Annotated in this window: 54 protein-coding genes and 1 pseudogene (2 of these 55 only partly in view); 49 read left to right on the forward strand and 6 right to left on the reverse strand. The window is 44.2% G+C overall.

Annotated elements, in window-relative coordinates; all coding sequences use genetic code 11:
* From priA to ftsZ, 25 genes and pseudogenes are all read left to right on the forward strand, one after another.
* On the forward strand, positions 1-653 hold the 3' end of the coding sequence (gene priA, locus LU279_RS01080) for a replication restart helicase PriA (protein WP_274420162.1). Its footprint begins 1,561 nt before the window's first position; the window shows 653 of its 2,214 coding nt (coding positions 1,562-2,214); its start codon lies beyond the left edge, outside the window; the stop codon is at positions 651-653.
* Between the two features lie 122 nt (positions 654-775).
* Positions 776-1,249, forward strand: a complete 474-nt coding sequence (gene def / locus LU279_RS01085) for a peptide deformylase (RefSeq protein ID WP_274420164.1) — start codon at positions 776-778, stop codon at positions 1,247-1,249.
* Between the two features lie 3 nt (positions 1,250-1,252).
* A complete protein-coding gene (fmt, locus tag LU279_RS01090; protein WP_274420166.1) occupies positions 1,253-2,218 on the forward strand; it encodes a methionyl-tRNA formyltransferase in 966 nt (321 codons plus the stop codon).
* 6 nt (positions 2,219-2,224) lie between these two features.
* Complete coding sequence (locus LU279_RS01095) at positions 2,225-2,926, forward strand: zinc metallopeptidase (protein ID WP_274420168.1); 702 nt, start codon at positions 2,225-2,227, stop codon at positions 2,924-2,926.
* Positions 2,919-4,271, forward strand: a complete 1,353-nt coding sequence (gene rsmB, locus LU279_RS01100) for a 16S rRNA (cytosine(967)-C(5))-methyltransferase RsmB (RefSeq protein ID WP_274420170.1) — start codon at positions 2,919-2,921, stop codon at positions 4,269-4,271. The genes LU279_RS01095 and rsmB overlap by 8 nt, the downstream gene beginning before the upstream one ends.
* A gap of 4 nt (positions 4,272-4,275) precedes the next feature.
* Positions 4,276-5,316, forward strand: coding sequence for a 23S rRNA (adenine(2503)-C(2))-methyltransferase RlmN (rlmN, locus tag LU279_RS01105; protein WP_274420172.1), 1,041 nt, complete (start codon positions 4,276-4,278; stop codon positions 5,314-5,316).
* A gap of 1 nt (position 5,317) precedes the next feature.
* Entirely contained in the window at positions 5,318-6,064 is a 747-nt protein-coding gene (locus LU279_RS01110; RefSeq protein WP_274420173.1) for a Stp1/IreP family PP2C-type Ser/Thr phosphatase, read from the forward strand.
* Entirely contained in the window at positions 6,058-8,247 is a 2,190-nt protein-coding gene (pknB, locus tag LU279_RS01115) for a Stk1 family PASTA domain-containing Ser/Thr kinase (RefSeq protein WP_274420175.1), read from the forward strand. Before LU279_RS01110 ends, pknB begins: the two co-directional genes overlap by 7 nt.
* Positions 8,248-8,250: 3 nt before the next feature.
* Positions 8,251-9,129 carry a ribosome small subunit-dependent GTPase A gene (gene rsgA, locus LU279_RS01120; RefSeq protein WP_274420176.1) on the forward strand — a complete coding sequence of 293 codons (879 nt, stop codon included), beginning with the start codon at positions 8,251-8,253 and terminating at the stop codon, positions 9,127-9,129.
* Between the two features lie 4 nt (positions 9,130-9,133).
* A complete protein-coding gene (gene rpe, locus LU279_RS01125) occupies positions 9,134-9,808 on the forward strand; it encodes a ribulose-phosphate 3-epimerase (RefSeq protein WP_274420178.1) in 675 nt (224 codons plus the stop codon).
* Between the two features lie 8 nt (positions 9,809-9,816).
* Entirely contained in the window at positions 9,817-10,476 is a 660-nt protein-coding gene (locus tag LU279_RS01130; RefSeq protein ID WP_274420180.1) for a thiamine diphosphokinase, read from the forward strand.
* 218 nt (positions 10,477-10,694) lie between these two features.
* Positions 10,695-11,792 carry a redox-regulated ATPase YchF gene (gene ychF / locus LU279_RS01135; RefSeq protein WP_274420181.1) on the forward strand — a complete coding sequence of 366 codons (1,098 nt, stop codon included), beginning with the start codon at positions 10,695-10,697 and terminating at the stop codon, positions 11,790-11,792.
* Positions 11,793-11,804: 12 nt separating this feature from the next.
* Positions 11,805-12,617: pseudogene (gene lgt, locus LU279_RS01140) on the forward strand (prolipoprotein diacylglyceryl transferase); the annotation flags it as partial.
* A 316-nt stretch (positions 12,618-12,933) separates the two neighbouring features.
* Positions 12,934-13,020, forward strand: coding sequence for a hypothetical protein (locus LU279_RS13575; RefSeq protein WP_442870138.1), 87 nt, complete (start codon positions 12,934-12,936; stop codon positions 13,018-13,020).
* Positions 13,021-13,286: 266 nt separating this feature from the next.
* Entirely contained in the window at positions 13,287-13,718 is a 432-nt protein-coding gene (gene mraZ / locus LU279_RS01145) for a division/cell wall cluster transcriptional repressor MraZ (protein ID WP_274420184.1), read from the forward strand.
* A 38-nt stretch (positions 13,719-13,756) separates the two neighbouring features.
* Positions 13,757-14,701 (forward strand): 16S rRNA (cytosine(1402)-N(4))-methyltransferase RsmH, encoded by a 945-nt coding sequence (gene rsmH, locus LU279_RS01150; protein ID WP_274420186.1) that lies wholly within the window; start codon positions 13,757-13,759, stop codon positions 14,699-14,701.
* A 39-nt stretch (positions 14,702-14,740) separates the two neighbouring features.
* On the forward strand, positions 14,741-15,307 hold the full coding sequence (locus tag LU279_RS01155; protein WP_274420188.1) for a hypothetical protein: 567 nt from the start codon (positions 14,741-14,743) through the stop codon (positions 15,305-15,307).
* An 11-nt stretch (positions 15,308-15,318) separates the two neighbouring features.
* A complete protein-coding gene (locus tag LU279_RS01160; protein WP_274420189.1) occupies positions 15,319-17,574 on the forward strand; it encodes a penicillin-binding transpeptidase domain-containing protein in 2,256 nt (751 codons plus the stop codon).
* Between the two features lie 70 nt (positions 17,575-17,644).
* Positions 17,645-19,396, forward strand: coding sequence for a peptidoglycan D,D-transpeptidase FtsI family protein (locus LU279_RS01165; RefSeq protein ID WP_274420190.1), 1,752 nt, complete (start codon positions 17,645-17,647; stop codon positions 19,394-19,396).
* Positions 19,397-19,511: 115 nt separating this feature from the next.
* Entirely contained in the window at positions 19,512-20,468 is a 957-nt protein-coding gene (gene mraY / locus LU279_RS01170; RefSeq protein ID WP_274420191.1) for a phospho-N-acetylmuramoyl-pentapeptide-transferase, read from the forward strand.
* Between the two features lie 19 nt (positions 20,469-20,487).
* A complete protein-coding gene (murD, locus tag LU279_RS01175) occupies positions 20,488-21,843 on the forward strand; it encodes a UDP-N-acetylmuramoyl-L-alanine--D-glutamate ligase (RefSeq protein ID WP_274420193.1) in 1,356 nt (451 codons plus the stop codon).
* Positions 21,844-21,954: 111 nt separating this feature from the next.
* Positions 21,955-23,058, forward strand: coding sequence for an FtsW/RodA/SpoVE family cell cycle protein (locus LU279_RS01180; RefSeq protein WP_274420194.1), 1,104 nt, complete (start codon positions 21,955-21,957; stop codon positions 23,056-23,058).
* 19 nt (positions 23,059-23,077) lie between these two features.
* Entirely contained in the window at positions 23,078-24,361 is a 1,284-nt protein-coding gene (gene murA, locus LU279_RS01185; RefSeq protein WP_274420195.1) for a UDP-N-acetylglucosamine 1-carboxyvinyltransferase, read from the forward strand.
* Positions 24,358-25,632, forward strand: coding sequence for a cell division protein FtsQ/DivIB (locus LU279_RS01190; RefSeq protein WP_274420197.1), 1,275 nt, complete (start codon positions 24,358-24,360; stop codon positions 25,630-25,632). Before murA ends, LU279_RS01190 begins: the two co-directional genes overlap by 4 nt.
* 149 nt (positions 25,633-25,781) lie before the next feature.
* Positions 25,782-26,942 (forward strand): cell division protein FtsZ, encoded by a 1,161-nt coding sequence (gene ftsZ, locus LU279_RS01195; protein ID WP_274420461.1) that lies wholly within the window; start codon positions 25,782-25,784, stop codon positions 26,940-26,942.
* 120 nt (positions 26,943-27,062) lie between these two features.
* On the opposite strand, the gene LU279_RS01200 is transcribed toward ftsZ, so the two are convergent.
* Positions 27,063-27,386 (reverse strand): DUF1540 domain-containing protein, encoded by a 324-nt coding sequence (locus tag LU279_RS01200; protein ID WP_274420200.1) that lies wholly within the window; start codon positions 27,384-27,386, stop codon positions 27,063-27,065.
* A 493-nt stretch (positions 27,387-27,879) separates the two neighbouring features.
* On the opposite strand from LU279_RS01200, the gene infC reads away from it, so the two are divergent.
* The 14 genes from infC to LU279_RS01270 all read left to right on the forward strand — a co-directional run bounded on the left by infC (position 27,880) and on the right by LU279_RS01270 (position 41,306).
* On the forward strand, positions 27,880-28,374 hold the full coding sequence (gene infC, locus LU279_RS01205; RefSeq protein WP_138270379.1) for a translation initiation factor IF-3: 495 nt from the start codon (positions 27,880-27,882) through the stop codon (positions 28,372-28,374).
* An 84-nt stretch (positions 28,375-28,458) separates the two neighbouring features.
* The gene (gene rpmI, locus LU279_RS01210) at positions 28,459-28,656 is read left to right on the forward strand and encodes a 50S ribosomal protein L35 (protein ID WP_015541985.1); all 198 of its coding nucleotides are present in this window, start codon (positions 28,459-28,461) and stop codon (positions 28,654-28,656) included.
* Between the two features lie 31 nt (positions 28,657-28,687).
* Complete coding sequence (gene rplT, locus LU279_RS01215; RefSeq protein WP_022068216.1) at positions 28,688-29,044, forward strand: 50S ribosomal protein L20; 357 nt, start codon at positions 28,688-28,690, stop codon at positions 29,042-29,044.
* Between the two features lie 269 nt (positions 29,045-29,313).
* Positions 29,314-30,471, forward strand: a complete 1,158-nt coding sequence (locus tag LU279_RS01220; protein WP_274420224.1) for an ABC transporter substrate-binding protein — start codon at positions 29,314-29,316, stop codon at positions 30,469-30,471.
* Positions 30,472-30,582: 111 nt separating this feature from the next.
* A complete protein-coding gene (locus LU279_RS01225; RefSeq protein ID WP_274420226.1) occupies positions 30,583-31,467 on the forward strand; it encodes a branched-chain amino acid ABC transporter permease in 885 nt (294 codons plus the stop codon).
* 10 nt (positions 31,468-31,477) lie between these two features.
* Positions 31,478-32,551 (forward strand): branched-chain amino acid ABC transporter permease, encoded by a 1,074-nt coding sequence (locus LU279_RS01230; RefSeq protein ID WP_274420228.1) that lies wholly within the window; start codon positions 31,478-31,480, stop codon positions 32,549-32,551.
* A 2-nt stretch (positions 32,552-32,553) separates the two neighbouring features.
* Complete coding sequence (locus tag LU279_RS01235) at positions 32,554-33,312, forward strand: ABC transporter ATP-binding protein (RefSeq protein WP_274420230.1); 759 nt, start codon at positions 32,554-32,556, stop codon at positions 33,310-33,312.
* Positions 33,313-33,325: 13 nt separating this feature from the next.
* Positions 33,326-34,036, forward strand: coding sequence for an ABC transporter ATP-binding protein (locus tag LU279_RS01240; RefSeq protein ID WP_274420232.1), 711 nt, complete (start codon positions 33,326-33,328; stop codon positions 34,034-34,036).
* A 44-nt stretch (positions 34,037-34,080) separates the two neighbouring features.
* Positions 34,081-34,707 (forward strand): cytidylate kinase-like family protein, encoded by a 627-nt coding sequence (locus LU279_RS01245; RefSeq protein WP_274420234.1) that lies wholly within the window; start codon positions 34,081-34,083, stop codon positions 34,705-34,707.
* 284 nt (positions 34,708-34,991) lie between these two features.
* Positions 34,992-35,720: a polysaccharide deacetylase family protein gene (locus LU279_RS01250; protein ID WP_274420236.1), complete on the forward strand. Its 729-nt coding sequence runs from the start codon at positions 34,992-34,994 to the stop codon at positions 35,718-35,720.
* 74 nt (positions 35,721-35,794) lie between these two features.
* Positions 35,795-36,457 carry a YesL family protein gene (locus LU279_RS01255; protein ID WP_274420237.1) on the forward strand — a complete coding sequence of 221 codons (663 nt, stop codon included), beginning with the start codon at positions 35,795-35,797 and terminating at the stop codon, positions 36,455-36,457.
* Positions 36,457-37,425 (forward strand): TIGR01212 family radical SAM protein, encoded by a 969-nt coding sequence (locus LU279_RS01260; protein WP_274420239.1) that lies wholly within the window; start codon positions 36,457-36,459, stop codon positions 37,423-37,425. The genes LU279_RS01255 and LU279_RS01260 overlap by 1 nt, the downstream gene beginning before the upstream one ends.
* 52 nt (positions 37,426-37,477) lie before the next feature.
* Positions 37,478-37,990: a DUF4364 family protein gene (locus LU279_RS01265; protein WP_274420242.1), complete on the forward strand. Its 513-nt coding sequence runs from the start codon at positions 37,478-37,480 to the stop codon at positions 37,988-37,990.
* A gap of 235 nt (positions 37,991-38,225) precedes the next feature.
* Entirely contained in the window at positions 38,226-41,306 is a 3,081-nt protein-coding gene (locus LU279_RS01270; protein ID WP_274420244.1) for a MucBP domain-containing protein, read from the forward strand.
* Between the two features lie 30 nt (positions 41,307-41,336).
* Here LU279_RS01270 and LU279_RS01275 read toward each other — a convergent pair whose 3' ends face one another.
* Both LU279_RS01275 and LU279_RS01280 read right to left on the reverse strand, forming a co-directional pair.
* Entirely contained in the window at positions 41,337-42,653 is a 1,317-nt protein-coding gene (locus LU279_RS01275) for a replication-associated recombination protein A (protein ID WP_274420246.1), read from the reverse strand.
* Between the two features lie 74 nt (positions 42,654-42,727).
* Positions 42,728-43,450: a phosphatase gene (locus tag LU279_RS01280; RefSeq protein WP_274420248.1), complete on the reverse strand. Its 723-nt coding sequence runs from the start codon at positions 43,448-43,450 to the stop codon at positions 42,728-42,730.
* Positions 43,451-43,628: 178 nt separating this feature from the next.
* On the opposite strand from LU279_RS01280, the gene LU279_RS01285 reads away from it, so the two are divergent.
* Positions 43,629-43,952, forward strand: a complete 324-nt coding sequence (locus tag LU279_RS01285) for a YerC/YecD family TrpR-related protein (protein WP_147598701.1) — start codon at positions 43,629-43,631, stop codon at positions 43,950-43,952.
* Positions 43,953-44,012: 60 nt separating this feature from the next.
* Here the strand turns inward: LU279_RS01285 and LU279_RS01290 are convergent, their stop codons facing one another.
* Positions 44,013-45,683, reverse strand: coding sequence for an N-acetylmuramoyl-L-alanine amidase (locus LU279_RS01290; protein WP_274420250.1), 1,671 nt, complete (start codon positions 45,681-45,683; stop codon positions 44,013-44,015).
* Between the two features lie 250 nt (positions 45,684-45,933).
* On the opposite strand from LU279_RS01290, the gene LU279_RS01295 reads away from it, so the two are divergent.
* Positions 45,934-47,010 (forward strand): serine hydrolase, encoded by a 1,077-nt coding sequence (locus LU279_RS01295; protein WP_274420252.1) that lies wholly within the window; start codon positions 45,934-45,936, stop codon positions 47,008-47,010.
* 86 nt (positions 47,011-47,096) lie between these two features.
* Positions 47,097-47,831 (forward strand): SH3 domain-containing protein, encoded by a 735-nt coding sequence (locus LU279_RS01300; protein WP_274420254.1) that lies wholly within the window; start codon positions 47,097-47,099, stop codon positions 47,829-47,831.
* Positions 47,832-47,937: 106 nt separating this feature from the next.
* Here LU279_RS01300 and LU279_RS01305 read toward each other — a convergent pair whose 3' ends face one another.
* Together LU279_RS01305 and LU279_RS01310 are read right to left on the reverse strand one after the other, a co-directional pair.
* The gene (locus LU279_RS01305; protein ID WP_274420256.1) at positions 47,938-48,573 is read right to left on the reverse strand and encodes a DUF1836 domain-containing protein; all 636 of its coding nucleotides are present in this window, start codon (positions 48,571-48,573) and stop codon (positions 47,938-47,940) included.
* Between the two features lie 99 nt (positions 48,574-48,672).
* On the reverse strand, positions 48,673-49,530 hold the full coding sequence (locus LU279_RS01310; protein WP_274420258.1) for an AraC family transcriptional regulator: 858 nt from the start codon (positions 49,528-49,530) through the stop codon (positions 48,673-48,675).
* Positions 49,531-49,808: 278 nt separating this feature from the next.
* Here LU279_RS01310 and LU279_RS01315 point away from each other — a divergent pair, with 278 nt between their 5' ends.
* From LU279_RS01315 to feoB, 7 genes are all read left to right on the forward strand, one after another.
* Positions 49,809-51,107, forward strand: a complete 1,299-nt coding sequence (locus tag LU279_RS01315) for an ABC transporter substrate-binding protein (RefSeq protein ID WP_274420259.1) — start codon at positions 49,809-49,811, stop codon at positions 51,105-51,107.
* Positions 51,104-51,973 carry a carbohydrate ABC transporter permease gene (locus LU279_RS01320; RefSeq protein ID WP_274420261.1) on the forward strand — a complete coding sequence of 290 codons (870 nt, stop codon included), beginning with the start codon at positions 51,104-51,106 and terminating at the stop codon, positions 51,971-51,973. The genes LU279_RS01315 and LU279_RS01320 overlap by 4 nt, the downstream gene beginning before the upstream one ends.
* A complete protein-coding gene (locus tag LU279_RS01325; protein WP_274420262.1) occupies positions 51,973-52,821 on the forward strand; it encodes a carbohydrate ABC transporter permease in 849 nt (282 codons plus the stop codon). The genes LU279_RS01320 and LU279_RS01325 overlap by 1 nt, the downstream gene beginning before the upstream one ends.
* Positions 52,822-52,896: 75 nt before the next feature.
* Complete coding sequence (locus tag LU279_RS01330) at positions 52,897-55,083, forward strand: alpha-galactosidase (RefSeq protein ID WP_274420264.1); 2,187 nt, start codon at positions 52,897-52,899, stop codon at positions 55,081-55,083.
* A gap of 219 nt (positions 55,084-55,302) precedes the next feature.
* The gene (locus tag LU279_RS01335) at positions 55,303-55,518 is read left to right on the forward strand and encodes a FeoA family protein (protein WP_274420266.1); all 216 of its coding nucleotides are present in this window, start codon (positions 55,303-55,305) and stop codon (positions 55,516-55,518) included.
* Positions 55,519-55,527: 9 nt separating this feature from the next.
* Positions 55,528-55,752 (forward strand): FeoA family protein, encoded by a 225-nt coding sequence (locus tag LU279_RS01340; RefSeq protein WP_274420268.1) that lies wholly within the window; start codon positions 55,528-55,530, stop codon positions 55,750-55,752.
* Between the two features lie 38 nt (positions 55,753-55,790).
* On the forward strand, positions 55,791-57,671 hold the 5' portion of the coding sequence (feoB, locus tag LU279_RS01345; protein WP_274420270.1) for a ferrous iron transport protein B. The gene runs 279 nt beyond the window's last position; 1,881 of the gene's 2,160 nt are visible here — the first part of the coding sequence; it begins with the start codon at positions 55,791-55,793; its stop codon lies off the right edge, out of view.

Raw genomic sequence — 57,671 nt, forward strand, 5'->3', positions numbered from 1 at the left:
ATTACGATACGACCAGAACAAAAGGAAGCTATGAACAGATCCTTTCTTCCTTTGCAGACCATGAGGCAGATATTCTGGTAGGCACTCAGATGATCGTTAAGGGACATGATTTTCCGGACGTGACACTGGTAGGCGCCATAGCGGCAGATCTTTCCCTGAATGCTTCTGATTATCAGTGCGCGGAAAGAACTTTTCAGCTTCTCACTCAGGCAGTGGGAAGATCCGGGAGAGGAAAAAAGCCGGGGGAGGCTGTGATACAGACCTACCATCCGGATCATTACAGTATCCAGGCTGCGGCAGAGCAGGATTATGAAAAGTTTTATGAGGAGGAAATGAGTTACCGAACTCTTCTGGATTATCCTCCGGCAGCGCATATGCTTTCTGTTCTCGGCTCCGGGGAGGATGAAGAACTTCTGGAAAAGGGGATGGACTTTTTGAGAAAGTTTGCAGAGCGGGTCAGCCCCGGTAAAGAACTTCATATTATAGGACCGGCCTGGGCTTCTGTAGGAAAGGTAAATGATGTGTACAGAAAAGTTCTGTACCTGAAGCACAGCGAGGAAAAAGTCCTTCTGGACATAAAAAATAAATTTGAAAAATATATTGAGATCAATTCCGGTTTCCGGAAATTATATATACAGTATGATTACATCTGATGCACAAAGAGAAATCTTATGGCAGGATCCCGGTAATACAGGAAGCTGCCGGAAGATACTCCGGGCAGGAATGATGATCTGAAAAAGTACACAGGAGAATCACATAGAAGGGAGAATGAATTATGGCACTTAGAAAAATAAGAACTGAAGGGGATCCGGTATTAACAAAGGTAAGCAGACCTGTAACAGAAATGACACCCAAGCTCCGCACTCTGATTTTTGATATGCTGGATACTATGTATGAGGAAATGGGTGTGGGACTTGCCGCGCCTCAGGTGGGTATTCTGAAACGTGTAGTTACCATTGATGTGGGAGATGGTCCGATTGTTCTTATTAACCCGGAGATCATAGAAACATCCGGAGAGCAGACTGGCGACGAAGGATGTCTCAGTGTGCCGGGAATGGCAGGACAGGTTACACGTCCGAATTATGTAAAGGTAAAAGCTCTTGATGAAAACATGGAAGAGGTGATCTATGAGGGAACCGAGCTTCTTGCAAGAGCGTTCTGCCATGAGATCGACCACCTGGATGGAAAAATGTATACAGAACTTGTGGAAGGAGAACTTCACAGAACAGTTTATGATGACGAGGTGTAAAATATGAAAATTGTGTATATGGGAACTCCGGATTTTGCAGTGCCGCCTCTTACAGCTCTTGTAAAAAACGGATATGAAGTTACAGCAGTCGTAACGCAGCCGGATAAGCCAAAAGGCAGAGGAAAAACGCTTCTTCCCACTCCGGTAAAGGAGGAAGCTCTGAAACACGGAATTCCGGTATATCAGCCGCAAAAGGTCAGAGATCCGGAATTTATGGAGATCTTAAAAGAGCTGAACCCGGATATTATTGTTGTGGCAGCTTTTGGCCAGATCATTCCCCGGGACATCCTGGAGCTTCCGGAACTTGGCTGCATTAATATCCATGCTTCTCTTCTTCCAAAGTACAGAGGCGCCGCTCCTATTCAGCAGGCGGTCATTGACGGGGAAAAGGAATCAGGTGTAACTATCATGCAGATGGGAACAGGACTGGATACCGGAGATATGATATCTCAGGCTGCTGTTCCTCTGGATGAAAAGGAAACAGGAGGCAGCCTTTTTGATAAACTGGCTGACCTGGGAGCAGATCTTCTGGTAAAAACCCTTCCGTCTATTTTTGACAGAACAGCGGTGAGGGAGAAACAGCCTGAGGAAAGTCCTACGCCATATGCGTCCATGATCACCAAGCAGATGGGTCTTATGGATTTCAGCAAAAGCGCTCAGGAGCTTGAACGCCTTGTCAGGGGGATGAACCCATGGCCAAGCGCTTATACCTTTCTGAATGGCAAGACCTTTAAAATCTGGGAGGCTTCTGTGGTATCTGTGCTGAACGGGGACGGAAAGTCGGCAGCAGAACCGGGAACCGTGATTGCTGCAGATACGGGTAAAGATGGGATCCATGTTGCCTGCGGAAAAGATATTCTTGTTCTCACAGAGGTTCAGCTGGAAGGAAAGAAACGTATGGACGCGGCATCTTTCCTCAGAGGATATCAGGTGCAGCCGGGAACAGTGCTGAAAGATCATAAGGAGTGATAAGACATGTACGGATATGGTTTTTATTATGACAGAACATATATACTTCTTGTAATAGGAATGCTTCTTTCTGTAGCAGCCTCCGCAAAGTTAAAAAGTACCTTTGCAAAGTACAGAAGCGTCAGAAACGCTTCCGGACTCACCGGAGAACAGGCTGCAAGAAGAATCCTGCAGGCGGCAGGAATTACAGATGTACAGGTACGCGCTGTGTCAGGAAGTCTTACAGACCATTATGATCCCAGAACAAAAACAGTAAATCTTTCTCAGGATATCTTTGGACAGTCATCTCTGGCAGCAGTGGGAGTGGCTGCACATGAATGCGGACACGCCATCCAGCATGCCATCCACTATGCGCCGCTGGAAATCCGAAGCGCTATTGTTCCTCTTGCAAACTTTGGAAGCACATTGTCCTGGCCGTTGTTTTTCCTGGGACTTATTATGAGTTTTCGTCCTCTTATCACAGCGGGAATCGTGATGTTTTCGCTGGCAGTTCTGTTTCAGCTTGTAACTCTTCCGGTGGAGATCAATGCTTCTTCACGGGCTCTTCGTATGCTGGAAACCACAGGGATTCTTGGAAGAGAGGAAAATGCAGGAGCGAGAAAGGTTCTTACAGCAGCAGCTCTTACCTATGTGGCGGCTCTGGCATCATCCATTCTTCAGCTTTTCAGACTGATTATTCTTGCAGGAGGACGTAGAAACGATGACTAACGGCATCAACACAAGAGAAATGATCCTGGAGATCCTTCTTCAGATCAATGAGGAGGGAGAACACAGCCACATTGCCATCCGCAATGCACTGTCAAAATATCAGTTCCTTCCCAAGCAGGAACGTGCTTTTATAACGAGGGTATGCGAGGGAACACTGGAATACAGGATTTATATTGACTATATTATTAATTCTTTTTCAAAAATAACCGTAGATAAGATGAAACCGCCTATCCGCGAAATCCTGAGAAGCGCTGTATATCAGCTGAAATTTATGGACAGGGTGCCGGACAGCGCAGTGTGCAACGAGGCAGTAAAGCTTGCACAGAAAAAAGGCTTTTACAATCTGAAGTCTTTTGTGAACGGAGTTCTCCGTACAGTTGCAAGACAGATGAATGAACTTGAGTATCCTTCCAGAGAAAAGAATCTGGTAAGACATCTTTCTGTACGCTATTCTATGCCGGAGCATCTGGTGCTCCGGTGGCTGAATGAGTACGGTGAGGAAACCACAGAAAAAATGCTGGCGGATTTTCTTAAGGAAAAATCACTGACTGTACGTTGCCGTACATATTTGAACTCCGTGGAGGAAACCTGTGAGAGCCTCCGTTCTCAGGGAGTGACTGTGGAGGACGTGCCCTATCTTCCCTATGCAAAAAAAATCTCCCATTTTAATCACATTCTTGCGCTGGATGCTTTTATTCAGGGAAAGATCATGGTTCAGGATGTAAGTTCCATGTTCGTTGCGGAAATTGCAAATCCTTCAAAGGGAGATTATGTGATCGACCTTTGTGCGGCGCCGGGAGGCAAGAGCCTTCATGTGGGAGATAAAATGGAAGGCTTTGGAACAGTGGATGCCCGGGATGTGAGCCAGTATAAGGTGGATCTCATAGAAGAAAACATACATCGGGCCGGAGCGATCAACGTTCAGGCAAAGGTAAAAGATGCGACGGTATTTGATGTAGATTCAGAATGTCAGGCAGATATTGTACTGGCAGATGTGCCGTGTTCCGGGTACGGAGTGATTGGAAAGAAGCCGGAGATCAAATATCGTTCTACTGCACAGAAACAGGAAGAGCTGGTGATCCTGCAGCGAAATATTCTGGACAAAGCCGCTGAATATGTAAAGCCGAGAGGGGTGCTTATTTTCAGTACCTGTACTATTGCAAAAGAAGAGAATGAAGAAAATATGATGTGGTTCATGAACAATCATCCTTTTAAGCTGGAAAGCATTGACGAGTATATTCCGGACGAACTGAAATCTGAGACAACTGCTCTGGGATATCTGCAGCTGCTTCCGGGCGTTCATGGAACAGATGGATTTTTTATTGCAAGATTCAGAAGGAAATAGATCAATGACAGATATTAAATCAATGACACTGACAGAGCTGAAGGACCTGATGACCGAGATCGGAGAAAAGCCGTTCCGGGCAAAACAGATCTACAGCTGGCTGCATGAGCATCTGGCAGCTTCCTGGGAAGAGATGACAAATCTTCCCAAAAGCCTGAAACAGAAACTGGAAGCATATCCGATCACAGCGTTGGAAACAGTTGACGTACAGATTTCAAAAACTGACGGTACACGGAAGTATCTGTTCCGGCTCAGTGACGGAAATATGATCGAAAGTGTACTTATGAAATATAAATATGGAAACTCTGTGTGTATTTCCTCACAGGCAGGCTGTAGAATGGGCTGCAGATTCTGTGCATCCACCATCGGGGGGCTTGCCAGAAATCTTCTGCCCTCTGAAATGCTGGATCAGATCTATCGGATACAGGCGTCCATAGGTGAGAGAGTTTCCAATGTTGTAGTTATGGGTTCCGGAGAACCTCTGGATAATTATGATAATCTTTTGAGATTTATCCATATTCTTACAGAGGAAGGCGGACTTCATCTCAGCCAGAGGAATCTGACTGTTTCCACCTGTGGACTTGTGCCAAAAATGTACGAGCTGGCAGAAGAGAAGTTTCAGATGACACTTGCGGTATCTCTTCATGCCCCGAATGATGAAAAAAGGCAGGAGCTGATGCCTATTGCAAAGAAATACAGCATGGATGAGCTTCTGGAGGCCTGCAGGAATTATTTTGATAAAACAGGACGGAGAATTACATTTGAATACAGCCTGGTAGCAGGAGTAAATGACAGCGAAGAAAATGCCAGGGAGCTGGCAGGCCGTCTGAAAGGATTGAACTGCCATGTGAACCTGATCCCTGTAAACCCTGTCAGAGAGCGTTCTTTTGTGCGTTCTACTCGCCAGGCGGTGGAGAATTTCAAAATAAATCTTGAAAAATGTGGAATTAATGGTACTATTAGAAGGGAAATGGGCAGCGATATAGACGGTGCCTGTGGGCAACTAAGAAAAAGGTATATGGAAAAAACAGAAAGTGAGAAGTGACATGAGGGTATATTCAGCTACAGATGTGGGGCAGAAGCGGAAAATGAACCAGGATTATGTGTTCGTGTCCAAAGACCCGGTAGGAAACCTTCCCAATCTGTTTGTCGTTGCTGATGGAATGGGCGGTCATAACGCGGGAGATTTTGCATCTTCTCATGCGGTTCAGATATTAGTGGACGAGATTCGGAAAGATGCGGATTTTAACCCGGTCAAGGTGATCCGTCATGCCATTGAAACTGCCAATGCGGAAATTCTGACCCGCGCGCAGGAAGAGGAAGACCTCAGAGGAATGGGGACTACGATTGTGGTAGCAACAATTGTAGGACATTATGCATATGTGGCAAATGTGGGGGACAGCCGCCTGTATCTGATCCAGGGGCAGATTCACCAGGTTACCAAAGATCACTCTCTGGTGCAGGAAATGGTGAGAATGGGCGAGATCAAGCCGGAAGAGGCAAGAAATCACCCGGATAAAAATATCATCACAAGAGCGCTGGGAGCGGAAAGAACTGTTGATATTGATTTTTTTGATCTCCAGCTGGAGCCGGGAAGCACGATCCTGATGTGTTCTGACGGGTTGAGCAACATGGTTGAGGACAGTAAGATTGAAGAGATCATACAGAATGAGACAGAGGAACTGCCGGAAAAAGGGGAGAAACTTTTAAGAGAGGCAAACCAGAACGGCGGTAAAGACAACATTGCAGTGGTTTTAGTAGAACCATTCACAAATGAGGTGGAAAAATGTTAAAAGCAGGAATGATCATAGCGGAGCGTTATGAGGTTTTAGGAAAAATAGGCACAGGCGGCATGGCTGATGTGTATAAGGCAAAGGATCACAAGCTGAACCGCTTTGTTGCGGTTAAAGTGCTGAAGCCGGAATTTCGGGAGGATAAGACATTTATCCGGAAATTCAGAAGTGAGGCTCAGGCAGCTGCCGGTCTGACACATCCCAATATTGTTAATGTATTTGACGTAGGTGATGATGAGGGCGTTTATTACATTGTCATGGAGCTGATCGAGGGAATTACCCTGAAGGAATATATTGCAAAAAAAGGAAAGCTTTCCATTAAAGAAGCAACCAGTATTGCGATCCAAGTTTCCATGGGACTGGAGGCAGCTCACAATCATGGGATTGTTCACCGTGATGTGAAACCTCAGAATATTATCATTTCCACAGACGGAAAGGTGAAGGTAACAGATTTTGGTATTGCCAGAGCGGCTTCTTCCAATACCATCAGCTCCAATGTTATGGGATCTGTTCATTACAGTTCACCGGAGCAGGTGCGCGGCGGATACAGTGATGAGAAATCTGATATTTATTCACTGGGAATCACTCTGTATGAAATGGTTACCGGACGCGTTCCTTTTGACGGAGATACTACAGTAGCCATTGCGATCAAACATCTGCAGGAGGAAATGGCTCCTCCAAGCGTTTATACAGAAAACCTTCCGTACAGTCTGGAACAGATTATTTTCAAGTGTACACAGAAAAGCGTAGGACGCCGTTACGAAAAAATGGAGGATGTGATCGCAGATCTGAAACATTCTCTGATCGATCCTCAGGGAGATTTTGTAAAACTCAATGATGTGGTGGATACAGATGCCAAGACAGTTGTAATATCAGATGAAGAGCTGGGTGAGATCAAACACACTCAGAAAAACAGAACTGTTCAGAGAAAACCTGAAGTAGAGATGCTTGAGGATGAGGAATACGAAACCGACTATGATGACGGTGATGATGACAGAGAGTATGAGCGCAGACGTGCCGCTGAAAAAGAAAAAAGAAAAAAGAAAAAACGCAGAACCACAAGCAGAGCAGTAACAATAGTTGCCCTTCTTGCAGGGGCGGCAGTTCTTGCAGGCGGAGTCTTCCTTATTGTAAAAAATACAGGCGTCTTTAGTAAGACAGAAGAGCCGGGACAGATACAGCAGGCGGATAATAAGGATGAAGGAATGGTTGTGGTTCCGGATCTGGTAGGAAAGACAGAGGAAGAGGCGAAAGCTCTTGTGGAGGCAGTCAACCTTGGAAAGCAGATGATTGGTGAGGAAGCATCCGATCAGGAAAAAGGAAGAATTTCTTCCCAGGATATTCCGGCAGGAACAAAGGTTGAGGCATATACAACTCTGAAGTATTCTATCAGCAAGGGCCAGGAAGATCTGACTATTCCGGAGTATGATGAAACAGTAACTGCATATGCTTATCAGAAATCTCTGGAGGATATGGGACTTACTGTAATCGTTCAGAAAGAATATAGTGAGGATGACGGAACAGGCTATCCTGTTGTGGAACCGGGATATGTAATGGCTGTTTCACCGGAAGCAGGTTCTGCCGCAAAATCAGGAGACACAGTAACATTGACAGTCAGCAGAGGCTTAGACTGGGGAGATGGCGCTGAGGTTCCGGACGTTGTGGGTGCCACAGAGGAAGATGCGGTGACATCTTTTGGTAAATGGACAGAAATTAATATTACAAAACAGCAGAGTGCAGATGTTCCGGCAGGTCAGGTTATTTCTCAGAGCCCGGAGGCAGGTACAGCAGCAGATCCGGATGAACCGGCCAGCCTTGTGGTAAGTTCAGGAAATCAGCCGCCGGAAGCAGAACCTGCAGCAGATCCGGGAACACAGGCAAGCGCAGATACCGCTGCCCAGCAGAAAGCGGCAGCAAACGGAGAAGTATGGAAATGTACACAGAGCCTGAATACTCCTCAGAATTATAAGGGAGGCGCGCTGCGTCTGGAGCTGATCCAGGAGGTAAACGGAGAATCCGAGGCCTTTACAGTGGTAGACGGAAAGACTCTTACTTTCCCGTATAAACTGGATATAACAGGAAGCCCGGGAGTAAGCGAGGGAACTCTTTCTGTGTCTGAAATGGTGAATGGTGAATATCAGCAGCTTGGAACTTATCCTCTTACCTTTGAGAAAGCAGAGTAGTGCATGGAAGGTAAGATCATAAAAGGGATTGCCGGTTTTTACTATGTACATGCAGCAGACGGTAATATTTATGAATGCAGGGCAAGAGGGATTTTTCGTAAGGAGAATCAGAAGCCTCTGGTAGGTGATAATGTGGAGATCACTGTTCTGGATCAGGAAAAAGCAGAGGGAAATCTGGTAAAGATCCTTCCCCGTAAAAATTCTCTGATCCGTCCGGCAGTGGCAAATGTGGATCAGGCATTTGTGATTTTTGCCATGGATGATCCGAAACCGAACTTTATGCTTCTTGACAGATTTCTTATTATGATGGAGCAGGCCGGTGTTCCGGCAGTGGTCTGCTTCAACAAAAAGGATCTGGCAGAGGAAACGGAGATCAGGGATCTTTATGACACCTATACCGGCTGCGGATATCAGGTTCTTTTATCCAGCGCTGTTAAGGAAGAAGGACTTGATGAAATATACAAAATCCTGAAAGGAAAGACCACAGTGGTGGCAGGTCCTTCAGGTGTGGGAAAATCTTCTCTGACGAACCTTCTTCAGAAAGAGGTTCAGATGGAAACGGGAGAAATCAGCAGAAAGCTGAAGCGGGGAAAACATACGACCCGCCATTCCCAGGTGATTCCTGCAGGAGAAAACACCTATCTTATGGATACGCCGGGATTTTCTTCCCTGTATCTTACAGATATGGAGGAACAGGAACTGAAGGATTATTTTCCCGAGTTCCGAAAATACGATGATCAGTGCCGATTTCTGGGATGCAGACATATCCATGAGCCGGGCTGCCGTGTAAAGGAAGCCCTTGAAGCAGGGGAGATCAGTCGTCTCAGATATGAGGACTATTTAGGATTATATGAAGAATTAAAAGAGAAAAGGAGATATTGATTACATGGACTATCATTTGTGTCCCTCAATTTTATCAGCAGATTTTAATCGTCTGGGCCAGCAGTTACAGACTCTGGAAGAGGAAGGAGTAAAATGGCTTCACATTGACGTTATGGATGGAGATTTTGTTCCAAGCATATCCTTTGGAATGCCGGTGATCCGTTCTATCCGGAAAGAATCAAAGATGTTTTTTGATGTGCATCTGATGGTATCTGCCCCGGAACGTTACATTCAGGACTTTGTAGACTGCGGAGCAGATTCCATTACCGTACATGCAGAGGCATGCGAAGATCTGGAACGTGCTATTGAACTGATCCGTGATGCAGGAGTGAAGGTTGGAGTTTCCATTAAGCCGGCAACTCCGGTAAATGATATCAGTCATCTTCTCGATGATGTGGATATGGTTCTTGTTATGACTGTGCAGCCAGGCTTTGGCGGTCAGAAATATCTCAGCGAGTGTACAGAAAAAATTGAGGAGCTTCGCGAACTGATTGACAGAGAGCATGCGGACGTTGATATTCAGGTTGACGGCGGAATCAATGATGAAACCATGGAAACAGTTATGAAGGCCGGAGCCAATCTCCTTGTGGCAGGGTCTTATGTGTTTAATGGAGATCTTGCTTCAAATGTAAGAAATATTACAAAAAGAATGCAGCATATTAAAGAAGAGATTGAATAAAACATATCATGAAAAATGCAGTCATTGTAAGCGGGGGCAATATCAATACAGATTTTGCCCTCCGTTTTTTGGAAAAAAATACAGATGAAAATACTTCTCTGATCGCAGCAGACAGGGGATTGGAATTTTTTGAGAGAACAGGACTTGTTCCTGACCTTGCGGTAGGAGATTTTGACAGTCTTTCCGAAAATGGAAAGAAATTTCTGCAAACCCTTAGAAATACGGAGATTATAAAGCTTCGACCGGAAAAGGATGATTCCGATACCCAGTCAGCGGCCTGCGCTGCCATGGACAGAGGAGCAGAGAAAATTATTATTCTGGGCGCCACAGGAAACAGAGTAGATCACCTTCTTGCAAATTTCGGACTTCTCGTTCTGGGAAAGGAAAGAGGCTGTCGGATTATTTTGGCAGATCCCTGGAATTATATAAGGCTTATCGAAAGCGGGACTGTTCTGAAACGGTGGGAACAGTTTGGAAAATATGTGTCTTTTTTTTCCATTGGAGGAGATGTACCTGGACTTACTCTTAAAGGCTTTAAATATCCCCTGAATCGCCATTATCTGACAGCGTCTGACAGCGGCCTTACGGTCAGCAATGAGATTGTGGAAGAGGAAGCTGTAGTAGAATTTGAAAAAGGAATCCTTCTTATGCTTATGACAAGGGACTAAATACAGAGGCTATGATTGGGAGGATTTTGCGCTTTTACGCAAAACACAACCAATATAAAAAGGAACATAGTTGTAAAACAGAGATCTGATGTGGTATACTTTAAACCGAATCAGGGCTCAGACTGTATTGTGAATCATGAAGAATACAGTCCCTATGATTTTTTAGAATATTAACATAAATATCATAAAAATAAAAACCTCAGGAGGAAATATAAAACATGAAGCTTGGAATTGTCGGCCTTCCTAACGTAGGCAAGAGTACACTTTTTAATTCTTTAACAAAGGCAGGAGCGGAATCTGCCAATTATCCTTTCTGCACCATTGATCCCAATGTAGGTGTGGTAACAGTTCCTGATGAGAGACTGAAGCTTCTGGGAGATTTTTATCATTCAAAAAAAGTAACTCCGGCAGTGATCGAATTTGTGGATATTGCAGGACTTGTAAAAGGAGCATCCAAAGGCGAGGGTCTGGGAAACCAGTTCCTGGCAAACATCCGTGAGGTAGATGCCATTGTCCATGTGGTGCGCTGCTTTGAAGATCCAAACGTAATCCATGTAGATGGAAGCATTGATCCTATCCGTGATATTGAAACCATTAATCTGGAGCTTGTATTCTCTGACCTTGAAATTCTGGAAAGAAGAATCGCAAAGGTTACAAAAACAGCGAGAATGGATAAAGAAGCGGCAAAAGAACTTGAATTCCTTCAGAAAATAAAGGCTCATCTGGAAGACGGAAAGCTGGCTATCACTATGGAACTGGAAACAGAGGATGAAGAAGCGTGGATGGGAACTTACAATCTTCTGACCTGGAAGCCTGTGATCTATGCGGCAAATGTGGCAGAGGACGAGCTGGCAGATGACGGCGCATCCAACCCTCACGTAAAGGCTGTTAAGGATTATGCCGTTCAGCAGAACAGTGAAGTTTTTGTGATCTGTGCAGGAATTGAGGAAGAAATTTCCGAGCTGGATGATGATGAGAGAAAAATGTTCCTGGAGGATCTGGGACTGACAGAGTCCGGTCTTGAAAAACTGGTCCGCGCAAGCTACCGCCTTTTAGGACTTATGAGCTTCCTGACTGCAGGAGAGGATGAAACAAGAGCATGGACTATTAAGATCGGAACAAAAGCTCCTCAGGCAGCCGGAAAGATCCACACAGATTTTGAGCGTGGATTTATCAAAGCAGAGGTTGTAAATTATCAGGATCTTCTGGACTGTGGTTCTTATGCAGGAGCCAGAGAAAAAGGTCTGGTTCGTATGGAAGGAAAGGAATATGTGGTTCAGGACGGAGATGTGATCCTGTTCCGTTTCAATGTATAAGCAGGTGCGTGTATGAATACATCAGTTCGATTCCCAAATCTGAATATTAATTTTGATTTTGTAGGAAAGTCCGTTTCAGTTTTCGGATTTGAGCTTACTTTTTTCGGGCTTCTGACAGCAGCAGGTATGCTTCTTGGACTTGCGGTAATGATTTTTGTGGCAAAAAAACAAAAAGAGGATCCCAACCTCTGTCTGGAAGCAGTGATCCCGGCTTTTCTGGGCGGTGTGCTGGGCGCAAGACTTATGTACGTGGCAGTAAACCGGGAGATGTTTGCAGGAAAATCCGTTATGGAGCTTATGGATATCAGAAATGGTGGAATGTCCATATACGGCGGTATTTTAGGCGGAATCCTGGTTGGTGCGATTTATTGTAAAATCCGAAAAATTTCTTTTGCACAGATGGCAGATACTGCCAGTATGGGACTTCTGACAACGCAGATAATAGCAGTGTGGGGAAACTTTTTTAGCCGGGAAGGTTTTGGGGAATATACGGACAGCCTTCTGGCTATGCAGATTCCGGCAGATGCGGTCAGCAGAGCTCAGATTTCAGAGCTGATGGCCGGCCATTTGTCAGAAGCAGACGGTATTTCCTGGATACAGGTGCATCCTCTGTTTCTTTACGAGAGTATCTGGTGTCTTGTGCTGTTTCTGATTCTTATGTTGTACACAAAACACAGGAAATATCCGGGAGAGATCCTTTTAAGATATCTGGCAGGCTACAGCCTTGGACGGGCAGGGATAGAATTTCTTCGACCGGATCCGATAACTGTTCCGGGAACAGAGATCCCCATTTTGGTGTGTGTGCTGCTTGTTCTTGCCGTTACGTTTGGAGTTACAGCTTCTGTCCGCAGAAGCCTGACAAAAAAACGTGAAAGATACAGAGCCCGCAGGAGAGAGGAAAAAAGAGCTGTTCTGAATTATGATGATATTCAGACTTACGAGGATGTATCTCATGAATTTATGGGAACAGACATCAAAGAAGAAAATAAAGAGACTGAAGAAAAAGAGGTTCCTGAAGATGCAGAAGCGGATGAAAAATCAGAGCAGGGAGTCTCAGCCGGATCAGACAGCAGAACTGAAGAAGCTGAATCAGAAAAAGCTGAAACGGAAGATACAGAACTGTCGGAGAAAGCTGAACGGAATGATCCGGAACAGGGAGGACCTTCCCAAATGTCTGAAGGAAAGCCAGAGGCTTGACAGGCTGATTGAGAAATTTCAAAGCATATAATAACGAAAAAGGATTCTGTGGCAGACCTGTCAGAGAATCCTTTTTATCAGAGAAAAAAGCTGGAAAAATCCGGCTTTTTTTCATTTAAAAAAATAAAAAACCTGAGATTCCCACTTGTAATTTCAAAGTAAATGGGGTAGAATGGGTTCATAAGTGGTAGAAAGTGGTGAATAGTGGTAGTGAATGGAGGGAATATGGCAGACCCATCCGTTTCTGCTGGAAAGTACGAAGGGGAGAATCGTACTTTGCGAGAGTAGGTGAGTTACATGTTCATGGGAGAATACAACCATACAATAGACGCGAAGGGGCGTCTGATCATCCCGGCGAAGTTCAGAGAGCTTTTGGGAGAAGAGTTCGTTCTGACAAAGGGACTGGATGGTTGTCTTTCTGTTTATCCTATGGATGAATGGAAAGCCTTTGAAGAAAAACTCAGAGCCTTACCACTTACAAATAAGAATGCAAGAACCTTCTCACGATTCTTTGTTGCAGGAGCCACAATGTGTGAGCTGGACAAGCAGGGGAGAATTCTCGTGCCTCAGACGCTTCGGGAGTTTGCTGGTCTGGAAAAGGACGTGGTTTTAACGGGAAATCTGAACAGGATTGAAGTCTGGAGCAGAGAAAAATGGAGCGAGAACTGTAATTATGATGATATGGACAGTATTGCAGAGGGTATGCAGGATATGGGTATCATCATTTAAGTATTACGCCGGAAGTAAATCCAACACAGGAGACGTATATGGAATTCAGACACAAATCGGTTTTACTGGAAGAAACCATTGAAGGTTTGAAAGTAAAGCCTGACGGAATCTACGTGGATGGAACTCTGGGAGGTGCAGGGCATGCCGTAGAGGTGTGCAGCAGACTTTCTGCCAAGGGGAGATTTATTGGAATAGATCAGGACCAGGATGCAATAATTGCTGCGAGTGAAAGGCTGGCTGCCTATGAAGACAGAGTGACGATCATTCGCAGCAATTATTGTTACATGGTAAATGAGCTTAAGAACCTTGGTATTCATCAGGTAGACGGAATATTGCTGGATCTGGGAGTATCTTCCTACCAGCTTGACAATGAGGAGCGCGGATTCACCTACAGGGCAGACGCGCCTCTTGACATGCGTATGGATCAGAGACAGACCCGTACTGCAGCTGATATTATCAATGGTTACGAAGAAAAAGAACTGTACCGGATCATTCGTGATTACGGTGAAGATAAATTTGCGAAAAATATTGCAAAACATATTGTGGCTGCCAGACAGGAAAAGCCAATACAGACTACGGGAGAGCTGACGGAAATTATCCGCCGTGCGATTCCCATGAAGATTCAGGCAGCGGGGGGACATCCTGCAAAGAGAACTTTTCAGGCTGTCCGAATCGAACTGAACAGAGAACTGGACGTACTCAGGGAGTCTCTGGATGGAATGATCGACATGCTGGGAGACGGAGGAAGAATCTGTATCATTACATTCCATTCTCTTGAAGACAGGATTGTCAAGACGATTTTCCGCAAAAATGAGAATCCCTGCACCTGCCCTCCGGACTTTCCGGTCTGTGTGTGCGGCAGGAAGTCCAAAGGAAAAGTGATCACCAGGAAACCGATTCTGCCGGGAGCAGCGGAGCTGGAGGATAATTCCAGATCAAAGAGCGCCAAACTGCGTATATTTGAACGCAGAGTGGAGCAGTAGGAAGATTTAGTGAATGTTAAGGAAAGTTAGTGATAGAAAATGGACAGGACAAACAGAGCGGTGACGGCCAGAAGAAGCAGAGAAAATGTCAGAAACGCCCGGGGAATGTATGTGGATGGAAATACAGTAAGACGTCTGCAGGAAGTACCTGAAAGAAATATGCCGGCTGTACGGGGAAACCAGGACAGACGGCAGAGGAAGGTTACCAAAGCTTCTTCAGCAAAAACGGCGCGCCGTGCACGTGCAGTCAGCAGAGAAACAATGAGAAACCGTCAGAAAGCCATGAGTATGGGACGAGGATTTGTTTTTTTTCTGGCTGTGATCTCTGTGGCAGTTCTGTTTTGCTGTGTGAATTATCTGCAGCTCAGAGCGGATATTACAGGCCGGATCAAAAATGTGGCAGTGCTGGAATCAGAACTCAGTGAACTGAGGGAAGAGAATAATGCCTATGAAAGTCAGGTGAATTCCAGCGTGGATCTGAACAGGATCAAAAAAATAGCCATTGGACGGCTGGGAATGAATTATCCCAGAGAGGATCAGAAAAAAACATACAGTATGTCAAACAACAGCTATGTGAGACAGTATCAGGATGTACCTGACAAATAAGAGGTGAGAATTTGGGAAACGACAGGAGGACCAGAAGAAGGAAACCCCGACAAAAAATAAATCATCAGATGAAAGGAAAGCTGGCAGGACTGTTTGGAGCAGTGTTGCTGGCTTTAGTTTGTTTGTTGGGAAGAATTACCTATATTAATGCAACAAATGGTGACAAATATAAAAAGCAGGTGCTGACCCAGGCGCAGCAGAGATATGAGAATGATGTGCTTCCTGCCAGAAGGGGCAATATTTACGACAGAAACGGCAATATCCTGGCTACCAGCAACAAGGTTTATAATGTGATCCTTGACTGCAAAACTGTAAATTCCGATCCTGAGTACGTGGAACCTACCATTCGTACTTTGAAGGAAATTCTGGGAATTGATGAAGAAAAAGTCCGTTCTCTTCTTTCAGACAGCCGAACAAGCCAGAGCCAGTATCAGATTCTTCTGAAACAGCTTCCCATGGATAAGAAAAAGGAATTTGAAGCATATATCACTGTAGATGAGGACAGCCCTTTGTCTGCCACAGAAAAAGCAGAACGGGAAAACGTCAAGGGTGTATGGTTTGAAGAGGATTATCTGAGAAGCTATCCTTTTAAAAGCCTGGCCTGTGACACCATTGGTTTTACACTTGCCAGAGATGTGGCTGATGTAGGTATCGAAAGCTATTATAACAGTACGCTGATGGGAGCTGACGGCAGGCAGTATGGATATTTTAATAATGAATCAGATGTGGAACAGACTATTATTGAGCCTGTAGATGGAAAAAATATTGTTACCACGTTGGATGTAGGTGTACAGCAGATTGTAGAAAAGTATGTAAACGGCTTTAAGAAAAAAATGGGAGCCAAAAACATTGGTGTTGTTGTACAGAATCCCAATACGGGAGAAATCCTTGCCATGGATGCCGGGGACCGCTATGATCTCAATGACCCGCGAGATCTCTCCAGTCTTTATTCAAAGGAAGAGATCAAGGCTATGAATGATGAGGAAACCGTAACTGCTCTGAACGCCATGTGGAATAATTTCTGCGTAACAGATGCTTTTGAGCCGGGATCTGTTGTAAAGCCTATTGTTATGGCAGGCGCTCTTGAAAAAGGAAGTATATCCGAAAATGACAATTTTGTCTGCGATGGCGGACAGGTATTCGGAGCAAACAACGATACATTTATTAAATGCGCAGTTTATCCGGATGCTCATGGATCGGAGGATCTGATGCACGTGATCGCCAATTCCTGTAATGACGGAATGATGCAGATCGCAGAAAGGATGGGAGCGGAACAGTTCATTAAAGCGCAGAGTCTTTTTAACTTTGGAAGCAGAACAGGAATCGACCTTCCAAACGAAGGATCGGGAATTATCCATACCATGGATACCATGGGAGAAACTGAGCTTGCCTGCTCCGCATTTGGACAGGGATATACCTGTACGATGCTTCAGGAGATCAACGCTATGAGTTCTGTTATCAACGGAGGCTATTATTATCAGCCTCATCTTGTAAAAGAAATACAGGACAGCAGCGGAAGTACAGTAAAAACAGTAGAACCGATCCTGCTGAAACAGACAATTTCTTCTGAGCTTTCCGCAGATATCCGCTCTTATATGGAAGACAGTGTAATTGAGGGAACCAGCCGCCATTCCAAGGTGCAGGGATACAGTTCAGGCGGTAAAACAGGTACAGCGGAAAAATATCCCCGTGGGAACAAAAAGTATCTGGTTTCTTTTATTACCTTTGCCCCGGTAAAAGAACCCCAGGTAATCATATATGTGGTTATTGACGAGCCCAACGCAGAAGATCAGGCAGACAGTAAATATCCTCAGTATATTGCACAGGGAATTCTTTCCGAGCTGCTTCCGTATCTGAATATTGAGCCGGATGAAGCAGAAGACGGCGTTGTTCCTGAAACAGAACTTTGGGATGGCTTTAATGGTGTGCTGGAAGATGTTTCAGGCAGTGACGTGGATGAAGAAGGAAATATGGTAGATGCAGAGGGAAATCTGATCGATATGGAAGGAAACCGGGTAGACGAACAGGGCTACCTTCTTAATGAAAACGGAGAAAGAAAGCTGAACGACAACGGAGAGTATATCAAGTCAGAAAACCTTGAAAGCTTTTCCGGGGAAACACTTCCTGCTTCAGAAAGTGGAGAAGCAGTGGGAGATGCTGTTTCCAATCCGGCAGCCCCGGCGCCGCCGGAAAATTCGGAAGACCCTATTGTGGGAAATGATATGGAAAGTGACGGTCTGACAAACGAAGAGGCCGGACTGGAATAAAAGAAAGATAAAAACATACCCCGCAGAGATGAATCATATATTTTTGTGATAATCTCTGTGGGGCATTTTTATGAAAAAAAACATGACCTTTCACAAGAAAAAGGTTTGGGTTGTTTTTTTATGCTGCGGAGCAATGCTGCTGGGACTTCTGGGAAGGCTTGTATGGCTGATGGGATTCCGGTCTGATTATTATTATGAAAAAGCTGAAGATCTTCATGAAAGAGAAAGGGATATCAAGGCAGCCAGAGGAGAGATCCTGGATGCAAAAGGAAAAGTCCTTGCAGCAAATAAAACCGTGTGTACGGTTTCCGTGATCCACAGTCAGATCAAAGAGCCGGAAAAAGTGATACGGCTTCTGGTGTCAGAGCTGGATATGTCGGAGGAAGCTGTGCGGAAAAAAGTAGAAAAAAATTCATCCATAGAACGGATCCGCACCAATGTGGAGAAAGAAACAGGAGATGCCATTCGAAAGGCAGGGCTTGACGGGGTGAAGGTGGATGAAGATTATAAAAGATACTATCCCTATGATTCTCTGGCGTCCAAGGTTCTTGGGGTTACAGGAGGGGACAATCAGGGGATCATTGGACTGGAAGTAGAATATGATGAGATTTTGAAAGGAATTCCCGGAAAAATTCTTACCACCACAGATGCCAGAGGAGTTGAGATCAATGGTCTTGGAGAACGGAGAGCAGAACCGGTTAAGGGAAACACACTGAGACTGAGCCTTGATATCAGTATACAGGAGTTCGTGCAGCAGGCTGCTCTGAAAGTAATGGAGGAAAAACAGGCAGAACGGGTGTCTGTTCTTCTGATGAATCCGCAAAATGGTGAAATTTATGCCTGCGTCAATGTTCCGGAGTTTAATCTGAATGAACCGTTTGTCCTGAATAATGGACAGGATACTGCTTCCATGGATCAGAAAAAAGCTCAGGATCTTCTGAATCAGATGTGGAGAAATCCATGTCTTAATGATACGTATGAACCTGGTTCTACCTTTAAGATCATTACTATGGCAGCAGGGCTTCAGGAAGGAGTGGTGTCATTAAATGACAGATTTTACTGCCCGGGATATAAGCTGGTAGATGACAGAAGGATACACTGCGCCAACAGAAGAGGTCACGGTTCTCAGAATTTTGTGGAGGGAGCTCAGAATTCCTGCAACCCTGTATTTATTGAAGTGGGACTGCGCCTTGGAGTGGAAAAATATTATAAATATTTTCGACAGTTTGGTCTTATGAAACAGACCGGGATCGATCTTCCCGGAGAGGCGGGAACGATTATGCACAAAATGGAAAATATGGGAAATGTGGAACTGGCAACAGTTGCCTTTGGGCAGTCCTTTCAGATTACACCGGTGCAGCTTGCGACCACCGTAAGTTCCCTTATTAATGGTGGAAACAGGATTACTCCGCATTTTGGAGCGGCTGTCCAGAGTGCGGATGGAACTCAGATAAAAGAACTGGAATATCCGGTAGAAGCCGGGATCATATCCTCTGAAACATCAGAAACAGTGAGAAAAATACTGGAAACAGTTGTGTCTGAAGGCTCCGGAAAAAACGCTGCCATTGAAGGCTATTCCATTGGAGGAAAAACAGCCACTTCACAGACCCTTCCCCGAAGCGCAAACCGCTATATTTCTTCCTTTCTGGGATTTGCTCCGGCAGAGGAGCCAAAGGTTCTGGCTCTCTGTATCATCCATGATCCCCAGGGGATTTATTATGGAGGGACCATTGCCGCTCCTGTGGTGCGCAGTATTTTTGACAATGTACTCCCATATCTTGGAATAGAAAAAACAGGCTCCCCAAAAGCACAGGAAGAGTAACAGTATATTACTGTAAGGAACAGTGACAGCGTCGTTACTGAGGGTTGATAATTTCCCGGAAAAGCCTTATACTGGTTATGATGTAAAAAACGAAAGAATGATAAGAGGTGTGAAGATGAATTATCAAGTTGTAATACCGGTTCTGGTTTCTTTTGCGATCAGCCTGATTCTGGGACCTGTGATTATCCCGTTTCTCAGAAAACTGAAAATGGGACAGACAGAACGGGTGGAGGGCGTGCAGTCCCATCTGAAAAAGGCAGGAACTCCTACCATGGGAGGCATCATATTTCTGATCGCTGCAGTTGTAACGTCTTTGTTTTATGTAAAGGATTATCCGGCTGTCATTCCGATTCTGTTTCTGACTCTGGGATTTGGAATCATCGGATTTCTTGACGACTACCTGAAAGTTGTGCTGAAGCGCTCCGACGGTCTTCTTGCATGGCAGAAATTTCTGCTTCAGGTTGTAGTTACTGGTATTTTCGCATTTTATATCCTTAACTATACAGATATTTCTCTGACCATGAAAATTCCGTTCTGGCCGGAACATTATCTGAACCTTGGTGTTCTGGCAGTGCCCCTTTTGTTTATCGCGGTGATCGGTACGGTAAACGGCGTCAACTTTACAGACGGACTTGACGGTCTTGCATCCAGTGTGACACTGATCGTTGCAGTTTTCTTTACTGTGATGTCCATTGGAACAAAAAGCGGGATTGAGCCAATTACCTGTGCAGTGGTAGGCGGTCTGATGGGATTCCTTCTTTTTAATGTATATCCTGCCAGGATTTTTATGGGAGATACCGGATCTCTGGCCCTGGGCGGATTTGTGGCCGGAACAGCCTATGTGCTTCAGATGCCTTTATTCCTTTTGCTGGTGGGACTGATTTATTTTGTTGAGGTACTTTCTGTTATGATCCAGGTAACATACTTTAAAGCTACCCACGGAAAAAGAATCTTCAAAATGGCTCCTATCCATCATCATTTTGAACTTTGCGGCTGGTCGGAAACAAGGATTGTGGCAGTGTTCTCAGTGATAACCGCTGTGATGTGTCTGATCGCATTCCTGGCGCTTTAATTGAAGGAGGAAAACAGTGATGGACTTAAAAGGAAAACGGGTTCTGGTATTTGGTTCCGGAAAAAGCGGGATCGGAGCAGCGGAGCTTCTGGGACAGGTTGGAGCCTGCCCGGTTCTGTATGACGGAAACCCGGATCTGGACAAAGAAGCAGTATTACATAAGACAGCCAGCATAAAAGAAACGGATATCTATGCAGGCGAGCTTCCGGAAGAGGTACAGAAAAATCTTGATCTGGCAGTATTAAGTCCGGGAGTACCCACGGATCTTCCTCTGGTAAAAGGTTTTTATGAGCAGGGACTTCCGGTGTGGGGAGAGGTTGAGCTTGCTTTCCGCACAGGGAAAGGACGAGTTCTTGCGATCACTGGAACAAACGGCAAGACAACAACAACAGCCCTTCTGGGAAAAATTATGCAGGATGCCGAGGATTCTGTTTTTGTGGTTGGAAACATTGGAACCCCCTATACTTCCAAAGCTCTGGAAATGACAGAGGACTCTGTGACAGTGGCTGAGATTTCCAGCTTTCAGCTTGAGACGATTGAGAAGTTTGCCCCTCAGGTCAGCGCGATCCTGAACATTACGGAGGATCATCTGAACCGTCATCATACTATGGAAGAATATATCCGTGTGAAGGAACTGATCGTAAAAAATCAGAAGGCTGAGGATGTGTGTGTTCTGAACTATGAAGACCCGGTTCTCAGAGAATTTGGAAAAAATATTGTACCCCGGACCGTGTATTTTTCCAGCGAAAGAAGACTGGAAAAAGGAATTTTCCTGGAGGACGGACAGATCATTCTGAGAACAGAGGATCAGGAAATCTTCCTTGTAAAAACAGAAGATCTGAAACTTCTGGGTAAACACAATTTCGAAAACGTAATGGCAGCAGCAGCCATGGCTTATTACGCAGGCGTATCTGTTGAGAGTATCCGAAAAAGTATCTGCGAATTTACAGCAGTAGAACATCGGATCGAGTATGTGACAGAAAAGAACGGAGTTGTCTATTACAATGATTCCAAAGGAACCAATCCGGATGCTGCAATCAAGGGAATCCAGGCAATGAACCGTCCTACCTGGCTGATCGGAGGCGGTTATGACAAAGGATCCAGCTATGATGAATGGCTGAACAGCTTTGACGGCAAGGTAAGAAGTCTGGTTCTGATCGGACAGACAAAGGAAAATATCAGGGATGCTGCAGAAAGACTTGGAGTTTGCTCCTGTATTCTCTGCGAGGATCTTCAGGAGGCGGTAAAGATCTGTGCAGAAAAAGCGCAGCCGGGAGAGGCGGTTCTTCTTTCTCCTGCCTGTGCAAGCTGGGGACAGTTTGATAATTATGAGCAGCGCGGAGACTGCTTTAAGGAATATGTAAAAAATCTCTGATCTATATAAAATCTAAAAACAAAAATGACCGGAAGTACGCAGATGTACGAACCGGTCATTTTTTGTGAAAAATTTCATATTTATTAATAACACGGCAGCAGGGAGGCGCTTATGTCACAGCAGCCACAGAGAAAAAAAGGAACAGCCGATGCCCTTTTGTTGATTCTTGTGATTTTTCTTGCAGTATTTGGTCTGGTGTTTCTGTACAGCGCCAGTTCTTACAATGGGAGAGTCAGATTTCACGATTCCTTTTATTATTTCAAAAAACAGCTGTTTGCAACAGCCCTGGGACTGGCAGCCATGTATGTGGTATCAGAAACAGACTATCATTTCTGGGTTTCTCTTGCACCGGTAGTTTATCTGATGTCCCTTGCCCTGTCTACGGCTGTTCTTCTGGTGGGACAGGAGATCAATGGATCAAAAAGATGGCTGAGTCTGGGCCCGTTATCTTTTCAGCCTTCAGAATTTGCAAAAGTGGCAGTGATTCTTTTTCTTGCCTGGCAGATTGACAGAAGCCGTAAAAAAACATCCGGCATATGGTTTATGTGCCGTACCATGGCGACACTTCTCCCCATTGTGGGACTGGTGGGCTCCAACAATCTCAGTACGGCCATCATCATTCTGGGAATCGGAGTAATTCTTATTTTTGTATCCAGTCCGGGATATGTGCAGTTTGTTGGGATGGGAAGCGCAGGAGTTGCTTTTATAGCTGTTTTTCTGGCAGCAGAAAGCTATCGTCTGGAGCGCCTGGCTATCTGGAGAAATCCGGAAAAATACGAAAAAGGTTTTCAGACTATTCAGGGGCTGTATGCAATAGGAAGTGGCGGTCTGTTCGGACGGGGGCTGGGAAGCAGCCTTCAGAAGCTGGGATTTGTTCCGGAAGCGCAGAACGACATGATCTTTTCCATTATATGTGAAGAACTGGGGCTTGTGGGAGCCGGTATTCTGATTGTGATCTTTGCTCTGCTTTTGTGGAGGCTCTGTGTGATCGCCATGCACAGCAAAGATCTTCAGGGGGCCCTGATCAGCGCCGGGATCATGGGGCACATGGCGATTCAGGTAATCCTTAATATTTCTGTTGTTACAAATACGATCCCCAATACAGGAATCACCCTACCCTTTGTAAGCTATGGAGGAACCTCGGTGGTATTCCTTCTGGCAGAAATGGGGCTGGCTCTCAGTGTCAGCAGTCACAGAAAAGAAAAAACAGCATAGGATAAATGGAAGAGGGCTTTTGGGGTGTGACGGTTTGGATAAAATTCGCATTACAGGAGGAAAGCCGCTTCAGGGTACCATATCCATACAGGGATCAAAAAATTCTGCGCTGCCCATGATGGCAGCCTCTTTGCTTCACAGGGGAGTCAGCGTGCTGAGGGGATGTCCTGCCATTGCTGATGTGTATTGTATGGAGGATATTCTCAGATCCCTGGGTGCGCTTACCTGGTGGGAAAAAAATACTCTTTATCTTGACTGCAGCAGAGCAGACGGAACAGAGATCTCCGGAGACTGTACCGGAAAAATGCGGTCATCAGTGATTCTTCTGGGAGCGCTTCTGGCAAGAAACAAAAAAGGCTCCATGGGTTATCCGGGAGGCTGTGTAATAGGAAAGCGTCCGGTTGACCAGCATTTGTATGTACTGCGCTGTCTGGGAGCCAGTGTGGAGGAAAAAGAAAACAGCCTGGAAGCTGAGGCCGGGTGTCTGAAAGGCGCAGAGATTGTTTTTGGAAAAACCAGTGTGGGCGCCACAGAGCAGGGGATTCTGGCTGCTGTTCTGGCAGAGGGACATACAATTTTCAGAAACTGTGCCAGAGAGCCGGAAATTGTGTGGCTCTGCAGATATCTTCGCAGTATGGGGGCAGAAATCCAGGGAGAAGGGACCGGCTGTATCCAGATTACAGGCGTGAAGGAGCTGAAAGCCGGAAATATGCAGATTCCTCCTGACCGTATTGTGGCCGGAACTTATTTGTGTGCAGCTGCGGCAACAAGAGGAAAGATCGTGATCGCCAATCCGCCGGAGGGAGAGCTGGATGCATTTCTTGAAGTGTATGGGAAAATGGGTGGACAATATAACCGGAACAGTGGTAAACTAATAGCTGACGGAAGCGGAACGGCATTTCCCGTACCATTTCTGGAAACAGACACGTATCCGGGTTTTTCCACAGATCTTCAGTCTCCTCTCATGGCAGTACTGACAACCATTCCGGGGAAAAGCTGCATACGTGAAAATATTTTTGAAAACCGGTTCAGGATTGTAGAGGAACTGAATAAAATGGGAGCCTCTGTTTTTGTTTCAGGCAGAGAGGCGGTCATCCAGGGTGGAAACCGGCTCAGAGGCTGTACTGTGAGAGCCAGAGAGCTGCGGGGAGGAGCGGCGCTGGTTGTGGCAGCCCTTGCGGCGCAGGGGGAAACTGTTATCGAGGGATGTTCCTTTATTTACCGGGGATATGAGCATATTTGTAAGGATCTGGCGTCTTTGGGCGCGCAGATAGAAGAGGATACAGGAACTGCATTTTTATGAGAACATCAAAATACAGAAAAAAACTGAACATATCGGATAAGCATAAAAAATTAATACTTGGGGGGATTGGCGCCTGCCTTCTGGCTGGTGTGCTTTTTTTCTTTCTTTATTTTAAGGTGGAAAATGTGGAGATCATGGGGAGCGGTCATTACACAGAAAAAGAGATAAAGGCCATGGTCCTTCGGGGACCAATGGCAGAAAATTCCATTCTTGCTCCGATCCTTTACACCACAGAGGATACAGGGGATATTCCTTTTGTGGAAGGCTTTAGGGTTACGCGGTCAAACAGAAACACCATTGTGGTCAGCGTGAAAGAAAAAAAGGCAGTAGGCTGCATTCCCTATCTGGACAGCTATGTGTATTTTGACCGGAACGGCGTGTTTATTGAAAGTGAGAAAACACAGGATAAAAGAGTACCTTTTTTTGACGGGATTTCCGTAAAACGGGTAGTAAAGGGAGAGAAGCTTCCCATAAAAGAAACTGTTCTGAATACAGCGGTTGCCCTTTCTACGATTTTTGCCAAAAATGACAGTCTGCCGGACCACATTCAGTTTGACGAAAACTATGAGATCAGCCTTCTTTATGGGGATATCATAGTAAATCTGGGCAAAGATGTGAATCTTGAGGATAAAATGACCCGGGTGATCGCAATTCTTCCTCAGCTTGCAGGACAGAAGGGAATCCTTCATGCAGAGAATGTTACCAATTATGTAAAGACCATTACGTTTGAGGCAGAGATAGAGGAAGTAACAGCAGAGAACTGGACCGGAGGCTATGACGAAAACGGTGAATATACCGGGGACGGCGAGTACGATGAAAGCGGAAAGCATGTAGGTCCGAAGCCTATGACTGCTCTTGACTATGCTCTTGAAAAATGGGTCGGCGGCTATGATGAGGAAGGTGATTATACCGGAGAGGGCGAGTATGATGCCAACTGGAATTATGTTGGTCCTGCCCCCACACAGGAAACCATAGACGCAATGGGAGACTGGACAGGCGGCTATAACGAAGAAGGCGGATTTACCGGAACCGGAGAGTATGACCGGGAAGGAAACTATGTAGGTCCTATGCCGAAAAACACAGAAGAATCAGACAGCGAAAGTCAGGACGAAAGCTCAGAGGACAGTTCTTATGAGTCAGAAGACGGGTATTCGGATCCGGAGTACCAGGACGGATACAGCGAAGAGTCCGGCGAGTATACAGATGGTTCAGAGGAAACAGGAGCCTACGATGAAAGCGGGGAAGACCCTTATTCCGGCGATGGATATTAAGTTGTAAATGACGAAAATACATGAAAAAAGTATAAAAAAACAAAAATAGTAGTTGATTAATTTTAGAAAAAAATATATGATATACTATATGCAGGTAGATTACGATAAATATCGGGGAAATAAAAGGAGGAAGTACATTGTTAGAGATTATGTCAAATGAAGCTGAGTCCTCTGCCAAGATTATAGTCATTGGTGTGGGCGGAGCTGGAAATAATGCTGTAAACAGAATGGTGGAAGAGACCATCGGAGGAGTTGAGTTTGTAGGTGTCAACACTGACAAACAGGCATTAACCCTCTGTAAAGCTCCAACAGTACTTCAGATTGGTGAAAAGATAACGAAAGGTCTTGGTGCTGGAGCACAGCCGGAAGTTGGTCAGAAGGCCGCTGAGGAAAGTATAGAAGAAGTAAAACAGTTAATAGAAGGCGCTGATATGGTATTTGTTACCTGTGGTATGGGCGGCGGCACCGGAACAGGTGCGGCACCGGTGATCGCAGCAGCAGCCAAGGAAATGGGAATCCTTACTGTTGGCGTTGTAACAAAGCCATTCCGTTTTGAAGCAAAGACACGTATGAACAATGCTCTTGCAGGGATCGAGAATCTGAAAAAAGCAGTGGACACACTGATCGTTATTCCGAATGACAAGCTTCTCGAGATCGTTGACCGCCGGACAACCATGCCGGAGGCACTCCGCAAGGCTGATGAAGTTCTTCAGCAGGCGGTTCAGGGAATCACCGATTTGATCAATCTGCCGGCACTGATCAACCTTGACTTTGCAGATGTTCAGACTGTTATGACAGATAAGGGTATCGCTCATATCGGTATTGGAGAAGCAAGAGGAGACGACAAGGCTATGGAAGCTGTTCAGCAGGCTGTATCCTCCCCGCTTCTTGAGACAACCATTAAAGGCGCAACTCATGTAATCATTAATATTTCAGGTGATATTTCTCTTATGGATGCAAATGATGCTGCAAGCTATGTACAGGAGCTTACAGGAGAGGAAGCAAATATCATCTTCGGTGCAATGTATGATGATTCTGTTGCAGATTATGCAAGAATTACAGTTATCGCTACAGGACTTACTGATGCAGCTCCCAAGGCTGGCTCTTCCTTTGGCGGAAGAAGTAATGCATCTTCACCGTTTTCTGTAAGAAAACCGGCTGCACAGACAGGCGCAGCAAATCAGGCTGGCGGTATCAATATGCCGAGCTTTTCTCTTCCAAACATGAATTCATCTTATGGTACCAAGGTACCTACAAGTACAGTTCAGAAAAAGGATATCCAGATTCCGGATTTCCTGAAAAACAGATAAAACTGAAAAGACTGCAAAAGGACATTGCTTTGTGGGCAATGTCCTTTTTTCAGGTGCGCATTATAAACTACTGTTACGACACTTATTGTATGCTGTGTACCTTTTGCTTCGGAAAAACTGTCAGCATTTACATGCAAAGGTTTTGCATTTTGTTTCTTTTTCTGTGCTGGCGTTCTGACCGTTGATGTCAATGGCAGCAGCAGTACATTTGCAGTGCTCATTGTAGGTGCATTCATGGGCTTTGCAGTCAATTTTGATTTTTTCGCAGCCACAGGATTCTTTTACGCTGTTTGTTACTGAGGCACTGTTGCGGTCGCGGAAGCTGCCGCAGCTTGTTTCGTCAGAAACGCGGGCATCAGGTCCCATAACCTCGATCTCGCCGCGGGAGCACAGCTGATCTTTGTTATAAATACAGGTTACTGCATTGCAGTTGAGAATTGTCATGGTTGTGTCCTCCTTAAATAAATCATTGCCTTATGTAATATTTCCGTATTTTCAGATTTTATTCTGAAGATCAGCAGGACAGAAGCTATCATAAAAGCCTGAGATATTATGAGAGAGAAAAGCCTGTATTCTTTTTTAGATTTTTTCAGGGCAGTGATGAGAAAAAAGCATGAGAAAATTAGCATTAAAAGTTCTTGACTTTCCGGGAAACTCATGCTATCCTATTACAGTACGTGAAGAAAACAAAGCAGAGTTCACTCTCACCTTAGCGCACAGGATGCGTCTCAGGTTTATATGTCTCAGCATTTGTAAGACAGGATTTTCCTTTCAGATAAATGTATGGCACAGAAGCTGTCTGTGGATATCAGAGCGCTGTACTATGGGAATATGAGCAGAGTGTGGATTCGTCCATGCTTTTTTTGTTTCACAGAAACGTGTAAAAGTCAGGGTATATCATTTACAGGTATGGAGGTGTACAACAATTAGCAATTTAATGATTAACGAACAAATCAGAGACAAAGAAGTACGTCTGATCGGAGCAGACGGAGCCCAGCTTGGTATCATGTCTGCAAAGGAGGCCATGTTTAAGGCACAGGAGGCAGGACTTGACCTTGTAAAGATCGCGCCACAGGCAAAACCGCCGGTATGCAAGATCATTGATTACGGAAAATACCGTTACGAACTTTCCCGTAAGGAAAAAGAAGCCAAAAAGAAACAGAAAACGATTGACATTAAAGAGGTACGTCTCTCTCCTAATATTGATACGAATGACTTAAAGACAAAGGTAAACGCTGCAAGGAAATTCCTTACAAAAGGTGACCGCGTAAAAGTCACTCTGCGTTTCCGTGGAAGAGAAATGGCTCATATGGCAAGCAGCAGACATGTTCTGGATGATTTTGCAGAGCTTCTGAAAGATATCGCTGTAGTAGAAAAGGCTCCCAAGATTGAGGGAAGAAGCATGACAATGTTTCTCAGCGAAAAACGTTAAGCAGTTACTGTTACCGTGTCCGGTTTCGGATACTGCAGTAATGTGAAATATAAAACAGAACCACGAATCAAGGAGGAAATAAAAATGCCTAAGATTAAAACATGTAGAGCAGCAGCAAAACGCTTCAAAAAAACTGGTACCGGAAAGATCATGAGAAACAAAGCTTATAAGAGCCATATCTTAACAAAGAAATCTCAGAAAAGAAAGAGAAATCTTAGAAAGGCCACTGTTGTTGATTCCACAAACCTGAAGAATATCAAGAAAGCACTGCCTTATTTATAAGAAGAGAAGACGAACAGGAGGAAATTAAGAAATGGCAAGAATTAAAGGCGGATTAAACGCAAAGAAAAAACATAATCGTACATTAAAACTGGCAAAGGGTTACAGAGGAGCCCGTTCCAAACAGTATAGAATTGCAAAACAGTCTGTAATGAGAGCTCTTGCAAGCTCCTACGCAGGAAGAAAACAGAAAAAACGTCAGTTCAGACAGCTCTGGATCGCACGTATCAACGCTGCTGCAAGAATGAACGGACTTTCCTACAGCAAGATGATGCACGGACTGAAAGTTGCAAACATCGACATCAACAGAAAGATGCTTGCTGAGCTTGCAGTAAACGATGCAGAAGGCTTCAAAGCACTTGCAGAGATCGCTAAAAAAGCTATCGCATAAGTAAATATTGAAGTAACAGGAGAGAAAATCTCCTTTCAGAAACCGGTATCCCGTACAGGATGCCGGTTTTTTTGCTTGTAAATATTTTGCAAATTTATACTTGAAATCAAATATATCAGATGCTATAATCAAAACATTAAAGTATTAGCGAACGAAAGTCAGGGGAAAAGCCTGAGCCGGCTGGTAGTCCAGTGGGCTTTTTTCACATCATCTGTACGAAGAGGAACAGGATGTTGATGATCGTTAGAAATTCAAGGAGGAGATTTGTTATGAGAAACTGGAAAAAGGTGTTAAGTGTAACTGTAGCAGCAGTGGCAGCAACCGCAGCCATGCCTGCAATGGTATTCGCAGAAGATGACGAAACATTTAAAATCGGTGTGATCGGCCCAATGACAGGCGATTATGCACAGTATGGTACAAACGTATACAATGCAGCGAAAATTGCAGTAGACGAAATCAATAAAGACGGCGGATTTAACGGATATCAGGTTGAGATACTTGATGCCGGCGACGATATGGGTGATCCGGAGAAGTCAGTCAATGCTTATAACGACCTTCTTGATAAAGGAATGCAGATGCTTTGCGGAGCAACTACATCATCCTCCTGTATTGCAGTAGGAGCAGAGGCGGCAGAGAGCACATTCCTGTTTACACCATCTGCAACCGCTGTTGATTCTATTACAGCAGGAAGCAATGAGTTCCGTATGTGCTTTACCGATCCGGCTCAGGGAGCAAAATCTGCAGAATATATCGGCGAGCATGGACTTGCAACAAAGGTAGCAGTTCTCTATGACTCCATGGCTGATTATAATTCCGGCGTACATGATTCTTTTGTGGAAGCGGCAGAAGAAAACGGACTGGAAGTTGTAGCTGACGAGGCATACACAACAGACAATAATACAGACTATTCCGTACAGCTGAAAAAAATCGCTGACAGCGGCGCAGAGCTTCTTTTCCTGCCAAACTACTATTCAGATAATGCTCTGATCCTTCAGCAGGCATCTGAGGCAGGAATGGATATCAAGTTCTTTGGTGTTGACGGTATGGACGGAATCCTTGGAGTTGAGAATTTCGATACTTCTCTGGCAGAAGGCGTTATGCTTCTGACTCCTTTCTCTGCAACTTCAGAGGACGAGGCAAGCCAGGCATTTGTAAAGGCTTACGGTGATGCCAATAACGGCGAGGTTCCCAATCAGTTCGCAGCAGACACCTATGATGTGATCTATGCAATGAAAGCGGCAGCAGATACAGCAGAGATCACACCGGATATGGCAAATGAGGATATCAGTGTGGCAATGTCTGAGGCTATGCTTGAGATCGAACTTGACGGACTTACCGGAAAAGCTACATGGACAGAAGACGGAGAGTGCGACAAGGAGCCAAAGGCTTTTGTTATTGAAAACGGTGAATATAAAGAAATGGAATAATCAGTGAATAAATATACACTAAAAAATTAAGGGACGGGGGATGGTGCCTGTGCATAAGTACTGTCCTCCGTTTCTTTTATGTAACAATAAAATTTCTATATGAGGTGCACTATGAGTTTTATATCTTATTTAAAAGATGGAATCAGCCTGGGAAGTATTTATGCGATTATCGCACTGGGCTACACAATGGTGTATGGAATTGCGAAGATGCTGAATTTTGCCCATGGTGATGTAATCATGGTCGGCGCTTTTGTAATTCTCACCGCAGTGACCAGAGGAGGAATGGGCCCGGTTCCGGCAGTGATACTTTCTGTTGTGATATGTACGGTACTGGGAGTTGTGATCGAAAAGGTCGCATATCGTCCTCTCAGAAAAGCGTCATCTAATCTGGCGGTTCTGATCACCGCCATTGGTGTCAGTTATCTTCTGCAGAACCTGGCTCTTCTGATCTTTGGAGCAGATGCCAAGAGTTTTGTCACAGTGATCGATGTTCCTTCAGTAACTCTGTTTGACGGACAGCTTGTTATTAAGGGAATTACCATTGTAACTATTGTTGTCAGCGTTGTTATTATGGTGGCTCTGACCTGGTTTGTACGCAAAACCAAACCCGGACGTGCCATGCAGGCTGTGTCTGAGGACAGAGATGCCGCTCAGTTAATGGGTGTGAATGTAAATGCAACGATTTCCCTGACCTTTGCCATTGGCTCAGGACTTGCTGCCATAGCAGGACTTCTTCTCTGCTCTGCCTATCCCACACTGACTCCGTATACAGGAGCAATGCCCGGAATCAAAGCTTTTGTGGCTGCAGTGTTCGGCGGTATCGGATCCATCCCGGGAGCCATGGTAGGAGGTATTCTTCTGGGGATTATTGAGATTTTTGGAAAAGCCTACATTTCATCTCAGGTTGCGGATGCGATCGTGTTTGCGGTACTGATCATCGTACTCCTTGTGAAACCTACCGGACTGTTTGGCAAAAACATTCAGGAGAAAGTGTAAGGTGGACGATATGAAGAAAAAGATGAATAAGACAACAAGAAGTAATTTTATAACTTATGGAATTGTGATCGTTCTGTTTGCTGTGGTCCAGACTCTTTCCTCTACAGGGAATCTTTCCAGACTTCTGACAGGCCTTCTGGTTCCTCTGTGCGTGTATACGATCGCAGCAATTTCTTTGAACCTTGTAGTGGGATTTTCCGGTGAGCTGAGTCTGGGTCATGCAGGATTTATGTGCGTGGGCGCATACTCCAGCGCACTTTTTTCTCATCTGGCAGCAGACGCTCTTCCTCCGGTTCCGAGATTTATTCTGGCGATTTTGATCGGTGCGGCAGTGGCAGGTGTGTTCGGTATTCTGATCGGTATTCCGGTACTGAGGCTTCGGGGCGATTATCTTGCGATTGTTACCCTTGCCTTTGGAGAGATCATTAAGAACCTGATCAATATTCTCTATGTCGGCGTAGATAAAAACGGTATACATGCGGCAACAACATCCGGAGGTCTTGAGCTTGCGGCTGGCGGCAAAAAAATCATGAAGGGCGCTCTGGGAATTTCCGGAACAGCCACTCTTTATAAAGAAATCAAGCCATATTTTTTCCTGATCGGAGTGATACTTGTTCTGATCACACTGTTTATTGTTCAGAATCTTGTTCATTCCAGAAGCGGTCGTGCGGTTATGTCAACAAGAGATAATCGGATTGCAGCGGAATCAGTGGGAATCAATGTGACAAAATACAAGCTTCTGGCATTTACAGTTTCTGCAGCTCTTGCAGGTGTGGCAGGCGTACTTTACTCACATAATATTTCCATGCTCAAAGTATCGGTATTTGATTACAATATGTCAATTCTGATCCTGGTATATGTGGTTCTGGGCGGAATCGGAAATCTCCGTGGCTCCATGATCGCGGCGATCATCCTTTATGCTCTTCCGGAGCTTCTCCGCGGTTTTGCAAATTACCGTATGCTGATCTATGCGATTGTTCTGATCGTGATGATGCTCTTTAACTGGGCTCCGGCAGCAAGAACATGGAGAAGCCGTATGGCAGAGAAGATCCGGGGCGGAAAAACGAAAAAGGAGGCGGCTTGATCATGGCAATGCTGGAAGTAAATCATTTGTCAATTCAGTTTGGCGGTCTTCGTGCAGTTGACGGCTTTCATATTAATATAGAAAAAGGCCAGCTTTACGGACTGATCGGTCCGAACGGAGCCGGAAAAACAACAGTTTTTAATCTTCTGACAGGCGTATATAAGCCAACAGAGGGAATTATCAGACTGGACGGACAGGATATCACAGGAAAAAGTACAATAGAGATCAATAAGGCGGGAATTGCCCGTACCTTCCAGAATATCCGTCTGTTTAAAGAGATGTCAGTTCTGGATAATGTGAAAGTAGGACTTCACAACCAGTATCAGTATTCTACTCTTACAGGAATCCTGCGACTGCCGAAGTATTTTAAGGTAGAAAAAGAAATGAATGAAAAGGCAATGGAGATCCTGAAGGTATTTGATCTGGACCAAGAGGCTGAGATCCTGGCAGGAAATCTTCCTTATGGCAAACAGCGTAAACTGGAGATTGCTCGCGCTCTTGCAACAGATCCGAAGCTTTTGCTTCTGGATGAGCCGGCAGCCGGAATGAATCCCAATGAAACTCAGGAACTGATGGATACCATCCGTTTTGTGCAGGAGCATTTCCATATGACTACCCTTCTCATTGAGCATGATATGAAACTTGTGGGCGGCATTTGTGAAAAGCTGACCGTGTTGAATTTCGGGCAGGTACTTACTGAGGGAGCGACTTCAGAAGTGCTGAATGATCCGACCGTTATCACGGCATATCTGGGAGAATAGGAGGAACGTAATCATGGCAATGTTGGAAGTAAAGGATCTTCAGGTTTATTATGGCGTGATCCAGGCTCTGAAGGGAATTTCTTTTGAGGTAAATCAGAGTGAAGTAATTGCCCTGATCGGCGCCAACGGAGCAGGAAAGACCACAACCCTTCAGACACTGACCGGAATCCTGCCGGCAAAAGCAGGCAGCATCATGTTTGAAGGAAAAGATCTCCTGAAAGTTCCGGCGCACAAGATCGTGCAGATGGGAATGGCCCATGTTCCTGAGGGAAGACGCGTATTTGCGGATATGACAGTTTATGAGAATCTCCTTATGGGCGCATACACACGCAAAGATAAAAATGAAATTGCTCAGAGCCTTGAAATGGTTTATAAAAGATTTCCCCGTCTGAAAGAGCGACAGGGACAGCGTTCAGGAACTTTGTCCGGAGGAGAGCAGCAGATGCTGGCTATGGGACGGGCTCTCATGAGCAAGCCAAGGATCATTCTGATGGATGAGCCGTCTATGGGACTGTCTCCGATTTTTGTAAATGAGATTTTTGATATTATCAAGGAAGTAAGCGAAAGTGGAACCACAGTTCTTCTGGTAGAGCAGAATGCAAAAAAAGCTCTTTCCATTGCAGACAGAGCCTATGTACTGGAAACAGGAAGTATCACTCTGGAGGGAAAAGCACAGGATCTGCTTCATAATGAGGCAGTGCAGAAAGCATATCTGGGAGAATAAATACAGCTTTGAATGACAGGGGAATATTATAAGGAGGAAAACGAATGGATGAGCATATAGTAATTTCAATTGCAAGACAGTATGGAAGCGGCGGACGCACCGTAGGAAAGATGCTTGCGGAAAAGCTGGGAATTTCATTCTATGACAAAGAGATCATCCGTATGGCTTCTGATGAAAGCGGAATTGATCTGGGACTTTTTGGCAAGGTTGAGGGTGGAAACAGAATAAAGCCGTCATTGTTTAATAAGTCTTCACTGTACAGAGGAAAGCTGGTTCAGCCGGACAGCAAGGAGTTTATTTCCGATGAAAATATTTTCAGTTATCAGGCTAAGGTTGTGAAGGATCTTGCAGAAAAAGAATCCTATGTGATCGTAGGACGTTGTGTAAACTATGTGCTGAAGGATCGTCCCAATACTCTGCGTGTGTTTGTACATGCGCCCTGGGATTTCCGTGTGGAACAGGCATCCGAAAAGATTTCCGGTTCCAGAGAAGAAATTGAGAAGTTTCTTATAAAAGACGACAGGAGAAAACAGGAGTATTACCGCAAATTTACAGGCGGTGTGTGGAATGATGCCACCAACTATGATCTTTGCCTGAACAGTGGAAAGCTTGGATTTGAAAGATGCGCGGAAGCAATCGAAGCACAGTTAAAGATCATGCTTAATAAATAGGAAAGATTCCGGACTTTTTAACAAGGGTTTTATAAAAAACAAAACAGGTATTTATGATCAAGTATCCGGTGAGGACTGATTTTTGTATAAAAGCAGAAACCAGTCCTCGTTTTTTGTATTTATTATAGAATTGTTTTTAAAATACTTTATGGAATTGGAGGTTTTTATTTAGCTTTTTTTAGTTTGCAGGAAAATCATTTCTCAAACTCCCACCGGGCAGTCATGGAATCTCCTTTGTCCTGCATAGAATTTTTATGGAAGTAAGAAAACAGGAGCGGCCACAGTTGAGAAAAGGTAAAAGAAAATTTGGAAAATGTGTTATTTGTGCAGGAATCCTGTTTGCGGTATTTGCAGTTCTGTGTAGAGCTGACAATTCTGCGATCCAGGAGGCAGGTGTTTCTGCAGCAAAAATGATTGCCGGGGAAGGAATGCAGAGGCTTGTGATGGAAGAGCTGGACAGACCTCAGATTGCGCTGACCTTTGATGACGGACCTGATCCGGAATATACAGAAATGCTTTTGGACGGGTTGAAGGAGCGGGGAATCAAAGCTTCTTTTTTCCTTCTGGGAAAGTCAATAGAGGGAAATGAGGATATTGTAAAAAGAATGTACAGAGAAGGTCATCTGATCGGAAATCATACCTACAATCACGTACAGCTTGACCGGATCTCAGATGCCGGAGCAAGGGAGGAAATACTGAAAACAAACAACAGGATTTATGAGATTACAGGAGAATATCCCGTATATATGCGCCCTCCTTATGGCGCCTGGAAAAAAGGAACAGAATTTTGTGTGGAAATGATTCCTGTATTTTGGACCATAGACACACTGGACTGGAAAACCCAGAATGTACAGGAGATACTGAGCAGAGTCCGTAAAAACATAAAAAATGGTTCGGTTATTCTGATGCACGACGAATACAAAACAACTGTGAAGGCTGCCCTTGCTCTGGCAGATGAGCTTACAGAACAGGGATATGAATTTGTGACAGTTGATCGTCTTATTCTTCCGTGAAGCTTGCTTTTTCTGCCTTTTTTCGCTATACTGTTAGACAATGACATACAAGGAATGACAAAGGAGCAGTAAAAATGGGTCGATTTTTTAATATGGATAACAAATTTTTTGTGTTTATGGGAAAGGTTGCAGATCTCTGCATGCTGAATCTTCTCTGTATTGCCTGTTGCATACCTGTGGTTACAGCAGGAGCATCTCTGACGGCTTTATATTATGTAACAATGAAGATGGTGAGAAATGAAGAGGCGTACATATTCAGAAGCTTTTTTAAGTCGTTTAAACAGAATTTTAAGCAGGCAACCATTATAAATGTGATCATGCTTATAGTAGGAGCGCTTCTTTATCTGGATACGAATATAGCAAGAAATATGGGACAGCCGGCAGGAAAGATCCTGGGAATGATTTTTGCAGTATTTACTCTTTTATATGTAATGATTTTTTTGTACGTGTACCCGGTTCTTGCAAAGTTTTATAATTCCATCAAAAATACATTGAAAAATGCATTTTTAATGGCGATCCGTCATCTTCCTTTTACTTTCCTGATGTTGATCATCTGTTTCTGTCCTCTGGCAATCTTTTTTATTCCGTCATTTCAGATACAGATGTCATTGATCCTTCTGTTTATTTTGTTTGGACCGGCCGTGATTGCATATGCCAATTCACATTTCTTTGTAAAAATTTTTGACAGGTATATTCCAAAAGAGCCGGATCCGGAGGAAGCAGAGGTAATGCCTTGATGAAAGAACTGAATAAAGAAAGCCGGGAACAGCGTAAGAGCTGGAACGGAAAACCTTATCGCTCCCTGGACTATATGCTCAGGGAGCGTTTTGGCGAAAAGGTCTATAAGGTCACCTTAAACGGTGGAATGTCCTGTCCCAACAGAGACGGTACTCTTGGCACAGGCGGCTGTATTTTCTGCAGTGAGGGCGGAAGTGGAGATTTTGCAGCAGATGTGGCGCTGTCCATTACCGAGCAGATTGAAAGTCAGATTGAGATTCTTTCACAGAAACGTCCCATTCAGAAATATATAGCGTATTTTCAGGCATACACAAATACCTACGCCCCGGTGGAATATCTCAGGAAAATTTTTACAGAGGCAATGTCTCATCCTCAGATTGTAGCCCTGTCTGTAGGAACCAGACCGGACTGTCTGGGAGAGGAGATTTTGGATCTTCTGGAAGAGCTGAACCGGATTAAACCGGTATGGATTGAACTGGGACTTCAGACGATTCATGAAAAAACAGCTCAGTACATCAGAAGGGGTTACCGACTTTCCTGTTTTGAGCAGGCAGTGGAGAATCTTCGCAGACGGAATATCGAGGTGATCGTTCATACGATCCTGGGTCTTCCCGGAGAAAGCAGAGAAGATATTCTTGAAACAATGAGATATCTGAACAAAAAAGATATCCAGGGGATCAAGCTTCAGCTTCTTCATGTTCTGAAAGGGACAGACCTGGCATATGATTATCTTGCAGGAAGATTTCGTGTTTATGAGAGAGAAGAATATCTGGATCTGCTGATCCAGTGTCTGGAAAATCTGGATCCGGAGATCGTGATCCACAGGATAACGGGAGATGGTCCGAAAGATCTTCTGATCGCTCCTCTGTGGGCGTCAAGGAAACGGGAGGTTCTGAATCTGCTTCACCATCAGATGAAAGAACAGAACAGTTACCAGGGGAAAAATTTGAAAGTTTCTGCTTGTTAAAGAACTGAAAGAACAGATATGTTCCGGATGTAAGTGAGAAAGAGGTGGTAGAATGGCAGAACCATTTACAATTTATAAACTGATGGTACTTTATATGGCTCAGCATTCCAGAGAAGAGCTGACAAATTCTCAGATTTCAGAGTTTGTGCTGGACAGGGAGTATACGGATTACCTTCATCTTCAGCAGGTATTGTCAGAACTGGTGGAGACAGGGCTTCTGAGACGGCGGACGGTTTCTAACAGTTCTCATTATGAACTGACAGAAGAGGGAAGTAAGACACTTTCCTATTTTGAAAATGATCTTTCTCAGGATATCAGAAATGAAATTGAAGAATTTCTGAGAGATTATGGATATGAGGTACCGGAAAGGATCCTTATGCCGGCTGACTATTATACAACGCCTCAGGGAACCTATGCAGTCCGGTGCCAGCTGATCGAAAAGGATGCAGCGATCATGGATCTGACAATGGCGGCGCCAAATAAAGAGGCTGCGCGTGCCATATGTAAAAGCTGGCCTCAGAAATGCCAGGATATTTATACTTCCATTATGGGAGAGCTGATCTAAAAAATATAATGATTTTATGGACACTGTCAACAGCCTGGGACAGTGTCTTTTTTTGTTTGTTATTTACAGGAGAAAACTGCTGGAATATACAGGAGAATGAAGTGTAAAAATGTTGAAATACAGGTAAAAACAGGATAATTTATATTGACTTTCCAATACCGGGGGGGGGTATAATGAGAATGATAACATAGGATTAGGGGAATCCCTAAAAGCAGAGATGGAGGAAAAAGACGCTATGAAAAACAAAGTAGTAAGAAAACTTCTTATGGTTGGCCTCAGCTCCTCTGTAGTTTTAACAAGCACAGTAGGCGTAACAGCCGCATCTATGGATGCAACTACTGATGCCATTGTTGAAAACGCAGCAGAAGATGAGGTTCTCACACCAGTAGCAGATGAAGATGCACTGGCAGAAGAAACAGCAGAGGAAGAAACAACAGAAGAGACTGGCGAAGAAGTGGCAGAGGAAGATACAGCAACAGAAGCAGCAGAAGACTTACAGCTGGTAGTTCCGATTACAGTTTACTATGTAGATCAGAACGATGGAAGCGGTGTTGGAAACGAAGTAATCAATGCAAAGGTATATAATGGTTATTATACACTTAGTAGCAAGGACTTCACAGTTCCGGCAGGTTACAAATTAGTGGAAACAGGAGATTTCTCCGGCCCTTATACTGACAGCGCATATACAGCATATGTAGAGAAGGTAGAAACTCCGGAGCACGAAACAAAAACCGTTACAGTTAATTACAAGACAGATGACGGAGCTGCGGTTGGTAAGGGAAGTGTTACTGTTGAACCACAGTATACAGATGATGGTCAGGTTTATTACCAGTTCAAAGGTACTCAGCTGACAGATGTACCTGAGAATTATGAGATCGCAAATCTTGGTGATTACGATGTAACCAATACAGATGCAGTAGATGTTATTGTAAGAAAAAAAGCAGCAGAAACTAAAACTGTATATGTAAGTTTCATTGATGAAGAGACAAAACAGCCTCTTGAAAAAGATGGAATACAGGCCATTGAAATCGGTGCAAAAGATGCTATCTTTAATACAAGCAAACTCACAGCGCCGAAAGGATATGAAATCTGCAAAGAGGGTGATGTATACGTTGGAGAAGATGGAACTACAGTTAACGTTGAAGTAAGAAAAGTTGCAGAAACTAAAACTGTATATGTAAGCTTCATTGATGAAGAGACAAAACAGCCTCTTGAAAACGGAATCCAGGAGATTAAAATCGGTGCAAACGATACCATCTTTAATACAAGCAAACTTACAGCACCGAAAGGATATGAGATCAGTAATCCGGGTGATGTATACGTTGGAGAAGATGGAGATACAGTTAACGTTGAAGTAAGAAAAGTTGCAGAAACCAGAACTGTATATGTAAGCTTCATTGACGAGGAAACAAAACAGCCTCTTGAAAACGGAATCCAGGAGATTAAAATCGGTGCAGAGGATACTATGTTTAATACAAGCAAACTTACAGCACCGGAAGGATATGAAATCTGTAACCAGGGTGACGTATACGTTGAAAAAAACGATACCGTTAATGTTGAAGTAAGAAGAGCAGGAGCTGAAACAAGAACAATCTATGTAAGTCTTGTAACAGAGTCCGGAGATGTGATTTCTTCAAACCAGGAAATCGAGATTGTTGCCGGAGCTACAACATTCAATACAAGCCGTCTGGCTGTTCCGAAGGGATATGAGCTTTGCCAGGTTGGTGATATGTACATTGGCAATGGTGATACTATGAACGTTTTTGTCAGAGAAGTACAGGTAGTAACTGACAAGAATATCATTGTAAACTATGTAGATGAAGAGAACAAAAATGTTGGAACTCAGGATCTTGTTGTAGGCGCAGACGATACTTATGTGAATACAAGTAAGTTAAATGTTCCTTATGGATATGAGCTTGTAAATGTTGGAGATCTTGCATTTAATGCAGATAATACTTTAACAGTTCAGGTAAGAGCAAAAGAGTATACAAAAGACGTTACAGTAAACTATGTGGATGAAGCTGGAAATCCGGTTCTGACCACAAGCATCAAACTTGCTGAGGATGCAACATACTTTAACACAAACATCCTTACAGATGTACCATACGGCTGGATCATTGCAGTTGTAGGTGACATTCCGTTAAATGAAGACGGAACAGCAACAGTTGTTGTAAGAGAAAAGAAATATACAAAAGATGTTGTGATCAACTATGTAGACGAACTTGGAAACAATGTAGCTACATCTGGAATTACAGTAGACGATGCCGCAACATACTTTAACACAAGCATTCTTACAGACGTACCATACGGCTGGGAGCTTGCAAGTGTAGGCGATATTACAATCAACGAAGATAACACAGCAAACGTAGTAGTAAGAGAAAAAGTTTACCAGAGAGATGTTGTGATCAATTATGTAGATGAGGCCGGAAACAGCGTGGCAACATCCGGAATCAAACTTGATGAGAACGCAACATACTTCAACACAAGCATTCTTACAGACGTACCATACGGCTGGGAGCTTGTAAATGTAGGAGATATTCCGGTAGACTTTGAGACAAATTCTGCAAACGTAGTAGTAAGAGAAAAAGCTTACACAAAAGATGTTGTGATCAACTATGTAGACGAAGAAGGAAACAATGTCCTTACTTCCGGCATCAAGCTTGATAAAGATGCAACATACTTCAATACAGGCATCCTTACAGACGTACCTTATGGCTGGGAGCTTGCAAACGTAGGCGATATCCCGGTAAATGAGGATAACACAGCAACAGTTGTTGTAAGACAGAAAAAATACACAAGAGATGTTACAGTTAAATATGTAACTGAAGATGGTAAAGAGGTAGGCACAGGTGCTCTTGTTGTTGATGAAAAAGATACATACATCAACACAAGCATTCTTGCAGATGTACCGGAAGGATATGTAATTGCAGTTGTTGGTGATCTTCCGATCGAAGACAATACAGTAGTAGTTACTGTTCGTGCAGAGAAAGTTGATCCGGAGAATCCAAATCCAGAGAATCCAGATCCGGAGAATCCGACTCCAGATCCGGAAAACCCAACTCCAAACCCGGAAAATCCAGATCAGCCGGTTGACCCGGAAAAACCGGATCAGAACAAACCAACTGTAGCACCGGAGAAACCGAACAACAATAATCAGAATAACGATCAGAATACAACTGATGCAAATAAGTCTGAGGTTAAAACAAACAATCCTAAAACAGGCGATGCAACAAACACTGTACCGTTAGTAGCAGGATTACTTGGAAGTGGTTCTATGATCGGTCTGATCCAGATGCTTAGAAGAAAGAAAAAATAAATAATTCCATCTCAAAAAAATCGGGGCTCGTTAAAGAGCTCCGATTTTTTTCATGTATTCCTTTAAGGTTTTTTCATATCCCATATCACTTAATTCATAAAAATGTTCATCCTGTATTTCAGAAGGAAGATACTGCTGTCTGACATAATGATCCGGGTAATTGTGAGCGTACTGATAGCCGATTCCTTTGCCAAGCTTTTCGTGGCCGCCGTAGTGGGCGTCCTGAAGATGGACCGGCACGGTAGTCCGTGTTTTCTTTACAGAGTCCATGGCAGCGGCGATTGCGTTTACAGCCGAGTTGCTTTTTGGGGCGCAGGCCATATAAGCAACAGCCTGGGAGAGGATGATCTGGGATTCCGGCATACCTACACGTTCAACAGCCTGTGCAGCTGCTGCAGCCACACAGAGCGCCTGGGGATCTGCATTTCCGATGTCCTCAGACGCAAGTATCATGATCCTTCGGGCAATAAATTTAACATCTTCTCCTGCATAAAGCATTTTTGCCAGATAGTATACAGCTGCGTCCGGATCAGAGCCACGCATACTTTTTATAAAGGCAGAAATAATGTCATAGTGATTGTCGCCTTTTTTGTCATACTGAATCACACGTTTCTGGATACATTCAGAGGCAACGTCAAGAGTCAGATGAATGAGTCCGTCCTGGCTTTTTGGGGTGGTAAGGATTCCAAGCTCCACTGCGTTCAAAGCGCTTCTTGCATCGCCGCCTGCCATATCTGCCAGAAATTCCACTGCGTCCGGTTCTATGACTGCGCCGTAATTTCCCATACCCCTGTCGCAGTCGTTCACAGCCCGGAGGATCAAGGTTTGAATGTCCTGATTGCTCAGAGCCTTCAGTTCAAAGATAATAGACCGGGACAAAAGAGCGCTGTTTACTTCAAAATAAGGATTTTCCGTAGTTGCTCCGATCAGGATGATTGTCCCATCCTCTACAAAAGGAAGAAGATAATCCTGCTGTCCCTTATTGAAGCGATGAATCTCGTCAATAAAAAGGATCGTTTTTTTGCCGTACATCCCAAGATTGTCCTGGGCTTCTTTTACAACGGCTTCCATATCTTTTTTTCCTGCCACAGTTGCATTGATCTGAGTAAAATTTGCACTGGTAGTATTGGCAATAACTTTTGCCAGTGTTGTTTTTCCTGTTCCGGGAGGTCCGTAAAAAATAACAGAGGTCAGTTTATCCGCTTTTATCGCTCGATAGAGCAGCTTGTCCTTTCCTACAATATGTTCCTGCCCTACGACTTCGTCCAGGGAAGTGGGGCGAAGACGGGAGGCAAGAGGAGATTCTCTGTCCAGTGTTTTTGATTTTGCATATTCAAATAAATCCATAATAGTCACTCCATTTTGAAAGTATAAATCCGGTTTTGTGTCATTACTGTTATTCCCGGAAGCATCATAAATTTTTAGAATTTTCGGTTCACAAATGGTTTCAGGGCTTTTACAGAACGGTTTAAAACCAGCTCTTCAGGGAAGTCAAGCTCTTCAAGAAGACTGCGGGCACATCCCAATTCATTGATGGCGCTGTCAAAATGAGCGTCGCTGCTCATAACAACAGGAACCTGATACTTCATGCACAATTTCAGCATTTCTGTATCATTTTCTTTTGCTCCTTTACGAAAGCAGGAGGGCTCCAGGGAATGATTGTTCAGCTCCAGAACCTTGCCATGTTCTCTGGCTGCCTGAACAAGCGCAGTATAATCAATTTCATATCGTCCGTCATCCGGATGGCCGATAATATTTACATAAGGATTTTTCATAACATTCAGGTATGCTTCGGTATTTTCGTTGCGTGAGCCTGGCTTCATGCAGGGAAGATGAAGGCTGGCGATCACTACATCCATATTTCTGAGTTCTTTTTCCTCAAGATCTACCTTTCCGTCCGGACCGAGAATATTAAGTTCAGTACCCAGAAGCAGGCGGATGCCGTGCAGTTCTCTGGGAACAACCTTCAGGTTATGAAAATAAAAATTATGGCAGGTTCCGGGCATGGACGGCGCATGTTCTGTAATTCCCAGAATCTCAAGGCCTTTGTCAGCTGCTGCGGCAGCCATCTCGTGAATGGTGCAGTAGGCATGACCGCTGGCAACTGTATGTGTATGAAGATCAAGAACAGATTCGTATTTCATAAAAACCTCCGTTTTCAGCTTTATTTCCTTGTATCCCCTTTATTATACTCCATTTTGCATCATTTGAGGATACCTGTATTTTCTCTGTTTTTTCCGTCAAAAGCACTTGCCTATCATGTGCTAAAGTGTTAAAATGTATTATGCAGTAATAGGATAGTGATTTAAAGGAGCAGAGAATATGGGTAAAAAAATCAGAACAGAAGAGGTAGATCACCTATTTGAAGCGATTCTTTGTTTAAAAGATAAAGAAGAATGTTATACGTTTTTTGAGGATGTATGTACGATCAATGAACTTCTTTCTTTGTCTCAGCGTTTTGAGGTAGCCAAAATGCTGACAGATAAACGGACATATCTGGATATCTCGGAAAAAACAGGTGCATCTACTGCAACCATCAGCCGTGTAAACCGTTCTCTGAATTACGGAAATGACGGCTATGAAATGGTTTTTTCCAGAATGAGAGAAAAGGAAGCTCAGAAAGAGAATTCCGAAAAAACTGAATAATACACAGATTAAAAGAGCAGAGAATACGGATTCTGAACCGTACCTCTGCCCTTTTTTCTCTTAGGAAGGTGTGTCTGATGTTTTGACATTAGAGGTCATATACTGGTATACGTCTGAGGAAAGCTTTTTTGTAGTTTCTTTGGCATCTGCGGAATTTTTGATGTTATTGGACAGAACACAGATAACATAAGGACGCGCACTGTCCAGTACAACTGCCATATTATTTTCCATAGAATCTGTCTGAGCGCCTGATGTCCCGGCTGTTTCTAGCTCTGCTGGTAAAGCTGAGGGAATTACAGCCTTTTTGTCCTGCTGTTTCAGAAGGGACAGCATTTCTGAGGAAGCATTGCCATTTACAAGTGTCTGATTATAGATTTCGGAAAGAAGGCGGCAGCAGTCTGAGGCGCTGGTGGTGTTTTTTTCTGAACTGTCAGCTGTAAGGGGGGATTCCAGTCTGGTAGATGTGAATCCGTGGTCCTGACAGAACTGGTTTACAACAGCCGCTCCTGCTTTAAAATCTCCGCTGCCCAGAAGGGAAACAAGCTTATTGGCAGCATCATTGTCACCGGAAGCGATCATCTTCTGGAGAAGAGGCTTCAGCGTCTTCTGGTAGTCGGAAGACGGCTCTGCGTCCGGGGCAGGATAAACAAGTTTTTCATATACAGCGCCCATGATATAAGTCCGGATCAGTCCGGCAGCCTGCATGGATTCGTTGGCACGGATGGTACTGTAGTCGTCAGTTACGGGATCCATAACAGCGATTGCCCAGCTTTGCCCTGACTTTTCCATAGGAGAAGTGTACTGAGCCTGAAGGTTTTCCGTAAGCTGGCTGAGGTGTTGGCCTCTGGCGGCTGACTGTGGCTCTACAATACTGAAATATTCATCGATCCCATCTGCAATCCCGGCAACCATTGCCGGGTGATTGGCAGTATTGGTAATGTAAAGATCATCATTCTGATTACTCATAAATCCCATTTCAAGAATTGCAACCGGGACAGTGCTCCAGTTGGTTCCTGTCATATTGTCTGACGATATAATACCCTGATTTCCCAGACCTGTAGCCGCGCAGTAGTGGCTGATGATACAGGAAGCAAGTGTATTGCTTTTTTCTATGATATCAGAAGAAAGATACTGGTTGGCAGAGGTTGGAGCCATGGTCAGGGCTCCGGCAGCAGAACTGCTTTCAGAGCTGTTTGCATGGATACGGACGGTAATATCAGCATTTTGCTGAGAAGCCAGCTCCGCCCGCTCTTTGTTGCTGATAGCAGTTTCGTGATCGATTCTTGTCATAATGACCCGATATCCTCTTTCGGTAAGCTCCTGCTGAAGAAGAAGGGAAACCTGCAGATTGACCTCATATTCCGGAACGCCGGAGAAGTTTCCCTGTGTGCCGGAGGTTGCTTTTGCTTTGGTTTCGCTGGAACCGGGAGCCATAGGCTCAGGGGCGCTCATGTCAACAGAAGGGCCCTGATGTCCCGGATCGATCACAACAGTAAAATCACCGCTTCCGGAAGCCGGAGAAGCTGCGGTATTGGCGGCATCCCAGTCAATCCCGGAAGTGTTTTCTTCAGCGGGAGAATCAGAAAAAGGTTCTGAACTGTCCTTTGACTGGGAAGAGGGCGGTCCTATCATGGCCTGCCCTTCTTCGCTTTCGTAGGAAGCGCCCAGGACTGTAGTCGGGAATGTCAGTATCAGTAGTCCGACAGAAAGAATTTTTAGTATGTTCTTCATATGAATCCTCCTGAAAATAATCATATATTTCATGTGAAAATTGAAAAGCGATTGCTGAATATGGATTTTACAGAATCCTGTTTTCTATATGATAAACTATAACAAACAATTTGAAAAGAAAAAAATACTTGCAAGACTTTTAAATTAAAATTATAATGATAACACATAAAAAACTGTAAAAAATATCGCATAAAATATGCATATTGCACATAATTGCGGGGGATTGCAGGGGAAGGGATGAAAAAGTTACATGAATGGAAAAAAGGCAGGCCTTTTGACGCTGGCTTTTCTGATGATCGCAGCCCAGTCTTCCTGTGGAACAGACAAGGGGAATCAGACAGAAGAGGAAGTCCGGGAGACGGCGGAGATACCTGTAGAAGAAGAACAGAAAGAAACACAGACGGAAATTACTCCGGGAGAAATGCAGGGGCCTCAGCCGGGAGCAGAGGAACCGGAGAATCCGGAAGCCCAGGGAGATCCTGATCATCATCCGGAACCGCCGCCTGAGGAGATGCAGAGCAGCTCAGGGGACGGGGCGCTTTCACCTCCGTCAGACGCTTCATCAGGAAGTGTATTCGGGGGAGCCCAGTCTGCAGGGGCAGTAACGGATGAAGCTCTTTCCGGACTGCTTTCCAGTCTGGCGTTTCCTGTAAATAACGGAAACTGGTCTGCATATGTATGTAATATTTCAGCAAACACTGAGGGAAGTGTCAATGAACACAGAATGCAGGCAGCCAGCCTGATCAAGCTTTATATTATGGGAGCTGTTTATGAGAACTATGATAATCTCACAGCACAGTATGGTCAGGGGAACGTGGACAGCAATCTCCGTTCCATGATCACTGTCAGCGATAATGATGCGGCAAACACTCTTACAGGATATCTGGGAGGAGGAGATGCGGTTGCGGGAATGGATGTGGTCAATGGATACTGCAGCGTAAACGGGTACAGCAATACGCACATGGGAAGGCTTTTGCTGCACAGCAACGAACTGGATGACAATTATACATCTCCTGCAGACTGCGGACATTTTCTTAAAAAGGTTTATGACGGCTGGAAGTCAGGAGATCCAAAGGCAGCAGCGCAGTTTGATCTTCTGGCAGCTCAGGAGAGAAGGAACAAGATACCGGCTCAGATGCCTGCCGGTGTCAGTGTGGCAAATAAAACAGGAGAGCTTGCAGATGTGGAAAATGATGCGGGAATTATTTACAATACGCAGAATGATCTGATTCTTGTATTTATGTCAGAGCAGCTTTCAGAAGTGGGTTCAGCCCAGAGTACCATAGCGGCGTTAAGCCGGCAGATTTACGACTATTACCAGCAATAGGAAAGATAACAGAAGGAAAGTCGTTTACAGTAATCGAAGCAGCATGAGGCTGATTCAGATAATACCCTAAAAAGGAGGACAACGATATGAGTAGGAAATGGAAAAATGTTTCAGGAATTGCCCTTTTCAAATGGGCGGCGCTGTTTGCAGTGGCATTTGTGTTATCTCTGCCGATAACAGCAGAAACCGGATTTGCGGCAAACAATTACACAGTAACAGTTGCTTCAGGCTATCTTGCCCTGAGAAATGCCAAAGCCTACGACTCATCCAATGAGATCGGAGAGCTGTATACCGGGGATACTGTGGACGTAACAGATTCAAGCGGATCTACTTACTGGACTGTTTACTCTCCCAAGCATGGAAAAACGGGATATGTAAACAGAGCATATCTGGCAAACTCGGCAGGCTCCAGAACAGTAAAAGTAGACAGCGGCTATCTTGCGCTGAGAAACGACAAAGCCTACGACAGCAAAAATGAAGTTGGCAAACTGTATACCGGAGATACTGTACAGATCGCCAATACAAATGATGATACTTATTGGCTGGTATATGCTCCCGGACTTGGTAAGGGAGGCTACGTAAACAAAAATTATCTTCAGGGAACTTCCTCCGGCAATTCAGGAGAAACAAAAACCGTAAGTGTAAGCAAGGGTTATCTTGCGCTGAGAAGCGCCAAAGCCTATGATGAATCCAATGAGATCGGGGAATTATATACCGGGGATAAGGTACAGGTAACAGATACCAGCGATTCCACCTACTGGTATGTATATTCTCCAAAGCTTGGAAAAAGCGGATATGTAAATAAAAATTATCTTTACTGATAAAAAGGAAACTTGCTGAAAAGTAGAGAGAAATGCAAAAAAATGAAGAGAAATGCAAAAAAAGGGGGCTTGAAAAAGTCCCCTTTTCTGTGATTGATTATCAGGATCAGTTTTTGCTTTTTGATTTTTTACCTTGGGGAGGAGTATCATTGCTTTCATCCCGCAGTTCATCCACCAACTGTTCGATAAGCATTTTTTTTGTATACACATCAAAGCTCAGAAGGCAGATAAAGGAAAAAAGTTTCAGAAATCTGCGGTCTTCTTCAGGCGCTGATTCAAAAGTGGCTTCAGCGGTGTGGTAACGTTTTATCAGATCTTCCTTCAAAAGTTCCACCTGATCTTTTTCCATGCTGAACACTTCGTTGTAGATGGAGGTCAGATCCATGTCGGAATCTGAGCGAAAATATTTTTCTGTGATAGGCCCCAGAAGTGTCTGGATATCATTGATGGAAAGAATGTTTTTAAAATAATAAATAAAAATAAGCAGAAGAAGATGCTCCCGGGAATAGCGCTTCTTTTCCGGGGACGGGAGCAGATTGTTTTTGGCATAATTATTGATCATGGTTTTTGTCAGAATCTTATCTTCCGGATAACGCTTGGAGGAAGCAAGGTGTTCTTCCATAAAAGTAGTTACCTGATCCATATATAAGCTAATGTTTGGAATATCTTCCGGTTTAATATAATCAATTCTTGAAATACTTTCCAGTATACTGCCTATCATATCCTGTGTATTGATTGTCATAGTTTATCACCTCTGCATTCTATTATATAGTTTTCAAAACTACTTGTAAATATTTTTCTTACTGATTTTATCAGGCTTTTGGTTTAAAACTTATCGCTGTTATTCATGAAGGATACGGTTTTTCTGGCGATATTCTCTGGGAGACTGCCCATATACGTTTTTGAAAGCTCTGGAAAAGTGAAGCTGGTTGGGATAGCCTGTCTGAACGCTGATATCTTTTACAGGCATATCTGTGGTTTTCAGAAGTTCCGCAGCCTTTGACATACGATAGTGGATCAGGAATTCCTGGGGAGACTGCCCGATCACTTCTTTAAAAATCTTTCCGAAATAGCTTCTGTCCAGATTCAGCCTCTGGGCCATATCTTCCACTGTAATTGGGAGAGCGTAATTCTGGGAAATAAAGGTAATGGCTTCGTCCGTATAAAAACGGGAACGTTTTCCGTTCTGAACCCTTCGTCTGGAGGAGGAACCTGTAAGCAGGGCGTCCATGATCAGATAAAGATGCCCGATCAGATGAAGGGATGAGGTTTCGGAAGAACTGGAAGCCAGATGGAGAAGCTCGCTTTTCAGCGTGTCGGAAACCTGAGCGGACGCAGGGATAAAAACAGGGGATTCCGTGGAAAGTCCTGCAATATCCAGAATTTCTTTTGCTTTCAGGCCGCTGAATTCCACCCATGCATATTCCCAGGGATCTTCTCTGTCGGCAAAATAAGTATTAATGCGATCCGGCTCAATGAGAAAGCCCATTCCTCCGTGAAGTTTGTATTCTTTTGTGGTGGTCGCTGTTTCGTCAACAAGAAGTGTGCCTTTTCCGGAAAAAATATAATGGAACAGGAAGTGGTTCCGGATAGAAGGTCCGAAAGAGTGGAGCGGACGGCATTTTTCATACCCATACTGGTATAAGGTCAGATCCATAAAACGGTCGTCAGAAAACACATGAAACAAGGGAATTGGCATGTTTTGTTCTCCTTTCCATTCGAGATATGTGCAATATTACCAAAAAAAGCATTGTAATTATGTGATATTTAAACGAAAAAACTTGATTTTTTTATATTATATACCAAAATAAGTAGTGACTTCAACTATATTCGTGAAAAAACGTATTATGATATAAAAAGGGATTCATGGTTCTATTTACCGAAATATCATGTGGTGATAGAATGGATCCATAAGAAATCCGTATAAACTGTACAGAATATAAAAGGGATCGAAAAACAAGGGAAAGGGGAAACGCAATGAGAAAAGTAAAACTGTTTACCTGGGCAGTCCTGGCAGGAGTTCTTGGTTCCGGTATGGTGCTGTCCGGCTGTGGAACTTCGGAAAAGGATAATAAAAAGACAAAGATAGAAATGGTTCAGTACAAGCCGGAGGCAGTAAAAGCTTTTGAAAAAATGGAAGAAAAATTTAATGCCTCTCATGATGATATTGAGCTGGTCATAGAGTCTCCAAACGAGGCTATGACTGTTTTGAAAACCAGATTTATCAAGGAAGATCAGCCGGATATTATCGGAATAGGGGGAGATGTTAATTACTCCAATTTCCTGGATGCTGATATGCTGATGGATATTTCTGATTTTGAGGGACTTGCAGATATTAAACAGGCATATCTGGATATTGACAAAAATCTGGAATTTGTTCCTAAGGAAGGCGTATATGCAGTTCCTTATGTGGCAAATGCGTCAGGTATTCTTTATAATAAGGATATGTTTGAGGAAAACGGATGGGAAATCCCTGAAACCTGGAATGAGTTTCTTGCACTTCTTGACACTATTCAGGCATCCGGACAGCAGCCTTTGTATTTTGGCTTCAAAGATACCTGGACCTGTCTGGCACCCTGGAATGCAATGGCCTGTGACCTGGCGCCGGCTGATGTATGTCAGCAGGTAAACAGGGGCGAAACGACTTTTTCAGAAGAATACCGGGAGCTGTCAGAAAAGATCCTTCAGCTTCTTCCATACGCGCAGAAAGATCCCTACGCATACAGCTATAATGACGCGTGTACGGCTTTTGCAAGAGGAGAGTCTGCTATGTACTGTATTGGAAGCTATGCAGTACCTCAGATCAAATCCGTAAATCCTGACATGAATATTGACTCTTTTGTATTTCCGGCAAATGACAGCGCAGACGGTCAGATGCTGAATTCAGGTGTTGATCTCCAGTTTTGTGTGATGGAGGATTGTAAGGACAAAGAAGCAGCCTATGAGGTGTTGCGTTTTATGTTGGAGGATGAAAACATTCAGATTTATCTGGATGACCAGAATGCAGTGCCGTGTAAAGAGGGGGATTTTACCCTGCCTTCTATGCTGGACGGTATGAAGGAATATATTGAAGAGGGAAAAATGACCGATTACCAGGATCATTACTATCCGGCGGAAATGGCTGTGGATGCAATGATACAGACATATCTTATGAACGGGGATACAGATGCCTGGCTGAAAAAATTTGACAGTGACTGGAAGCGATACAACCGTGACCTGATCCGGAAAGTACAGGAATATCAGGAGCAAAACGGGGAAGGAGGAGATCGATCATGAAGGGCAATGACAGAAAACGTACTTTTTTACTGATCACCATTCCGATCTTGGCATTATTCTTTGTTTTTAATACACTGCCTCTGATCAAGGGATTTATTTACAGCTTTACAAATTTTAAAGGCTATGGAAGCTATGACTGGGTAGGACTCAGAAATTATATTGATCTTTTTCAGGACGCACGAGTAGGAAAGTCTTATCTGTTCACGTTTAAGTTTGCCATTGTTGCAACTATTATTGTAAACCTGTTCAGTCTGCTCCTTGCTATGGGACTGAACAGTAAGATACGGGCAAAAAGTGCGCTCAGAGGAATTTATTTTATTCCAAACGTTCTGGGCGGACTGGTGGTAGGTTATATTTTCAGCTTTATTTTCACCTATATTCTTCCGGCTGTGGGAAAAGCGCTTGGGATTGATTTTCTCAGCAGCAGTATGCTGGCAGATACAAAGAGCGCATGGTTTGCCATTGTGATCGTAGCTGCATGGCAGGCCATTGCAATGAATACCATCATTTATATTTCCGGTCTTCAGACTGTGCCGGAGGATGTGTATGAGGCAGGCGCCATTGACGGAGCAACCGGGTGGACAAAATTCAAAAACCTGACCTTCCCGCTGATAGTTCCGTTTTTTACGATCAATATGGTTCTCTGTATGAAAAACTTTCTGATGGCATTTGATCAGATTATGGCTCTGACAAAAGGCGGTCCTGCGCAGAGTACAGAATCCATCTCATTTTTGATCTACAAAAATGGTATGGACGGCGGACAGTTTGGCTTCCAGAGTGCAAATGCAGTGATATTTTTTGTAGTCATTGTTGCAATTTCTGTATTTCAGCTGACATTTATGAATAAGAAGGAGGAACAGTTATAATGAAAGAAAAATGCAGGCATACCGGTAAAACAAACTGGCCGGTTACAATTCTTCTGATCATGGGCTGTATTACAATCTTTTTTCCTCTTTATATGGCTGTGATCATTGCCTTCAAAAAGCCTTCTGAAATGACAAATGATATTATGGGAGCACTTTCTTTTCCTTCCTCCTGGAGCTTTGACAATTTTGCAGAGGCAATGAGAGTTACCGATTTTTGGAATTCTCTTGGAAATTCCCTGCTGATCACAGCGCTGACAGTGGTGATCGCTATTCTGGTACATTCTCTTGCAGGATATGCCATTGGAAGAAATATGGGAAACAGCAAATTTTATAAATTCGCATATCTCTACATTGTAAGCGGAATGTTTGTTCCCTTTGCGATCCTCATGATGCCCCTGGTAAAACAGACCTCTCAGATGGGAATCGGAAACAGGGTTGGAGTGATCATCCTTTATGTGGTATTTTATATGCCTATGAATCTTCTTCTGTACTCCGGGTATCTGAAAAATATTCCTCTTGCTCTGGAGGAGGCAGCCAGAGTGGACGGAGCAGGAACCTGGAAAACTTACTGGAGCATTATTTTTCCGGTGATGAAGCCCATGCATGCAACTGTGGCAGTACTGACTGCTCTGGGAACCTGGAATGATGTAATGACACCGCTTGTAATTATGTCCGGCACAGGAAAGAATACGCTGCCTCTGGCGCAGCTTAATTTCCAGACGCAGTTTGGAACAAATTATAACCTTGCCTTTGCATCCTATCTGCTGGCATTGATCCCGATTCTTCTTTTTTATTTGTTCTGTCAGAAGCAGATTCTTAACGGTGTGGTAAACGGAGCAGTAAAATAGAATTAAAATGATAAAAATAAAATTGAAATCATAAAGAAAGAATATCCTCAAAAGGGATAAAAAGAGGAAAGAATCATGGCAATAGCAGTGAATCAAAATGTATTTACACTTTGCACCAAAAACAGTATGTATCAGATGAAGGCTGATGAACTTGGAGTGCTGCTTCATACCTATTATGGTAAAAAAACAGAGCAGATGGATTTTTCCTATCTGATCCAGAAGCGGGATCATGGATTTTCCGGAAATCCCTATGATGCAGAAATGGACAGAAAATATTCTCTGGATACGCTTCCTCAGGAGTATTCCTGCTCCGGAAGCGGAGATTACCGGGAAAGCGCTTTTGCAATGAGGAACCAGTATGGAGCCACTGTCGCAGATCTTCGTTTTCAGGGATACGAGATTCTGGAAGGAAAATACGAAATCCCGGGACTTCCGGCATTTTATGCAGAAAACAGTGAGCAGGCAGACACTCTGGTGATATCCATGAAAGATAAAGCAGGCAAAATTCTGGTCCGGCTTTATTATGGAGTGTTTGAGGAATTTGATCTGATCACAAGAACAGTCTGTGTGGAAAATCTGGGAGAAGAAGAGGTTTATCTGGAAAGAGTCATGTCCTGTTGTGTGGATCAGACTTACGGAAACTGGGACTGGATGACCTTTTACGGAAAACATGAGATGGAAAGGCAGCTTTCCCGTACTGCAGTCCATCACGGGGTACAGTCAGTGGGAAGTTTAAGAGGTACTTCCAGTCATCAGTATAATCCTTTTGTGGTTCTGGCGGATACTCATACAACGGAAACTCAGGGAAGTTGTTTTGGAGTTTCTCTTCTTTATAGCGGAAGCTTTCTTGCTCAGGCAGAAAAGGACCAGTTTGATCAGACAAGAGTTCTTATGGGAATCCATCCGGGAAATTTCTGTTATAAACTGAATCCGGGACAAAGCTTCTGGACACCGGAGGCGGCTATGGTGTACAGCGACCGTGGCTTTGAGGCAATGAGCCACAACTATCATAAAGCCATCAGAAATCATCTGTGCAGAGGGAAATTTAAGAATGTCAGACGGCCGGTTCTGATCAATAACTGGGAAGGAACTTATTTTGATTTTACAGGAGAAAAGCTTTTCCATATGGCAGAGGAAGCGGCAGATATGGGAGTGGAGCTGTTTGTTATGGATGACGGCTGGTTCGGAAAAAGAGATTCTGATAACAGTGGTCTGGGCGACTGGTATGTCAATGAAAAGAAACTGGGCTGTACTCTTCAGGAACTTTCTGCAAAAATCCATGGCCTTGGCATGAAATTTGGTATCTGGTATGAACCGGAGTGTGTATCTGAGGACAGCGATCTTTACCGGGCTCATCCGGACTGGGCGTTTACTGTCCCCGGAAGGAAGCCTGTAAGATCAAGAAATCAGCTGGTACTTGATTTTTCCAGACAGGAAGTGCGGGATCATATTTTTGACCAGATGAGCGCAGTTCTGGACAGAGCAGATGTGGATTACCTGAAATGGGATTTTAACCGCAGTATCTGTGATGTATATTCAGCCGGTCTTTCTGCAGACCGTCAGGGAGAGGTTCTGCACCGTTATGTGCTTGGTCTTTATGAGTTTCTGGATCGCCTTGGAAAACGATATCCGGATATGCTCATCGAGGGCTGCAGCGGAGGCGGAGGACGTTTTGACGCAGGAATGCTTTATTATACGCCTCAGATCTGGTGCAGCGATGATACAGATGCCATTGAAAGACTGGATATTCAGTACGGAACTTCTTTCTGCTATCCGGTCAGCACTATGGGCGCTCATGTATCGGCCTGCCCCAATCATCAGACAGGAAGGATAGTTCCTTTGAATACGCGGGCGACAGTTGCCATGGCAGGAACCTTTGGCTATGAGCTTGATCCGGCAAAGCTGACTGAAGAAGAAAAAGAAGAGATCAGGAAGCAGATCAAAAGCTTTAAGGAGTATTATGAACTGATCCAGAGCGGTGACTATTTCCGGCTGACATCTCCGGATACAGACCGGTATTATTCAGCCTGGGAGTTTGCAGCTCCGGATAAAAAAGAGGCTCTTGTAAGTGTGGTGGCATCCAGGGTCCATACCAATGACCAGCCTGCCAGAGTGCTTCTGAGAGGACTTCAGGAAGATGGAATCTATCTCTGTAACGGAAAAGAGTATACCGGAGGCGCGCTGATGTATGCAGGACTTCCACTGCCGGAAGCAAAACAGGAATATGAGAGCTGGAATTTTTATTTTTCATTAAAAAAATAACGAGTTTACCATAAACAGAACATAAGGCTTCGCAGCGTGACAGCTGACAGAATCCCTCTTAAGCAGAATGAGTATGGATCAGACTGCTTTAAGAGGGATTTTTTTTAAAAGAGGTATTGACAGATAAAGTTAGTTTATGTATACTAACTTAGAAAGGTTGCACAGAACTAACATAGATGAAAGAAACTAACATTAAAACATATAGAAAGAAGTGAGAAATTGATGCCGTTATCTATGGTAAATCAGGGAGAACCCCATATCGTTTCGCGTGTGGGCGGAAAAGAAGAAACAAAGCGTTTCCTGGAAAGTCTGGGATTTGTAAACGGATCAACTGTAACAGTTGTTTCGTCAGCTAATGGAAATCTGATCGTTCATGTGAAGGATTCCAGAATTGCCATTGGCAGAGATATGGCCAATAAGGTCATGGTAAATTAGGAGGGACATATGAAAACATTAAAAGAGATTCCGGTAGGTCAGACAGTAAAAGTAATGAAATTAAATGGCGAAGGTCCGGTAAAACGAAGGATCATGGACATGGGAATTACAAAGGGCGTAAGTATTTTTGTACGCAAGGTAGCGCCTCTGGGAGATCCCATAGAGGTAACAGTCAGAGGATATGAACTGTCTTTGCGAAAAGCAGATGCAGAAATGATCGCCGTAGAGGCTTAAAAGAAAAGATTTAACAGAAAATTCAGGAGGAAAGAGAAATGGCACTTACAATTGCTCTGGCGGGAAATCCCAACAGTGGAAAAACAACATTGTTTAATGCCCTTACCGGCTCCAATCAGTTTGTAGGAAACTGGCCGGGTGTAACAGTAGAAAAAAAGGAAGGAAGACTGAAAGGGAATAAGGAGGTTGTGATCGCAGACCTTCCGGGCATTTATTCCCTGTCACCGTATACGCTGGAGGAAGTAGTTGCCAGAAATTATCTGATCAGTGAGAAACCGGATGCGATCCTGAATATTATTGACGGTACAAATCTTGAAAGAAATCTTTATCTTTCCACACAGCTTATGGAGCTTGGTATTCCTGTGGTCATGGCTGTGAATATGATGGATGTGGTAAGAAAGAACGGAGATGAGATCCGTATCAGCAAACTGGCAAAAAAACTTGGATGCCAGGTTGTGGAAATTTCAGCGCTGAGAAACGAAGGCGTTCAGGAGGCAGCGGCCCTGGCAGTTAAGGCTGCCCGGTCAGGCAAAAGCTCTGCCCCTGTACATACTTTTGATAACAGAGTGGAAGAGGTTCTGAGCACCATTGAGCGCAAGCTTTTCGGAACGGTCCCTCAGGAACAGCAAAGATTTTTTGCTATTAAGCTTCTGGAAAAGGATGATAAAATTTCCGGGCAGCTTTCCTCTGTTCCGGATGTTTCCCCGGAAATTGCAAAGATTGAGGAACTGATGGATGACGATACAGAAAGTATCATCACCAATGAACGCTATAATTATATTTCCTCTGTGATCGGAGAGTGCTATAATAAAAAGCATACAGGACAGAAGATGACGGTTTCCGACAAAATTGACAGGGTCGTAACCAACCGTATTCTGGCTCTTCCGATTTTTGCGGCAGTGATGTGGCTTGTGTATTATGTGTCTGTTTCCACAGTGGGAACCTTTGTTACAGACTGGACAAATGATGTGCTGTTTGGGGAGATCATTCCTCCGGCTGTGGAAAGCTTTCTTGTGAGTATTAACTGTGCAGGATGGCTTCAGAGCCTGATCCTTGACGGTATTGTTGCAGGTGTGGGCGCGGTTCTTGGATTTGTTCCTCAGATGCTGGTGCTTTTCCTGTTCCTGGCTTTTTTGGAAGGCTGTGGATATATGGCGAGAGTTGCTTTTATCATGGATCGTATTTTCCGTAAATTCGGTCTTTCCGGAAAATCTTTTATTCCTATGCTGATCGGTACAGGATGCGGAGTTCCCGGAGTTATGGCATCCAGAACCATTGAGAATGACCGTGACCGTAAAATGACTATTATGACAACTACGTTTATTCCCTGCGGAGCAAAGCTTCCAATTATCGCCCTGATCGCAGGCGCTATTTTCGGCGGCGCTTCCTGGGTGGCTCCAAGCGCATATTTTGTTGGAATTGCAGCAGTTATCTGCTCAGGCATCATCCTGAAAAAAACAAAAATGTTTGCAGGAGATCCGGCTCCGTTTGTAATGGAACTTCCGGCTTATCATATGCCTACGATTGGCAGTGTTCTCAGAAGCATGTGGGAACGGGGATGGTCTTTTATAAAGAAAGCAGGTACCATTATTCTTCTTTCCACGATCCTTCTGTGGTTCCTTATGAGCTTCGGTTGGGTAAACGGTTCTTTTACCATGCTGGAACCGGAGCAGCTGGACAGCAGTATCCTTGCCATGGTCGGCGGTGTGATCGCACCTCTGTTTGCGCCTCTTGGATGGGGTGACTGGAAGATGTCAGTGGCAGCGGTAACCGGACTGATCGCAAAGGAAAACGTAGTAGGTACCTTCGGAGTGCTGTTTGGCTTTGCAGAAGTGGCAGAGAACGGCGCAGAGATCTGGGGTCAGTTGGCAGGAAGTATGACAGCTGCAGCAGGATACTCCTTCCTTGTGTTTAATCTT

It is taken from the genome of Blautia sp. XA-2221 (genome assembly GCF_028767025.1).
GTDB lineage: Bacteria > Bacillota > Clostridia > Lachnospirales > Lachnospiraceae > Blautia_A.

Excerpts from the sequence above, each read along its gene's own strand:
- def (WP_274420164.1), top strand. The coding sequence starts at position 776 with ATGGCACTTAGAAAAATAAGAACTGAAGGGGATCCGGTATTAACAAAG.
- fmt (WP_274420166.1), top strand. The coding sequence starts at position 1,253 with ATGAAAATTGTGTATATGGGAACTCCGGATTTTGCAGTGCCGCCTCTT.
- LU279_RS01095 (WP_274420168.1), top strand. The coding sequence starts at position 2,225 with ATGTACGGATATGGTTTTTATTATGACAGAACATATATACTTCTTGTA.
- rsmB (WP_274420170.1), top strand. The coding sequence starts at position 2,919 with ATGACTAACGGCATCAACACAAGAGAAATGATCCTGGAGATCCTTCTT.
- rlmN (WP_274420172.1), top strand. The coding sequence starts at position 4,276 with ATGACAGATATTAAATCAATGACACTGACAGAGCTGAAGGACCTGATG.
- LU279_RS01110 (WP_274420173.1), top strand. The coding sequence starts at position 5,318 with ATGAGGGTATATTCAGCTACAGATGTGGGGCAGAAGCGGAAAATGAAC.
- pknB (WP_274420175.1), top strand. The coding sequence starts at position 6,058 with ATGTTAAAAGCAGGAATGATCATAGCGGAGCGTTATGAGGTTTTAGGA.
- rsgA (WP_274420176.1), top strand. The coding sequence starts at position 8,251 with ATGGAAGGTAAGATCATAAAAGGGATTGCCGGTTTTTACTATGTACAT.
- rpe (WP_274420178.1), top strand. The coding sequence starts at position 9,134 with ATGGACTATCATTTGTGTCCCTCAATTTTATCAGCAGATTTTAATCGT.
- LU279_RS01130 (WP_274420180.1), top strand. The coding sequence starts at position 9,817 with ATGAAAAATGCAGTCATTGTAAGCGGGGGCAATATCAATACAGATTTT.
- ychF (WP_274420181.1), top strand. The coding sequence starts at position 10,695 with ATGAAGCTTGGAATTGTCGGCCTTCCTAACGTAGGCAAGAGTACACTT.
- LU279_RS13575 (WP_442870138.1), top strand. The coding sequence starts at position 12,934 with ATGATCCGGAACAGGGAGGACCTTCCCAAATGTCTGAAGGAAAGCCAG.
- mraZ (WP_274420184.1), top strand. The coding sequence starts at position 13,287 with ATGTTCATGGGAGAATACAACCATACAATAGACGCGAAGGGGCGTCTG.
- rsmH (WP_274420186.1), top strand. The coding sequence starts at position 13,757 with ATGGAATTCAGACACAAATCGGTTTTACTGGAAGAAACCATTGAAGGT.
- LU279_RS01155 (WP_274420188.1), top strand. The coding sequence starts at position 14,741 with ATGGACAGGACAAACAGAGCGGTGACGGCCAGAAGAAGCAGAGAAAAT.
- LU279_RS01165 (WP_274420190.1), top strand. The coding sequence starts at position 17,645 with ATGAAAAAAAACATGACCTTTCACAAGAAAAAGGTTTGGGTTGTTTTT.
- mraY (WP_274420191.1), top strand. The coding sequence starts at position 19,512 with ATGAATTATCAAGTTGTAATACCGGTTCTGGTTTCTTTTGCGATCAGC.
- murD (WP_274420193.1), top strand. The coding sequence starts at position 20,488 with ATGGACTTAAAAGGAAAACGGGTTCTGGTATTTGGTTCCGGAAAAAGC.
- LU279_RS01180 (WP_274420194.1), top strand. The coding sequence starts at position 21,955 with ATGTCACAGCAGCCACAGAGAAAAAAAGGAACAGCCGATGCCCTTTTG.
- LU279_RS01190 (WP_274420197.1), top strand. The coding sequence starts at position 24,358 with ATGAGAACATCAAAATACAGAAAAAAACTGAACATATCGGATAAGCAT.
- ftsZ (WP_274420461.1), top strand. The coding sequence starts at position 25,782 with ATGTCAAATGAAGCTGAGTCCTCTGCCAAGATTATAGTCATTGGTGTG.
- LU279_RS01200 (WP_274420200.1), bottom strand. The coding sequence starts at position 27,386 with ATGACAATTCTCAACTGCAATGCAGTAACCTGTATTTATAACAAAGAT.
- infC (WP_138270379.1), top strand. The coding sequence starts at position 27,880 with ATGATTAACGAACAAATCAGAGACAAAGAAGTACGTCTGATCGGAGCA.
- rpmI (WP_015541985.1), top strand. The coding sequence starts at position 28,459 with ATGCCTAAGATTAAAACATGTAGAGCAGCAGCAAAACGCTTCAAAAAA.
- rplT (WP_022068216.1), top strand. The coding sequence starts at position 28,688 with ATGGCAAGAATTAAAGGCGGATTAAACGCAAAGAAAAAACATAATCGT.
- LU279_RS01220 (WP_274420224.1), top strand. The coding sequence starts at position 29,314 with ATGAGAAACTGGAAAAAGGTGTTAAGTGTAACTGTAGCAGCAGTGGCA.
- LU279_RS01225 (WP_274420226.1), top strand. The coding sequence starts at position 30,583 with ATGAGTTTTATATCTTATTTAAAAGATGGAATCAGCCTGGGAAGTATT.
- LU279_RS01230 (WP_274420228.1), top strand. The coding sequence starts at position 31,478 with ATGAAGAAAAAGATGAATAAGACAACAAGAAGTAATTTTATAACTTAT.
- LU279_RS01235 (WP_274420230.1), top strand. The coding sequence starts at position 32,554 with ATGGCAATGCTGGAAGTAAATCATTTGTCAATTCAGTTTGGCGGTCTT.
- LU279_RS01240 (WP_274420232.1), top strand. The coding sequence starts at position 33,326 with ATGGCAATGTTGGAAGTAAAGGATCTTCAGGTTTATTATGGCGTGATC.
- LU279_RS01245 (WP_274420234.1), top strand. The coding sequence starts at position 34,081 with ATGGATGAGCATATAGTAATTTCAATTGCAAGACAGTATGGAAGCGGC.
- LU279_RS01255 (WP_274420237.1), top strand. The coding sequence starts at position 35,795 with ATGGGTCGATTTTTTAATATGGATAACAAATTTTTTGTGTTTATGGGA.
- LU279_RS01260 (WP_274420239.1), top strand. The coding sequence starts at position 36,457 with ATGAAAGAACTGAATAAAGAAAGCCGGGAACAGCGTAAGAGCTGGAAC.
- LU279_RS01265 (WP_274420242.1), top strand. The coding sequence starts at position 37,478 with ATGGCAGAACCATTTACAATTTATAAACTGATGGTACTTTATATGGCT.
- LU279_RS01270 (WP_274420244.1), top strand. The coding sequence starts at position 38,226 with ATGAAAAACAAAGTAGTAAGAAAACTTCTTATGGTTGGCCTCAGCTCC.
- LU279_RS01275 (WP_274420246.1), bottom strand. The coding sequence starts at position 42,653 with ATGGATTTATTTGAATATGCAAAATCAAAAACACTGGACAGAGAATCT.
- LU279_RS01280 (WP_274420248.1), bottom strand. The coding sequence starts at position 43,450 with ATGAAATACGAATCTGTTCTTGATCTTCATACACATACAGTTGCCAGC.
- LU279_RS01285 (WP_147598701.1), top strand. The coding sequence starts at position 43,629 with ATGGGTAAAAAAATCAGAACAGAAGAGGTAGATCACCTATTTGAAGCG.
- LU279_RS01290 (WP_274420250.1), bottom strand. The coding sequence starts at position 45,683 with ATGAAGAACATACTAAAAATTCTTTCTGTCGGACTACTGATACTGACA.
- LU279_RS01295 (WP_274420252.1), top strand. The coding sequence starts at position 45,934 with ATGAATGGAAAAAAGGCAGGCCTTTTGACGCTGGCTTTTCTGATGATC.
- LU279_RS01300 (WP_274420254.1), top strand. The coding sequence starts at position 47,097 with ATGAGTAGGAAATGGAAAAATGTTTCAGGAATTGCCCTTTTCAAATGG.
- LU279_RS01305 (WP_274420256.1), bottom strand. The coding sequence starts at position 48,573 with ATGACAATCAATACACAGGATATGATAGGCAGTATACTGGAAAGTATT.
- LU279_RS01310 (WP_274420258.1), bottom strand. The coding sequence starts at position 49,530 with ATGCCAATTCCCTTGTTTCATGTGTTTTCTGACGACCGTTTTATGGAT.
- LU279_RS01315 (WP_274420259.1), top strand. The coding sequence starts at position 49,809 with ATGAGAAAAGTAAAACTGTTTACCTGGGCAGTCCTGGCAGGAGTTCTT.
- LU279_RS01320 (WP_274420261.1), top strand. The coding sequence starts at position 51,104 with ATGAAGGGCAATGACAGAAAACGTACTTTTTTACTGATCACCATTCCG.
- LU279_RS01325 (WP_274420262.1), top strand. The coding sequence starts at position 51,973 with ATGAAAGAAAAATGCAGGCATACCGGTAAAACAAACTGGCCGGTTACA.
- LU279_RS01330 (WP_274420264.1), top strand. The coding sequence starts at position 52,897 with ATGGCAATAGCAGTGAATCAAAATGTATTTACACTTTGCACCAAAAAC.
- LU279_RS01340 (WP_274420268.1), top strand. The coding sequence starts at position 55,528 with ATGAAAACATTAAAAGAGATTCCGGTAGGTCAGACAGTAAAAGTAATG.